We start from the raw sequence: 57,671 nt of genomic DNA on the forward strand, positions 1-57,671 counted from the left end.
AGCGATATCTGTAAATTCAGATATCGCTCATAAATCTCCACCAACACTATTTGACAAAGACCCATAATTAATTGTCTAGAGGGTATTCAAGTCGTCTTAAACACGGTTCCACCTCAAGCTTCCAATGATCTCGCGACCAAAGGCTTATACAGTATAAACTGAACTGATAACGGTGGCGGACCGGATCAAATATGATCAAAAATAAAGAAGTTACTGACGTCAGTCTGTAGATTGTTGTGCACGTCCACTTATCTATCCTTCTCACCAACCAGGATTTCTCTTTGCAAAGCGGTGAACGCAGGGACAATCTATTAAATAAATATTTATTAGCTTGAATATTATACATTATGAGAACGATTGTCAAGCTTAATGAGAAAAAATTATTTCCGCCCAAAAAGTCGACTCCAGAATCCACGCTTTTTCGGTGGATCCTCTTCGTCTGTCTTTACGGCATTGGAAACTGCAACTTCATTTGTATCTACACTGCCATTTTTCTCAGCGGGTTCAACCGTTTCTTCTGCAGAATCATTAGTTTTTCCCGGTTCGTCGACTGTTGACGCCTCAGAGGATTTGTCATTTTTTAGTGTAGTCGTATCGGAAACCGATTGATCTTTTTCAGTCACTTGGTTGGGTGCATCCGTTAGCGACATCAGTGGCACAGTATCGCCTAACATCCGCCGGGCGATATTACGGTAACCTTGTGCCGCTGGATTATCTGGTTGCATGGTGACTAGTTCTCCACGATTAGAAGTGACGATCACTTGATCATCATCAAAAACGATTCCCAATAGCGGAATAGCCAAGTGATCCGTAATTTCCTCAACGCTCATGGTTTCGCCACGATTCATTAAGTTCTTCCGGATCCGATTGATAATTAGCCGTGGTCCAAATTCCAAGTGCTTGGCTTCAAGTAATCCCACAATTCGATCGGCATCACTCACTGCCGAGTTTTCTGGATTAGTAACCAAAATTGCGCCATCTGCACCCGCAACTGCATTCTCAAAACCAGTTTCAATGCCGGCCGGACAGTCCAACAAGACAAAATCAAAATCCTGCTTCAATTCTTCCACAACACTCTTCACAGATTGCGCAGTCAAAACATTTTTGTCGGCATTCTGAGCAGCTGGCAACAAATATAATAAATCCTTGAAGTCAGGATCTTTGATCAAGGCCTGCTTAACTTCGGCGCGTCCCTGAATGACGTCGACAATCGTGTAAAGAATTCGATTCTGCAATCCCAGAACAGCGTCGAGATTACGCAAACCTAAATCTAGATCGACTAAACAAACTTTCTTGTTTAACAATGCCAGGGCAGCTCCGAGGTTGGCAGTGGTCGTCGTTTTGCCGACACCGCCTTTGCCTGAAGTAATCACAAGCGCAGTTCCCATTATTTGCCCTCCATTTGTGTATAGAGTGCTGGTTTTAACTTTTTCAAATCACTCAGAGGGTCGACCACTAATTCGTGTTTCTCGTTAACGTGAGCAAACTTATGCGCAGTCATATCAGGATTGTCCGCCACAATCGCAACCAGATCACTGATTCGAATTTGTGCCGCCTGACTCACATCACCGGCAATAATTGCATCGGCATGATCAGGATAGCCGGCGTGTAGGACACCGCCGTCAACAACACCCACGACATAAATATTTTTTGATGCTTTTAGCATGGCGCCTTGATGGACACTGCCAAGTAACACAACATCGCCATCAAAAAATAGTTCTTGACCACTACGAATGATCTGAGGAACGACAAAAACCTGCTGAGCCTTCAGTAAATCGACAACCGATGGCTGATCCAAAACATCAGCGGTAATTCCGGTCAGGCGAAACTTATCATAACTCGTCACTGCAACAGTAATTTGTTTATGCTGCTCGTCAGTCAAGACACGACGCCCAGTTCGCACAGAAAAAGTGATTTCTTGCAGACTATTATCTTGATCACGCACTTTTTTCAACAACTTCTTGAGATCCGTTAGGCTCGCTGCAAAATTACTCTCAGCCGGAATCTCCAATTCATAACCATCACTACGCCCACGTAAGGAAACATTTGCCATCGATTTATTTACCTCCTATGCTCGATATACATCAACCCTAATAACTTGGCACTCGGCCAGTACAAGACAATAAACAGCACCACATTGAGTAAAATCGTTGGTGCTAACGCATTAATAATAAATTGCCCGATATTTTCGCTAGTCATCCCAAAGAATAACGCAAGAAAATAAAGAATCACTTGTGCCACTAACACTGAAATAATAAATGCTGCTAGTTTATAAATGGGGCGATCTTTGAAAAAATTCAATAAGTATTTCGTTAATAAATAAGTCAGCGGCACGATCAATGTATATTGACCGATCAATCCTGTGTAGAAAAGATCATAGAACAGTCCGCAAAATAAGGTGAACCAAAAAAGCAGTGGCTCATCTGGCGCTGCAAAGGTGACTAAAACAACTTCAAGTAATAGAATCTGCGGGGCCATTTGTAAATCATTAACAAAAAAGAATTGAGAAAAAACTAAACTCAAACTGCCATCTAAGAAAAACCCAAGGACAAGCAAAATCAGCATGATCCAACGACGATGTAATATGTCTTCCATGTTAATTATCCTCGATCGAGCGGCTGATCACTGTAACCACAGAAAAATTATTGAGATTGGCAGCCGGTTTAACATAGATAGTGCTGGCTAAGCCGTAGTTATCTTTTTTGACTTGTGCGACGGTTCCAATCAGTAAACCTCGTGGTGTCAAGCCACCGAGACCAGAAGTGATTACTTGCTGGCCCTTCTTGACCTTATCGGCGGTGACCAGATGGCTCATCACTAAGGTTGCGGTTTTATTATCGAAATCGGTGATCAACCCACTGACTGGCGTTTCAGCTGAAGTGCTGATTTCGGCAGCAAAACGGTTGCTCGAATTATTATTGCTCGAAACCAACTCAACTTTAGAATTGGTCTTGTTTACTTCAATGATCCGACCGATCAAACCCGAGCCAGACATGACCGGCATATTTTTCTTAACACCAGCAGAAGAGCCTCGATTGATCACTAAATAATTCTGCCAATTCACAGGCGAACGGCTCATAACGGCAGCCGTGATCTGAGTATAGTCAGTTAGTGTTTCATTAAGTTTCAATTGTTTTTTTAAATCTTTATTCTCGTTCGTTAAGGTTTGATTTTCTGCTTTGGTTTCAGCAATCGTTTCCAGTTCTGTCTTCAATGCTTTATTTTCATCATAGGCATTGAAAAGATCGTGAACATTGGTGGTGACCGAACGCACCGCACTGATCGGTGTCGTAATAATTTGCCCAACTATTCCAAACGCATCGTTGCCGAAGCGCTGAACGATCTCAGGAGACTGCCGATTGTCGCGCAAACTGATCGATGCAGAGATCATTCCAAAAACCGCAATGAGCGTGACCATCACAATAATTAATTTTTTGTTGGAAAAAAACTTATTCATTAGATCCTCCAGTAAATCAAAAAAGCGGGCTCACCCCGCATTTTCAGATCTTAATGTTTCCGCTTCATGACTTCGATATTCTTCAATGACTCTCCAGTCCCAATTGCTACGCAGTCAAGCGGGTCTTGTGCTACGAAGACAGGAACTTTAGTCGCTTCAGAAACGACTTCAGCTAAGTGCTTCAATAATGCACCACCACCGGTCAAAACGATCCCGTGGTCGATAACATCGGCTGAAATTTCAGGTGGCGTCTCTTCAAGCGTTTCTGTAATGGCACCAATGATTGCCTCGACAATTTCTTGAATCGCCTTTGCAATATCGGTTGCCGAAACTTCGATCGTCTTCGGTAAACCAGAGATCAAATCGCGGCCACGCACAGTCATATTGTCTAACTCTGCAGCATCGCTAACTGATGCGGAACCGATCTGGATCTTAACATCCTCAGCGGTCCGTTCACCGATCAATAAATTAAAGTGTTGGCGGATATAAGCAGCAACAGCTTCATCGATCTTATCGCCGGCCATGCGAATCGAGCGCGACGACACGATCCCACCCAGCGAAATCGTAGCAACATCTGTTGTGCCACCACCGATATCAACGACCATACTGCCTGTTGGCTCCATGATCGGTAGGCCAGCACCAATTGCTGCCGCAAATGGTTCTTCGATGACGTAAGCTTCGCGAGCACCAGCAACACGAGTTGCATCGATCACCGCGCGCTTCTCAACTTCGGTCACGCCACTTGGCACACAAACCATCACGTATGGTTTGCCTGAACCAATCGTTTTCTTAATGAAATATTTCATCATTGCTGCTGTGGTGTCATAATCAGCGATCACGCCGTCTTTCATAGGACGAATTGCGCTAATATCTGCTGGAGTTCGGCCGATCATATCGCGTGCTTCAGCTCCAACCGCAACAATTTCACCAGTCTTCACATTCTTCGCAACGACAGAAGGTTCGTTCAAAACGATCCCCTTGCCCTCAATGTAAACTAGTGTATTTGCAGTTCCTAAATCTATTCCAATGTTTTTTGCGCCGAATCCAAACAAGATATTTTCTCCTTAAATGTCAAAATCATGCTAAGTCAAATTATAACATACCCACAAAGTGTTAAAAAGTCATCACAATCAAATCTTTAGAATTAATCATGTGCTTGGATTTCATTCTAGACGCGTTTCCAAAAAAGCAGATCCATATCTTTTTCAGTGACTCTTTCCAACCAGAAAAAAGAACACGTTAACTTTCAAATTTAAATCAAATCTTCTTCGCGCAACGATAAATACTGACCCGCACCAATGATCAAGTGATCCAGACACTCGATCCCCATGACCTCACCGCATTTGACTAACCGTTTAGAAAATTGGATGTCATTTTGTGACGGTGTCGTTTTGCCGCTGGGATGATTATGCACCACGATCAATCTCGCGGCGGCCAACAATACTGCATAGTGGAAAATCTCTCTTGGATGAGCCACTGAGCTGTTCAAGCCACCTACAAAAATCGTTTTCTGTTGGATGATCTGATTTTTGGTATCCAAATAGATCACGATCAACTTTTCTTGATGGCAGCCTTGCAACTGTTCTTGCATGCGTAAACCGATCATGCTTGAGGAAACGATCGCACCTTGTCGCAATTGGCTCTGTTGTTGGGCGCGTTTGCCTAATTCAAACGCCGCCTGCATTTCCACTGCCTTGATCGAACCGATCCCGGCAAACGTCCTTAATTCGTCAATTGACGCCAAAGATAAAAACGCCAAATTTTCGTACTCACGCAGTAATGAGGCGGCAACTTCGGCGAGCGGTTGAGTTGCAGTCCCTGTTCTGAGAATAATTTGCAATAGTTCTTGGTCTGATGCTGCGCCAATTCCATATTTAAACGCCACTTCGCGCGGTAAGTCTTTCATTGGTTGTAAGATTTGTTCCATAAAAAATCACCCTTTCATAGTTAAATACGAAAGAGTGATCAATTTATTTTATTTAATTATCTTCATCTGCTAATAAAAAGTGACGCACATCAGTGATCAAATAAAATGAGCCGGCAAATAAGTAGACGCCTTCACCACCGCCTGCTTGTAGCGCGGTCTGCAGAGCATCTTGCCAAGTTTCAACGAAGCTAAGGTCAGAACCAAGTCGTTCCTTCAGTTCGTCTTCAGTGGCAGCACGCGGGTTGTTGGCAATATTCGTCCATGTGACTTGCCATTTCGCACGACGTAGTAATTCAGCGACGCCTTTAATATCCTTGTCGGCCATCATTCCAATGGTCAGAAATACCTGTTGTCCTGGAAAAGACCGTCTCACACCAGCAATTAACTCGCGAAAAGCCGCCGGATTATGCGCACCATCCAATAAAATTGTCGGTTCTTGATTGATCAGTTCCATTCGACCAACCACGTGAAAATTCATCAGGATTTTACGGACGGTCGGAATCGAGGGCTTCATCAGGTGCTTGCGCATAAAAGCAATGGCAGCAACAATTGCCAGACTCGCATCCCACACCTGCCATAGCGCAAATGCAGGCATTTGCAAACGTTGAATTAATAAATGATCCCCTGCCGTTGTGACGTTCAAATCAAACTTGACCATACCTGCTGTAAATTTAATTTTCGGTAGCTGCAGTTCCTGATCAAACCAAATGCCATGCGCATTTTCCGCCGCAATTTTTTCAGAAACAATTGGGGCAACGTCTGCGGGGATTTGACCTAGAATCGTCAGTTGATGCGGTTTGATGATTCCAGCCTTTTCACGAGCAATATCTGCCAACGTGGGGCCAATAATGTCCTGATGATCCATCCCGATCGAGGCGATCACACCGACTTCAGCTTGAATGACGTTAGTGCGATCATGTTCGCCGCCGATGCCCACTTCGATCACACCGACATCAATCTGCTGCTCCGCAAAATAAACGAACATCAAAACCGTGACTAATTCAAACTCAGTCAGTCTTAATTCTGATTGATCTAATTTCGCGACAACTTGATTAGTGACTGCGAGTAAATCCGCGTCTGATATTTGTTGGTTGTCCAATTCGATTCGCTCGTTGAACCGCAAAATATATGGCGACGTGAATAGACCAACATGATAGCCATGCGCAACCAATAATTCACTGGTCAAATGGCTGACTGATCCCTTCCCGTTTGTGCCGGTCACATGGATCGACGGAAATTTTAATTGGGGATCATCGAATAATTTTAGGGCACTCTGCATCATCGTCAATTTATTTTCACGATGAAATTTTGGTCGTTGATGGATATAAGTTATCGCTTGTTCAACTGTTGTAAACATGGCAACACCTCGTTCACAGCTATTTATTAGCTTGTAATTGTTCTAAACGTTGCTGAACTGAAGCTTGTTGTTTGAGATAATCGGCGCGTTTCGTCCGTTGTTCCTCTACAACCTCCGCGGGAGCCTTGGCAACAAATTTTTCGTTTCCTAATTTGCGATCGATGCGTGTGACTTCATCATTGAGTCGCTTGATTTCTTGCTGTAGACGTGCGATTTCTTCGTCAAGGTCGATCAATTCTGCGAGCGGTACATAAATTTCTGCATCGGGCGTAACTGCTGACATGGCGAGCTTCGGTGCCTTGACTTCAGGACCGATCACCAATGCCGTTGGATTCAAAAAGCGTTCCAAGAATTCCAGATTTTGATTCAAGGTCGTTTCGATCGTTACTGAATTAGTGCGGATCAAAACTTCGACTGGTTTCGAAATTGGGGCATTGGCTTGTGAACGGATATTGCGAACGCCGCGAATGGCTTCGATCAACGCAGCCATTTGTGTCTGCGCATCTTCATCGGCAAAATCAGCGTTATATTCTGGGTAACGCGCAACCGTCAACGAACGACCAATATGTGGCATCGACAACCAAATTTTTTCAGTCACGAATGGCATAACTGGATGCATCAAACGTAAAATCTGATCGAGAACGTATAATAAATTCTCACGTTTGTGCGTCTTAGCAATTTCGTCGTCACCGTTGAGCACCGCCTTGCTCATTTCAATATACCAATCACAGAAATCGTTCCAAATAAAGTTGTATAGTACGCGACCGGACTCACCAAATTCAAACGTCTCATTCAAACGCAAAACGTCTGTGATGGTTTCGTTAAGACGACTCAAGATCCAACGATCGGACAAATCGAGGTGTTCACGCGCAGGCACTTGATCCGTTGCTTGAACATCGCCGAGATTCATGATTACGAAACGACTAGCATTCCAAATTTTATTAATAAAGTTCCAAGCGGAATCCATTTTATCGTAACTGAAGCGCGTATCTTGTCCCGGTGTCGAACCCGTGGATAAGAACCAGCGAAGTGCATCCGCACCGTATTTCGCAATGACATCCATTGGATCGATCCCGTTGCCCAGCGACTTGCTCATCTTACGGCCTTGTTCGTCGCGAATCAGACCGTGAATCACAACATTTTTGAATGGTCGCTTGCCAGTGAATTTCAAACTTTGGAAAATCATCCGCGAAACCCAGAAGAAGATAATATCGTAACCGGTAACTAAGGTGTCGGTTGGGAAATAACGTTTGAAATCTTCGGCATCCGTATCTGGCCAACCCATCGTTGAAAATGGCCACAAGGCACTCGAGAACCACGTATCTAGCACGTCTGTTTCTTGATGCCAGTTTTCAACATCTTCAGGTGCATCCATGCCGACATAAATTTCGCCCGTTTCATTTTGATACCAAGCAGGAATCCGATGACCCCACCACAACTGCCGTGAAATGACCCAATCATGGGCATTCTCCATCCATTGTGTGAAGGTCTTTTCGAAGCGGTCAGGTACAAAATTAACTTTCTGATCTGTTTCCTGATTCTTCAAAGCTAATTCTGCCAATGGTTTCATTTTAACAAACCATTGTGTCGAGAGACGTGGTTCAACTTGGACGCCGGAGCGCTCAGAATGGCCCACACTATGCACAATTTTTTCGACGCGTAATAAGTAACCCTGTGTCTTTAAATCGTCCACAACCGCCTTACGAGCCTCAAAACGGTCCATGCCGACGTACTTGCCAGCCTTCTCGCTCATCGTGCCATCATCATTCATGATATTGATCCGTTCGAGATCATGACGATTACCAACTTCAAAGTCATTAGGGTCATGTGCTGGTGTAATTTTGACAGCACCAGTTCCGAAATCAATATCAACGTAATGATCTTCAATAATCGGAATTTCCCGATCAGTCAATGGCAGCTTAACCATCTTACCGACCATATCGGCATAACGTGGATCGCCCGGATGAACGGCAATGGCAGAATCACCAAGCATTGTTTCCGGACGCGTTGTGGCGATCTCAATGTCACCAGAACCGTCAGCTAATGGATAACGCACATGATAAAAGCCACCCTCGTCATCTTGATGAAGGACTTCAATGTCAGACAGCGCCGTTTGTAATTGTGGATCCCAGTTAATAATATATTCTCCACGATAAATCAGGCCTTCTTGATAAAGCTCAACGAAAACTTTTCGAACGGCTTTCGAGAGACCATCATCAAGCGTGAAACGTTCGCGACTATAATCCAACGACAAGCCCATTTTCGCCCATTGTGCCTTGATCGTTGCCGCATATTCGTCTTTCCAAGCCCAAACTTGCTCCACAAATTTCTCACGACCGATTTGATGGCGATCGATCCCCTGCTCACGCAATTTCGCCTCGACTTTAGCCTGCGTGGCAATACCGGCGTGATCCATGCCTGGCAGCCACAGCACATCATAACCTTGCATCCGTTTCTGACGAATGATCATGTCTTGCAACGTCGTATCCCAAGCATGACCAAGATGTAACTTACCAGTCACGTTTGGTGGTGGAATCACGATCGAATACGGCTTTGCTTTTTTGTCGCCACTTGGTTTAAAAAGATCCTCATTGAGCCAAGTTTGATATTGACCATCTTCGACAGCCTGTGGATCATATTTTGGTGCCATTTCTTCTTTGCTCATCAGAACCACTCCCTAATTAATTTCGCCATAACAACATCTTTAACGCACTCAACCCGGGGTCTTTAACCCCACAGAACTAATGCTACAAACCGAATGAGACGTTAATTCGAATTCACCGCGACCACCCATAACAAGCCACAAAAAAACGCCCTATAAACTATAGGACGATTAACTCGCGGTACCACCTAAATTGAAATTATTTGCAAGACACACAAATAAATTTCCAACTCGACATGATAACGGCATAAACCGGCGACAATGACTTCAGTCCACAATCGCAACTCACAAGCTACTCATTGATTCTCGTTTGAAAACTTTGCACTCTCTGTTTTCTCTCTGCGAAACGATCGATCAATTCCTCTTGCTCAATGTTATTAACGTTATGTTAATCCAGAAACGGATATCCGTCAAGTGGTCTCGATCACGCTAACTTATCCCAGCTCTGCCAGCAACAATAAGTTCTGAACTTCAGTCGTTAGATCAAGATAACGAACATGCACACTCTCTGGAACGTTAACCGGTTCCGGAGCGAAACTGAGAATAGACGTGATGCCACACTCAACCAGATAATCTACCACCAGCTGCAGTGCGTGGCTAGGGACCGTTGAGATCACACCCTTGATCTGCTTAGTTGATAAATCTGCTTGTAAGTCTGCCAACGGCTGAATGATAACATCGTTAATCGTTTCACCAATGATTGCAGGATCCGCATCGTAGGCAGTAATAATTTCTAAATTAGGGTTACGGCGGAAGTTGTTGATCAATAATGCTCGGCCTAAATTACCGACGCCGATCAACGCCAGTCCCTGGGTTTCATTAACTTCTAAGATCATGCCAAAAATCTCGATCAAATGACCGATATCATAGCCATAACCACTTTTGCCAAGATCGCCGAAATAGGAAAAATCTCGGCGGATCGTCGTGGGTTCGATCTGTATAATTTTGCCAAGTTGGGCGGACTTGATCCGTTGATAACCATCATCGGCAAGATTACAAAGGGTTCGATAATAAATCGGTAAGCGTTCCAAACTCATGCGCGGAATCTTTTTATTTTGCGGTGTCATCGCAATTTACCTCATTTTTGTTAATCAAATCACATTTACAGCATAACAAAAAAGCACGCCGTCTGCAAGTAGACGCGTGCTAATTTAAAATTGTTTCGTATTTTTTGGACGAAAAGCCTGAGATACTGTTAATTGGCTAACAAAACATTTAGAGAACAGATTGAATGTCGATTTGATCCGTTGCCAAGAATTCGTCATGGCTATGAATTTCTGTAACTTTAACGCCAGCCAATGAGCGTGCCATTAAAGCCTCGCCATCAAACATCGATTCATAGAAACGTGACTTCTCCAAATTCGGCTTTGTCTTAGGACGTGGTGGGGCAAAAATCGTGCAGCAGTCTTCAAATGGCATAATCGATAAATCAAACGTGTCGATTTTTTCGGCAATCGAAATGATCTCGGTCTTGTCCATCGTGGCAACTGGACGAATGATCGGCATATTGGTGACGTCGTTGATAGCAACCATGCTCTCAAGCGTTTGTGAAGCCACTTGACCAACAGATTCACCGTTAAAAATCGCTAAGCCCTTACGTTGCTCGGCCAATTTGACCGCCAATCGTAACATGAACCGGCGTTGAACGGTCATCAAATAGCCTTCGGGAACGATTCGCTTGACTTCTTCTTGAATTTCCGTGAATGGTACTTCAATAAACTTGATTGTCCCAACATATGGCGCTAATTTAGCCGTCAATTGCTTGGCCTTAGCGAGTGCACGCTCGGAAGTATATGGTGGGCTGAAGAAATGAACCATTTCGATTTCAACACCGCGCTTCATCGCTAAATAACCCGCAACTGGCGAGTCGATTCCACCAGATAACATCAGCATTGCTTTTCCGGCAGTCCCAACTGGTAAACCACCCGCGCCCTTGATCGTTCTGCTTGATAAATAAATGGCATCACGCCGCACTTCGACCCGTAATGTCACGTCAGGATGTTTCATTTTGGCGGTTAATTCAGGAATATTATCATAGACGGCGTCACCTAATAACAAGTTGATCTGATTCGTATCTAATTCGAAATCATGATCTGAACGACGGGTGTCGATTTTAAACGTCTTGGCTTCAGGTACTTGTTCTTGTAACATTTGCAGCGCAGTCGTTTTCATTTGTTCAATATCTTTTTCAATTTTGATACTTGGCGAAAAGTTTTGAATGCCGAAAACCTGTGATAATTTCGCGATCACGGCATCTGAATCCGTGCCGTTCAAAGAAATGTGCATCCGATCGCGTTTGGGATAAATGTGCAGGTCAGGAAAAGCAGCCAAGGCCTTCGTGACATTTCCGTTCAAGCGGCCGATAAATTCACGGCGATTCTTACCCTTAGTTGACAGTTCGCCGTAACGAACCGTTATTTCTGTATACTTCATCAATAATTACTCCTTAACCTGATTGTGGCGACCGTCAATATTCCGACAATAAAAATACGTTTCAGTTTAACACTTAATCGAAAACAATGCGCTCAGCGACGATTCATATGTTGAAACCGCTGATAAACTTTCGGGAACACTTGGATAAACTGGTCAACTTCTGCGTCAGTATTGGCGTCGTCCAAGCTGATTCGAACCGCACTAGTGGCCAACTTTTCCGGAACTTGCATGGCTTTTAAAGTGCTGGACTCATCACCAGAACGTGAGGAACAAGCACTGGTCGTCGACAAGTAAATATCTTCCGCCTCCAGGGCGTGAACCGTCGTCTCACCGCGAACACCAGCGATGGCAAAGCAAAGAATATGCGGCGCAAAATTGGCATTGAGCGGTGAAAAAATCGTGATATCTGGTAGTGTGCTCAGAAAATCAACCAATTTTTGTTTGAGTGCTAATTCGTGAGCCGCCTTTTGGGCTTCATCGGTTGTCGCTAACCGCAGCGCTTTGCTCATGGCCGCGATTGCCGGCGTATTCTCAGTGCCGCTACGATGATTCTGTTCCTGACCACCGCCCGTGATCAATGTTTCCAGTTGACGACCGCGTTTTGCATAGATAAAACCAACCCCGCGTGGTCCGTGAAACTTATGTGCTGAGAACGTCGCAAAATCGACTCGCTCAGGCAAAACATGCGACCATAAACTTTTACCAACACTTTGGACCGCATCCACATGGAAATGAATCGTTGGATATTCTTCCAGAATCTTGGCGATTTCTTCAATGGGTTGAATTGAACCAATTTCGTTATTAACCGCCATCACCGAAACTAAAACCGTGTCCGGGCGAATTGCGGCTGCGACAGACTCTGGCGTAACAAAACCGGCTTTAGTCACTGGTAAATAAGTTACGTCCCAACCGAGTTTTTCGAGTTGACGAGCAGAATTGATGACCGCAGGATGCTCGATACTGGAAACAATGATATGCCGGCCGAACTCACGCTTCGCAATCGCCGTTCCCTTAATGACCCAATTATCACCTTCTGTGCCACCACTGGTGAAATAAATTTCGTCTGACTGGCAACCCACGATTTCAGCAACTTGTTGGCGCGCAGACTGTAACATCTGCAACGCTCGATCGCCTAAATTATGCAGACTAGAAGGATTCCCCCAAAAATCATTGGACACTGTTTGATAAGTCTGTAAAACGGTTGGATCAATTTTAGTCGTGGCGCTGTTGTCGAAATAAATCAAAAGTAAGACTCCTTTTAAAAGTAAATTGTCGCTGAGAAAATCAACCACAAATCATGCTGAAATAATATGAAAGTTACAAATTGACTCCGGAATTAAATAACCCCGTTGATAAAATTGATAAATCAAAACAACCTGAATATTATCAACGAATAGACCCACAAAATCAACTGATGTGTCCCGCGCGTGTTGCAAATTCTTGACTGCCAGGTGAAAAATAATTTTCTGAAAAACTTTTAATACATTGTACCACGATTCTTGTTGTTTGTTCGCTGTAAATCGAGACAGTCTTTGGAGCGATTGAAGAAAGAAAAAAATAACCTTATCGAATTCGACAAGATTATTTTGAAACGCGATTCATTTTTATTCCATTGGGGCTTCTGGTGCGGCATCCAAATCGGAATCCGCATTGTAATACGAAGCTTCGATCCGCTTGAATGAACCGGGTTCGATTTGATCTAACGCTGTTGCAATGGTATCCAGCGAAACTTGATAATTGAATTCTTGACTGTAGATCCGCTTAGATTCGGCAGCCGCGCCGGCCAAAGTTTCATTGCCATAAGTATATCGATTCGCATACTGCAAGGCTTGTTCAGTCAACACAGCCGCATCTTTCATATCCTTGGCTTTTTGCGTCAACGTATTCAGATCTTCTTGGGTCATGATCAATTGTTTCGTGATATCTTCAATATTGATCTGAACCTGATTTAGATTATCATCCAATTTGGCGACTTCTTCACGAACCATTGCGAAATAATCGGTGAAATCTTTCGGTAAGCCAGGCAAATGTGCTTGCTCAACATCGCGTTGAATATTCTTCAAGTCGATTTCAAATTGAGTAACACCTTGTTTAGCAACCTTTTCACCTTCGAATAGACCAGACACGCTATCATTGATCTGATATTGTTTCTGTTCTAACTCGCCCAAACGCTTGGCAATCGCTTCAAAGCTATCAAACGTTTCGGTATAAATGGCTTGGTGATCGGCAATATCTTGAACTTTACGGTCAAATTCTTTTTGCATGTCGGCAATTTCGGATTGCATTTGCCGAGCATCTTCTAATTCATTATGAGTTAATACATAGCTTTGATTCAAATGATCCAATGACATGATCAAATTAGTGACCTGCACGCTAGAATGATTGAGATATTCGGCGGCCTCTTTTTGAATCTTGGCGACTTTCTTCTTAGCGTCCAATTCGTTTTGCAAACGATCATAGAGTTCATCTATGGATTTGACAATACTCTTATTATTCTGCTCAACAACTTGTAACTCAAGCTTGCCCAAAGCTGTCAACGTCACCGCGATCTTGTTGTGAACTAACGCGATGCTCTCCAGGATTCCAGGATCAGCAAAGCTATAATGCTCAGTCCGCATTTTTTCAAAAAAGGTCTTAATCTCAGATAATTGATCTGGAAATTCGGTGATCAATTCATGATAACGAGGTGGAATCCGTTTCAAAACGTCCGACAAAATGTTGAGCTTCTTCGCGATGTCAGCCAAAACTTGCTTGGCTTCCAAATGATCGCCGGCACTCGTTAATTTGCGAACCGTCTCGAATTGCTTGTCAACATCGCTCAAACGATCCTCGAATTCGTCAACAGAATCACCATAATCAAACGACTTGGTCAAAACTTCCTTGCGCATCTCACGATATTGCTCGGAAAGTTTCTCGCCTTGAATCTTATTCTGCTCGCTACTCTTGACCAACTGATCCAATGAATCGATCACATCTTGACTGTCAGACTGCGTTTCTTTCAACTGCTGTTCTGAAGTCGTGATCAACTTGTCTGATGAAAAAATCTTAAAATTTTGGTTTGCTTTTTCGGCATCAAACATATTTTGGTAAAGTTTACCAAACTTGTTATTGATCAAATCATAATAAGCCCCACGCCATTTTTCCAAGCTTTTATGACTTTCACCAGTCAAATTCATCGCATCCAATTGCTCGATGGTCTTGTAAATCGGCTGGCTCGTCATCGCTTCGAAATCTTCGTTCAGTTTATTGATTTTCTTCTCATTTTGACTCCGTCGCACCGCAGCATAAAGCGCTGCAGCAAGCACGATGATCAAAATCCCTAAAATAATAAAAATCCAACTTTGCACAATAAGTACACCCCTACAAACAAAATACTTGCAACTGCTTTCAAAGTAATGTAATAAAACATCTGTTAGTTAGAATTATAGCAGATTTACGCAACAGTCCAAGACGAACAACGGGAAAATATAAATTATTTAAGGTTAATTTAACAAGCTGCGGAGAAAGATGGGTTGAAAGCAATGACTAAATCGGCAATAACTAAAATCTTGGTTTTAAGATTTAAGTTATTGTCATTTAGACAGTGCTTTCAATCTTTCGAAGCGCGATTATACTGCGAAAGATCACGGGTTGGCAGTGAGCATTAACTCTAACTAATGCCTAAATTTGCTTTTAAATTTTGGCATTAGTTAAGTTAAGCGGAACTGACAGTGATCTTGAGCGCATTTAAGCTGCGAGTCAACACGCTTTTATAAACATTGTGGTATGATAAAACAAATTATTTGATCAAGGAGATCATTATGGACGACTTAATTTTGCAACAATTTGATGCCATCTTTGCTGACCCAGAATACCAAACCGATAATTCGGTCGCGATTCTCGCCAACAGTAGTGCGTTGATCAATCAGCTGGTGCCCGACTTGAATTGGGCGGGCTTCTATTTGTGGAACGAGGCACATCAACAGCTTGAACTCGGCCCCTTCCAAGGAAAAATTGCTTGTTCAAATATTGCCTCTGCAACCGGTGTTTGTGGAACAGCATACGCGCAACAACAGTCCGTGCGAGTTACGAACGTGCATGAATTCTCCGGGCATATCGCCTGCGACGCCGCAACAAATTCAGAGCTGGTGATTCCGCTGACCATTGGTGACCAACGACTTGGCGTTTTAGATCTCGATTCACCGAAACTCGCCCGTTTTTCGGCAACCGACCAAGCCATTTTAGAACAATTAGCCACAAAAATCGCCACGATGATTGCGAACTGATTGCCTAAAGTAATGAGCCACCTGCAGGATCGCCGATTTTGCCAAATCGACTATCCCCAATCCGTTTCAGCAAATCCATTTCGCCAAATCGATAGCTGTTTTTATTTATTTGCAAGAATTCATTTTTTGCTGTTGATACGTTAAAAAGTCGGCCTGAAATCGGCCGACTTTTTTGATCCCGTTTTAATTAACGCACCCTTATTTTGATCACTGTTTGCACAAAAAAAGCCGTTAATCTGCAACGGCTTTTTTTCATTAATTATTCGTATCCTTGAACACGTCGCGACCCTTGACAAAGTAATCGACGCCGGAGTATATCGTGAAGAACAGGCAAATGTATAACAAGATCGACCCGATCGGTATTGAGATTGCCGTGAAGAAAACATCGTTGAGCAATAAGAATACGATCGACAACATTTGCGTCGTCGTCTTGATCTTGCCTGGCATTGCGGCGGCCATGACTTGACCATCCTGTTCAACGATCAGCAGGCGCAATCCGGTCACAGCTAATTCACGACAGACAATGATTGCAACGACCCAAGCCGGTGCTTTGCCTAGGCTGACGAGAAAAATAAAGGCCGTCATGACTAACATTTTATCTGCTAATGGATCGGCAAACTTACCAAAATTAGTCACCAAATGATCCTTCCGGGCAATTTTACCATCCAGCAAGTCTGTTAACGATGCCACGATGAAGACAATTGCAGCGATCAACTGAGGCACAGGAATATCGGCGCCACCAATTGTAACTTGTCCCCACTGCCACTCAACCGCGAGTAACAAAATGAAAACAGGAATCAAAATCATTCGAAAAACGGTTAACTTATTCGGTAAATTCATTGCTTAATAACCACCCAATTATTCAGAATCGCTAGAAGATTCGATATTAAACGTGTATGTCTGTACGACAGAGGTTGAACTTCGCAACGAGACGTCTTTATTGTTGATCTTCAGACTGATCTCTGGTGCATTACCAGTTTGTACCTTGATCGAAGTGACATCGGAACTCAACGCCACGTCATGTGACTCACCAGAAGACAACGTACTCTGCCAACTATCACCAGTTCCACCAGTTAAAGTGACCATCACCCAGACACGGCCGGTTGCATTCAAGGTCAATTTGCTATCACTTGCAGGCAAATGTTTGATCGTGAAAGTATTGGTGCTGCTATCATCCTGTGAAATCGCCAGGCTAGACTTCTTAGAAGAACTTTTCGAGCTCTTCGAACTAGACTTCTTGGAAGAAGATTTCTGACTTGATGAGCTACTAGATGATTTCGACGAAACGACCTGTGAACTTTCATCCGGAATTTGTGTCTTCGGCTGACTAGCCACGCGAACCGCATAAAAATATAAACTGGCGATCACGATCAAAGCGACTAAACCAATGATGATCTTGCCCAGATTGTCACGAAACCAACCACCAATAGAATGATTGTCTTCATGTAAAGCACGCGTTTTATTTTCAATTGAATTTTCAGCATAATCTGTGGGCTGAGTTTCAGGAATAATATCATGATACTCATCCAGCAGATCGGCACTGTCTAACCCAACGGTTTCAGCATACTGTTTAATAAATGCACGCACATAAAAGTCACCGGGAAGTTGATCAAAATTGCCTTCCTCGATCGCAATCAGATAGCGTTTCTGTATTTTAGTTATTTGTTGAAGATCATCTAAGGTGTACCCTTTCTCAATTCGAGCACTCCGTAATCTCTTACCTACATTGTCCATTTAAAATTCACCACCAACTATTATCGTAATCATTATATCATAACCCAGTTGGCCGACCAATTAAGATTATCTTATTATTGGCCGACTTTCTGAAATTTTTTCCAGCGATAACCTATTACTTTAATTTAACTACTTCAGCCAGCCGCCATCAACATAAAGGGTCTGACCCGTTAAATAATCGGCAGAAGGCGCCAACAAATGGGCTACCCAAATTGCGATTTCTTCTGGATGTGCCAAACGTCCGACGGGAATTTCCGCCTTCAAGTCGTCTAGATCACTTTCAGAAAATTCGGCGTTCATTTGCGTATCAACTGCGCCAGGGGCGATCACGTTAACCGTTAGGCCATTTGCCGCCACTTCGCGTGCGTAGGCGTTGACAAAACTAGACTGCGCGCCTTTGACAGAACTGTAAGCCACTTCCATCGCGCTGCCCACGCCACCATAAATCGAACCGATCAAAACGATTCGCGCGTGTTCATGATGCTGCAAGTGCGCTTGGGCGGCCTTGATCAGGCTCATCGGCGTCAGCAAGTGAAGCTGAAATAAATTGAGGGTATCTTGAGCCGTCGTTTCGGCAAACAACCGGTAAGTCGTCGTTCCTTGCGCGAAAACCAGCGCCTGATAATCACCGCAGTCCAATAATAGCTTTTGGAAATCTTGATCAGGTTGACAAAAGTCCATTTGCAAGGTTTGAAATTCTTGCCGTGGATATTTCTGACTCAGTTCTGATAAACCAGCCGAAACAACGTCCTCGTGATGAAAATACTGCATCACCAACGACCAGCCATCTGCCGCCAATTGTTGACAAGTTGCCTGACCAATATTGCCAGACGCACCGAAGACAATGGCTCGTTTAAATGCCGTCATCGCTTTTTTCACTCCTTAACATGACATAACTTGCTTCCGTTCCCTGTTGCAAAAATTGTTGCACATTGGCCAGACTTTCTGAGGCCTGACGTTGTTGTAATTGTTGCTTGAATTTAGACAATGGCCAGTCGTAGAACGCCAACTCCACACTTTCTTGCCCAATGCCATCCACGTCATCTTCACTAAAGATGAGATTGCCCAACATTTCTTGCCGAACGATCTCAAAGTTTTGCAGATCCGCCATCGATAGTTGCGTTAAGACGGTCGTTATTTTAGCACGCAAGGTTTCAGGCTCAGGTGTGTTGGCCGTGAAAATCAAATGATTATTTCCGCGTTCGACCGTGGTTTGAAATTGAAAACTATCGTTGATCAGTCCACTGTTGCGCCATTGTCGATAGAGTTTCGCGGTTTCGCCAAACAAAGTGGTCAACACTAATTCTAAATCAATTTGCAGCGTGATTACCTCGGTCAAATTACTGATTTGTTGTCCGCGCCAACCAAATGCCATTTTGTCAACTTGAATCTGGTCATCGGTTTCCGTTCGGTGCGCAATCGCCGTATTTGCAACGGGTTGACTGGCTGGTAAAAACCGCACGTGCGGATCAGTCGGTAAGTTGTTCCAAGGATTCTTAGTCGCGCGCCAATAATCGGATAGATCACTTTTTGAAAAATCAGCAACCACAACCAATTTCATATTGATGGGCTGGTAGAAAGCGGCGTGTGTGGTTAATAACGTTTCCGCATCGATGTTACGCAGTGATGCTGGTGTTCCGGCAATATCGACTGCCATCGGCGCATCCACGCCATAGAGTGCCTGCAATAAATTGTTTTCAAGCCGATAATCTGGTTGATCTTGATATAAATTTAATTCTTGCGTAATGATCGCCCGCTCTTTTTCAACGCTATCAGGCTGAAAATACGGCGCACTCACAAGTTCGGCCAACAAATCGAGATTGGTCGTTAACTGAGTCGTGCTGCTGAAAAAATAGCCGGTTTTTGACGGGCTCGTAAATGCATTGGTATCGGCATGATTCCGCGCGAAACGTTGACTAATGTCGCCAGTCGCCTTATTGAAAAGTTGGTGCTCAATAAAATGCGCCGTTCCTGCTGGCACTTGTACGGTTTGCCACTGATCATCGACCAAACGTTGATAGGCTTGGTCGATCCCACCAATATCGACCATCACGATCCCAAACTGTTTCACAAATCCAGGCTTGTCGATCAATTCCACATCGAGACCATTAGCCAGTTGAAATTTTTTTGTCATTTTTTATCCTCTTGATTCAAAAGTTCGGTCACAACTTTCAAGTGACACTGACCCGCAATCTGCATCACCTGTTCTGCGGTGATAGCGCGAATAGCGCGGGCAAAGTCGGCCTGATCACGCTGACGCTCAGGAAATAAGGCGTCGGCAAATAATTCCATGGAACGCGTTCGCGGCTGATCTAGTGCTTGTAACTGTTCATTGATCAAGTTTTCTTTTTCCAACGCCAATAATTCTGGATCGATTTTTTCTGTTGCCGTTTGGAGTACCAAGGCGATATCTGCCTGGGCAGCTTGTGTTTGTTGACGATCCACGCCAGCCTCGATCACTAACCAGCCTAGAAACGAATCATAATTAGCGCCGATGTCATAGGCCAGACCACTTTGCTCGCGAACTTGTCGGAACAATAGTGACTGTTCATCGCCACCGAGAATTGCCACCCACAATCTCAAAACATCGCGTGCTTGTTGACTCGCTAAATCTGGCAAACTGTACGCTAAACTCAGATGAGTTTGTTCGCCGACCACTTCTTGTGTGACTGTTTGTGTTTGCGTCACACCGAAATTAGTCAATTGTGGCTCAGGCAGCTGAACTTGTCTAGGTGCGAATGACCAGTCACTAAGCTGTGCATCCGCTGGTAAGTTTTGCCCGTAATCAACTAATTCGATTTGCCAGTGTTGCAGGATCCGCTGATACAGTTCCACTAATCGATCATAATTAATCACTGCTAATTCAGCTAAGTTACCGATTCGTGGCGTCTTCAGTTCAGTTTCATCAAAAAAAGCGTCCTTCGTCAATGCGTAGGTCTGAAAATCATGATCTGTTTGTAAATCTAGTAATTCTGTTTTCAACGCCTGATATTCAGATTGATAAGTCTGGATACCAAAATGAGCCGCTCCAATAAGCGGCTCAAAAATAATTTGTTTGATCAAATCTAAGCAACGTTCCCCAATTTTACCATCGGTTTGCGGATCGACGAAGCTGATCTCCACGACCAAATCGCGCCAACGTCCATAATTCTGATGATAAACTTGTAGATTGGCGCCGTATAGTTGTGCCAAGACGAGACTGAGTTCATCGCTCTGCGGATATTTCTGACAACCATGTGCCAACATCCAAGTCAAAAGTGTCATCTCGGTGTTGGACGCAGCATCTATCGGCCCGACAAAATGACAAGTCAACATATTCGTCCGGAACTTGCTAGCACGACTAATTGTCGCTTCAACCCCTGTTGTTATCGTTGTTTTCACAGTCAACCCTCATTAAGAAAGATAATCTTGTCCTTGATCCGGTGCAGACGCGCTCGGATTAAAATACTGTTGATAATTTTCAGTGCCCCAGAGAACTTGGCGCCCTTTACTACCTTCGGGCGGTCCCACGACACCAACTTTTTCCATGTCTTCAACGATCAATGCCGCTCGATTGTAGCCGATGCGGAAACGACGCTGAATCATAGAAGTGCTGGCCTTTTTCTCTTGGATGACGCATTCAACGGCCTCTTGGAAATGTTCGTCATGTTCTTGCTGCTGATCATCTTGTGACACATCATTAACGTGCGCGATTAAATCTTCATCGTAATCGGCGGTCTGCTGATCCTTGACAAAATCGATAATTTTTTCGACATCAGTACCAGAAATATACGCACCTTGAATTCGAACCGGTTTAGATAAACCGACCGGTGAAAACATCATGTCACCACGCCCAAGCAATTTCTCGGCACCATTCATGTCCAAAATCGTCCGGGAATCGATCCCACTCGAAACGGCAAAGGCAATTCTTGATGGAATATTGGCCTTGATCAGACCAGTAATAACATCCACAGATGGACGCTGAGTCGCAATGATCAAATGAACACCTGCGGCCCGGGCCTTTTGCGCCAAACGGACGATCGAGGTTTCGACTTCATTGCCAGCAGCCATCATCAAATCGGCTAACTCGTCGATCACCACGATCATGTATGGCATTTCTGCCATCATCGCATTGTTTTTATCGGAATTGTTTTCGCGGACCTTGGCATTATATTCGCCAATGTCACGCACACTTGCGGCTTCGAAACGTTGATAACGATCTTCCATTTCGCTGACCGCCTTATTCAAAGCATTCGCTGCTTTTTTCGGATTGGTCACAACTGGCAATAATAAGTGGGGAATATCGTTATAGACCGAAAGCTCAACCATTTTCGGATCGATCAGCATTAACTTAACTTCGTTCGGCCGGGCATGCATCAAGATGCTGGTGATGATCACGTTGATCATGACCGATTTACCACTACCAGTTGATCCGGCAATCAGTAAATGCGGCATCTTAGCTAAATCGGCGGTCACCACTTCACCCGTGACGGATTTCCCAAGTGGCACTTCGAGAATCTTGCCTGGGTGCATCGGTTGTTTTTCAATGACTTCTCGGAACGAAACGGTTGCGACTGTTCGGTTAGGCACTTCGATCCCAACGTAAGGTTTACCCGGAATTGGTGCTTCGATACGAATATCTTTAGCTGCCAAGGCCAAGGCCAAATCATCGGCCAAGTTGACAATTTTATTAACTTTAACACCGAGGCCAGGTTTAACTTCATACTTCGTTACGGTCGGGCCTAAGTCGGCGTGGATCACTTTAACATCGACACCGAAACTCTTGAAAGTTTGCTCCAAAGTTGCCCGGTTCTTCTGAATCAACGACACTTCCCCACTTTGATCAGTAGGTGGGATCACACTCAACAAGTCTGAGGTTGGTAATTGATAATTGGCATAATCTTCATGCGCTGGTTCAGCAGGCTGATTAGGTTTCTCATCAGCATCCGGTTTATCAACGTTGGGTTGCTGAGCAGGCGATGATGTCGAAGTCGTCGCTGGTACGTCAGCGACCTTTTTCGTTGGATTCGCTTGGTCTGTAATTGCCGCGCCGGTTGGTGAAAAATGAACATCAAAACCGTCGTGTGGTTGCGGCAAGCCTTCGTCTGTCTCTGAACCAAAATCGATCGATTTAGCTTGGGTAGGCGTCGGCTTCGCAGATGTCGTCGTCACAGGTGCAGCGCCTTTAGCAGTCGCTGCTAAATTAGCGTCGTGCATCACTGTATCGACAGAGTTCTGACTCTTATTACCTTGATCAACACCACTGACTGAGAAAGAATCATCTTTTGCCGGCATTGCGGGTTGGTCTTTCATTTCTGATTCAGCATCAGGTTCATCGAAGAAACGTGGACGCAATGTCTTGGTTTTTTGTGCCAGGCTAATAACACCAGTCTTGATCTTAGCAATGCCGCGTTGTAGAAACGCCAAGATATCGCGTAATGGCAACATCGTAAACATTAACAGACCAATAATGATTCCCAGAACAGAAATTAAAATTGTCCCCCAGTTACTGAGCAAAAAATAAGTGGCACTATACAAATAGCCACCCGTCATCCCACCGGCAACGGACTCAGTGACACGACCTCGCTTGAAGTCTGCCTTCAACAACGTCCACAAAATCTGTGCAAACTGGCTGTGAATATTAAGGTGATTAAAAAAGATTTCAGTATTCAATAATAGCGTGCTTAAATAAACGACGATCATCCCTGCGAGTCGGCGGAACGGTAGATCATTCGGCCAATGCCCTAACACGAGCAAATAAAGACCGACCATCCCGAAAATCGTCGCGGCAATTAAATCAGTATCGCCAACGAAAACCCGAAATAGATTGGCGAAGAGGTTACCTAAATAACCCCACCGAAAAATAGCCAGAATTGCGATCAACGCAAAGACGAGGCCAACAATGTTGAGTTGATAAGTATTTTTATTTTTTTGTCGACGTCGTTTAGAATTTGTCGTTTTACGACGTTTTTTTTTGGCTTTTGCCATTTAACAACTCACCTTTCATTCATTGACAGAAGCACATGAATCTAGCACACAATCAAATAGGCGTGTTGTCCTATTTTAATTTATCGTGTTCATAGCGATGTGACAGCTCAAGACCCGCAAAACTTTGTTGACGCAAGGCTTCATAGATCACCAACGCAGCGGTATTCGATAAGTTAAGTGCCCGTACTTTATCTGTCATCGGAATGCGCAAACACTTTTCTGTGTTTTCACGCATAAAATCTTCTGGCAAGCCTGTTGTTTCCTTACCAAATAAGAAATAGTGATCTTGCGCAATATCAGAAAAATTCTGATCACTGTATACTTGTGCCGAAAACTTCGTGATCAAATATAAATATTTCTGATCTGGAATAGACTTCAAAAAGTCATCCAAGTCATCATGATAAACAATTTCAACATTATCCCAGTAATCTAAGCCGGCCCGTTTCAAATGACGATCATCCGTTTGAAATCCAAGCGGACGGATCAAATGTAATACCGTTCCTGTCGCCGCACAAGTCCGCGCAATGTTACCTGTATTTGCTGGCATTAATGGTTCAAAAAGTGCTATATGGTTAGTCATTTTCATACCCCGATCTCGATTAATAAATGATAACTTATTTCAGCCGGCATCAAGCGGCTGATCCGTTTGCAATCAAAAACTATCAACTGCTATTCTAACATAGTTTCTTTTTATAAAACTAGGGTCTTCAGTAGGATTAACCAATCATTAAACAGTCCGCGATGTCGATTAAAGTTGCCCTGTGACCATTCAAACGATAACCCGCTGGAACCCCTGTTTCTCAGTTTGAAAAATTTAGGCAGCTCAGTTTGCAATACATGCTAGCCTTTAACTTTACTTAGACGCCGAATTGAATGATAATGATAATAGCAATTATTTAATTTTAGGAGGTCGAAATTATTGGTAAGAAAATATATTTCTGAATTTTTGGGAACGTTTTTCCTAGTCATGTTGGGGACAAGTGCGGTCACGATCGCGAAGGGTGATACTTTGACGATCGCGTTGGCATTTGGATTGGCCATTACAATTTCTGCATATGCATTTGGTGGTATCTCAGGTGGCCATTTCAATCCCGCCGTCACGACTGCGATGTTGATCAATCGGCGGATTTCCGCAACTAGTGCCGTTGGTTACATTGTTTCTCAATTTCTCGGGGCAACCGTCGCTTCAATTTTTGTCAAAATCTTTGTTGGTGCTTTGAATTTGCCAACGAACCAATTAGGACAAACTGATTTTCCCAAGATTTCCATGGGCGTTGCCTTCTTAGTCGAAGTATTGGCAACCTTCATGTTCTTGATGATCATTATCAATGTGACGAGCAAAGATCATGGCAATAATGATTTTGCAGGTCTGATCATTGGACTCTCGTTAGCAATGTTAATTATTTTCGCGTTGAACTTGACCGGTGCTTCATTGAATCCGGCTCGTTCATTTGGACCCGCGATTCTCGCCGGCGGTTCAGGCTTGAAACATCTCTGGCTCTACATTGTTGCCCCAGAAGTTGGCGCAGTGCTGGCCGCTTATTGCTCAAGATTATTCCTCGGTTCCGAAGCTTAGCAATCGATTTTCAGAACGTGATCACAGCCCTAACAGCTGTTATGATCACGTTTTTTCTTTCCTCAAAATCGTTGACCACTTGAATTATCTGAAAACGAATTGCACGTTCAACATTATTTTCACACAAAAAAATGTAGTCCCTCGGTTTTACACAGCGAGAAACTACATTCATAAGGTCTTAATCGAAACTTTTAGCAAAGGATAGCCCTTGATAAAAGCGCGACGACAACCTTGAAAATAATATATCACTTGATGCTGTAACTTACAAGCCAATTGCTTAAAAACTTGTTTACTTTTTGATGACAATACCGTTTAGGGACTGAAAGCCGAAAATTTTCTGGTAATTTGCTTATTATTTGTAAGTAGATGATAGACGTGTTAAAATTAATGCACAAGTTTGTAGACTCTAATTAATTTGCTGGCAATTTCAAGGAGAAGTTATGGCAAAAAAATCAAAAATTGCAAAAGAACTCAAGATCGAAGCAACCGTTGCACGCTACGCTGAAAAACGTGAGGCGCTAATTCTGGCACACGATTATGCCGGATTGAGTCAACTGCCGCGCAACGCATCACCAACTCGCATGCACCACCGAGACGAACTCGATGGACGTCCCCACGCTTACATGCGTAAATTTAAAATGTCGCGACTTAATTTTCGTCAACTCGCACACAAGGGTCAGTTACCCGGTGTTCGCAAAGCTAGCTGGTAAATTTTCGTTGGTGCTGACAATCCAATAAGGTGACGTTTGATGTGCAAATTTTATTTTTAAATTTGCACATTTTTATTACCTAGCAGAAAATTTTAAATTATTGGCCAGATTCATTTTTTTATCATACTTTTACGCTATACTAAGGCTATCAAGTTGAAAGCGAGTGACTATGTTGGAGATTACTTTAACCAAGGTCCATGGTTCTGATAATGAATTCTTCATTCTTGACCAAACCAAATTAGAACGTCCATTAACCGATCCAGAAATCATATCGATCACACAAAGAGTTAGCGACCGCAAAACCGGCCTCTGGAATGGCGCGGATGGCGTACTTGTCGTCGAATCACCCACGCATGCCGGCCCGATCGGTAAAATGCGCGTGATCAATGCAGACGGCAGCGAAGCTTCAATGTGTGGTAACGGTATTCGCACCGTCGCCCGCTATTTAGGCCAAGCACATCAACAATCAGATTTCAAAATTGAAACGATGTATGCTGACTTGCTCGTCAAACAAGCAACGCCACTTGCACCTGGCATTAAAACGTTCCAGGCAGAAATTTCACCGATCAGTTTTGCGGCGAAGGATTTAGGCTTGCATTGGCAAGATCTACCCGAATTACACCATCAAAAAATCGGCGCGCTCTCCGATCAATTGTTTTTCACGGCGGTTGCTGTGCCTAACCCACATTTGATCAGTTACGTCGATCACGAAACACTCGTTGGTCCAGAACTGGGCAGAATCGCCAGTTATTTAAATAATGGCGACAATCCCATTTTCCCCAGTGGTGTCAACGTTAGTTTCGTCGAAGTCTTAGGCGACAATCATTTATTTGTGAGAACTTATGAACGCGGCGTTGGTTATACTAACGCGTGTGGCACGGGGATGTCCGCGTCAAGTCTCGTCTATGTATTGGAGCAAGGTGGCCACTTCGAGCAAGAATTAACGATTCAAAATCCCGGTGGCATGGTCAAAACTATTGTCCACGAAAATACCGATCCTGCGCGTCATTCGAAATATTGGGTCTCATTAGTCGGCAACGCGACTTTCCTAGGCTCAACAACCGTCACCCTGGATCAACTCAATGACCCACAATTTGATTTAACGAAAGTGGATTTCGCAGATACCGGCGAACAAGTTCAGTATCGTAATTTTGTCGCTTCACTCAATATTTAATCGTTCAAAAACGGAGCCGTTCCGAATCTTCAAGCACACAGCCCTAACGCCACCAACAAAATGAGCCGTTAAATTCCAGTTCACCACAATCAAGCTAACAAGCTACAAAATAAACGACCCAACCGAAATCTTTCCGGCTAGGTCGTCTTTTTGCGTAAAGAGAGAACAGATGCAATTTGTTTAACCTTACTAATATCTAACACCTCAAGCTATTTTTGTTACAAGTACTCAATCTGTTACACAATCTTCTGTATCAGCTTATTACTGTCCGCATACATACGACTTACTTTAACACTACGGCTTTCTAAGTCTGCTGCTAAATTGGTACTTGCTGGTAGCACTGCCATCATCATAATGATGAACTTCTAGCAACCACTACCAATATTTGTTGGTATCCGAAACGTGCTTATGACACACCATCCCGAATCTAAACTTCCGTTGACTAACTTCATCAACAGTTTTTATCACGGTGTTTCAACTTCAAACACACTACTTACTTCTTCGGTTCAAAACCTACTTAGATCTTCAATCTGTTGGATCTTAAACCTTGATGCGATGATGCAATCAAGAGTTCTAACTGTTCTGCCCTTCAGGCTCTACAGGTAACTCTTAACTTGAAACCCACTCAACTTTGGCCTTCGTTGAGTATCACTTGACCGATGATCATCAGTTCTAATTGTGCTAGTTTGGTAAACTACCATTGACTAGCTGTGCACCTGTTCCTCTTTACAAGTATATAGTATCATCCGCTGTAACCGGTTGCAACTAATAAGCCTCCGAAATTTTTAGCTTATTTTTCGCGTTAAAAAAAACTAGCTGAACTTGATTTAAGCCCGCTAGTCACCCTATTTGATTATTCGACGCGATTGATCGGCGAACCATTTTTAGCAAAGTTAAAAATATTGTCGATCGAAATTTTGACCATGTTTTCGACCGCACCTAATGAATGATAGGCAATGTGCGGAGTCATGATCACGTTGGGCATTTGCTGCAATTGTAAATAGTGAGGCTCGCTGGGTTGCTGACCCGCTTGAATTTGCGCTTCTATTTCTGCTTCGTATTCAAACGTATCGATAGCAACGCCACTTAATTTTCCGGCTCGAAGCGCCGCAATCAACGCGTCAGTATCGATCAAGTTACCACGCCCGGTATTAATAATGATTGCATTGTCCGGCAACAGTGCAATTCGTTGGGCATTCAGTAAATGATCGTTTGCTTTGATTCCCGGAACGTGTAAAGTCACAATATTAACTTGGCTCAACAATTCTTCGATATTCGCCGCATACGTCAGCCATTCTGGTGAATCTTCGCTAGGATGAGGATCAAAGGCAACGACCTTCGCACCAATTTGATGCAATAATCTGGCGGTCTCGAAACCAATATGACCCGTGCCAACCACACCGACAACTTGAGCGCTTAATTGACGCCCAACCATTTTCTGAGCGGCTGTTAACTCACCGGCAGCAGTGGCCAGGTCCATTTCTTTCGTGCGTCGTAATAAACGCATCGCATTCATGACCACAAATTCGGCCAGCGTGTTCGGCGAATATGAGGGCACGTGACTAACTTGAATGCCATATTTCTTCGCCGCGGCAAAATCAACATTATCCGTTCCCACGTTGCGCAATGCTAGTAAGCGAATGTCGAGCGCGGCCATTTTGGCAAACAATGCCTCATCATATGGTCCTGTCTGCAACGTGCTGATGGCTAGACTACCAGCCGCCAAATCGAGATTCGCGGCACTCGCCCACGCCTCAACGATATTCAGTTCGAATTGTTGTTCACCTGCTAATTTCTCTAAGAAAAATTTTTCCGTTTGATTCACACCAAATGCTGTTATTTTCAAATTAAAACGCTCCTGACCTCTTAATTTTTTAAATAGTGAGTTCGATCAACGATACTGACGTTGGTGAGCTGTGATCCCAGTTAAATGAAATTCGGCGAGCGGCGAAACCGGTGCGATCTCTAGGGTACTACCATCCGTCGGCAAAGTCTGCGCAAACATCTGCTCGTATTCTTTGACGGTCAGTTGCTGGCGGCGATCTAATAAATCGGCCACGTTAGTCAAACCGGCCATTTGTTGATAACCACTTTGAATTTCACCACTGAAAAATTCGCCGACCGCACCAGATCCATAACTGAATAAGCCTAGTTTTGTCGAATCAGCTAACTGCGCATTTTGCAATAACGACAACAGGCTCAAATATAATGAGCCCGTATAAATATTACCGACGCGCCGATTATAAATGGTTGCCGTTTCGAATTTTTGCAATAAACGTTGTTGAACGTCCTCGCTAGCATCCGCCGTCATTTGCCTCAATCCCTTCAATCCAAGTTTCGTATAAGGAATGTGAAATAACAGCGCCGTGAAATCAGTCAGCTGTTCTTGCGTCTTCGTCTGGTATTCACGCCAAACGATCTCCAAGAATCGCAAATACTGCTCGGTCGAAAATTTACCCTTAGCAAAAGCCGTGTCAGAATAATTGGGACGCCAAAAATCCATCACTTCTTCGCTGAAGTAGGCACTGGGTTGATTCAGCACCAAAATCCGCGGTGCCCGCGTGACCAACATGGCGACTGCACCGGCACCTTGAGTTACCTCGCCAGCAGTTTCAATGCCGTAACGCGCAACATCGGAAGCGACGACTAAAACTTTTTGGCTATCTGGATGCGCCGTTAAATGGTCGTACGCCATCTGTAAACCAGCGGTGGCCCCATAACATGCCTCCTTGATTTCAAACGCACGAGCAGCCTGACTGAGCCCTAATAAGCGTTGCAAATACAACGACCCCGCCTTAGACTGATCGATCCCACTTTCACTGGCAAAAATAACCAAGTCGATTTGTGCGCGCTCCTCTGCTGTCAAGATCGGCGCCGCGGCATTTGCGGCCATGGTCACCACATCTTGATCTGCTGGCAAAATGGTTTGTTGATCCTGACCAATACCAATTTTGAATTTATTAGGATCAACTTGACGAGCTTGCGCCAAATCTGCTAAATCCAGATAGAATTCAGGCGTATAAAAACCAATTTTATCGATCCCGATTTTTTCAAAACTCATGCTTAATTAACCTTCATTTCTTAATTGTTGGAGTAACTTTTTCGCAAGCGTTAAATCGGCTTGCGAAACTTGATTCAACTTTTCGTGCAAAACTTCAATTTCATCACCAGTTGCGCCAGCCTGAATGGCTAAATTCGCCGTTTGCAAATGCATATGACCGGCTTGAATGCCGTTAGTCACGAGCGCGCGCAAGGCCGCCAAGTTATTGGTCAGACCGACACTGGCGATGATACTCATTAAATCTTTAGCTGAGGGATTGTGTAATAATTCGAGGCTGATCTGAGTCGCTGGCAAGGAATTGATTGCGCCGCCAACGCTGCCGATCGGTAATGGCAAAGTTAGACTGCCACGCAATAATTGTTGTTCATGATCCAATTGCCACTGCGATAAAACCGGTGTTGATGTAGTTTGCAAATAATGACTCACACTCGCGCTAATGGCGCGTAAATCGTTGCCAGTCGCTAACGCTACCGCGAAAACGCCATTGAGAATGCCTTTATTTTCAGTCACCGCTCGATCTGGGTTCAGAGTGGAAAAATGATTGAGTTCGGCGATTCTGGTCGCGACTTCCTCACCCGAAAGTTGATCGGTTGCTAACTGCGACCAGTTCACCGCACACTCGATGGTTACCGTCATTTTTTCGCCAGTATTACTTAAAATCGCCGTCAAAATGCGTTCATCATCTTGCAAAACTGCCACCTGCAAATATTTCGCCACGGCTTCCGCGATCGTATTGGCCATGTTGGCACCAAAGGCGTCTACCGGATCGATCCACAACGCCAACTCTTCATAGCCTTCGGGCAGCTGATTGTATTCGATTTGACGCACCCCGCCGCCGCGACGAACAAGGCTAGGACGTGCAGAAATTGCAACGCGCTTAATTGCAGCCTCCGCATTTGTTAAACGTTTGGTCAACTCATCGTGATTGGTGACACCGTGAATGATCACCTGTGCTTTTAGTAAATGTTCGGACGCAACGGTTGTGAATCCGCCACTGCTCGCCACACGTTTGGCACCATTACTCGCCGCCGCGATCACAGAAGGCTCCTCGGTCACCATCGGCACGAAATAAACCTGACCATCGATCAAAAAATGATCGGCGATCCCAAACGGTAAATTAAATTGGCCAATACTGTTTTCCACCATCGCATTGAGGATCGATTCGTTTAATGCTGGCTTTTCCAGTAAGTACGTGTAACTTTCCGCCGTCAACTGACCACCTTCTCGTAAAGAAGCCAATCTTTCTTGGCGCGACAACTCATAAAATTTCATTATGCTAAACCTTCTCGATTTAAATGAACGGCGATACCCTGACCGCCACCAATGCAAAGCGTTGCCAATCCATGAGACAACTTTTGGCGCTGCATTTCATGAACCAAGGTGGCAATCAACCGCGTCCCTGTGGCACCCAGTGGATGACCCAAGGCGATCGCGCCACCAGAAATATTTAATTTGTCTTCAGGAATTTTTAACCCGTCGCAAACGGCGATTGCTTGGGCAGCAAAGGCCTCGTTTAATTCAAACAGGTCAATTTGATCGACGTCTAGTTTTGCCGATGCCAGTACATTCTTGACCGCTTGAATCGGCGCAACGCCGAAGTCAGGCGAAGCAACTCCCACTTCAGAAAATTCACCGACAAACGACATGATCGGCCAATTTTGTTCGTGGGCAAACGTTTCGGTCGTTAATAAAACCATGCTGGCGCCATCGTTTAGCGGCGAAGCATTGCCAGCAGTGATCGTCCCTTCTAAATCAAAAGACGTCCGCAATGAAGCCAACCCCGCAAGCGAGGTAACTGAGCGCACGGACTCATCTCGCGTGATCCATTCACCATCAACTTCGATCGGCACGATCTCGTCAGTAAATACGCTTGATGCGATTGCAGCGGCCGCTTTTTGTTGCGAGTGTAATGCATATTCATCCTGTTGTTCGCGCGTGATTTTTTTGTTGGCAACCATTTCTTCGATCTGTTTACCCATGGCTTCATGCGTCATCGCGTCGGTCAAACCGTCCTCGAAGAGACTGTCGGTCAAAACACCCTGACGATCAACTGCTTGCTTTTTCTCAGGCCGTTGCAACAATAATGGCGCGTTGGACATGCTTTCGATGCCACCCGCGACAATGACGTTTGCCTCACCAGCCAATAAACTCAGCTGTGCAAAGTGCAACGCCTTCAAACTCGACCCACAAACATCATTGATCGTCGTTGCGGTCACTTCGTTTTCGAGACCACTTCGAATCGCAACTTGTCGCGCAGGATCTTGTCCCAACCCCGCACCTAAAACATTGCCGATCAAAACTTGATCGATCCGTGATTTAGCCGCCGGAATTTCAGTTAACAATCCTTGCAAACAGGCCACGCCGAGATCGACGGCACTCATTTCTTTGAACTGTCCACGAAATTTACCAATTGGTGTCCGTTTTGCTGCAACAATGACAATTTTTTCCAAAAAATAAAACTCCCCTTGTTTAATAAATGATTCAAGTCTTTACCACTCAGCTAAAAACTGCTAGCCTATAGAATAACCGAAAAAATAAATTTTGTCTTGCGCTAAGATTTATTTTAAACGAATATTATAACTATGCTGCTATCACAATGGTAACCAAAAAGTTATGGAGAAATTATGTTAGTCCTCGATTTTTTACAACTAATTAATGATATCAATAAAAATACCCAATTTTTCTATCGGCACGATCAAGAGATCCGCGCCCTTACTTTAGTTCGCGTCGAAGCCAATGACGGCCAGTCGCGATTGGTCATTGCCACTGCTGTTCGAGAAAAGTCGCTGCATCAGTGGGAGCTGCTCGTGTTGCTTAACCAATCTGATTATCGCCAACTGCCAATCTATTTAGAAATCGACCAGCACCAACAGGCCGTCTTTGGATTTAAATTAGCGGATGGTAAAGCTTGGCTGCGTTAATCTTGAAATACTAATCTACCTGCGGTCGAAAGCGCTGGTGCAGGCAGGTCTGTGGCTTGTGGGACCGCTCTCCACTTTTCCAAGTGCGGGAAAAGTTCCGAGCTTCGATTTGAGCTTTTGCAAAATCGGCAAAATCTCGAATCGATCCACCATGTAAGGCGGGGAAAAACATCCCGCCAACATGGTTGTCACTGCCGCGACTGCCTGCCCCAGCACTTTCGACCTAAACTTAATTTAGTTTAGTGTAGGAATTGAATAGCGGGGTTCCTGGAAGTTGGATTATCAATGTCGCCTTTACTTTGAATAACTAAAAAGAAAAAGCGGTGAATTTCAAATCTACGCAAAATAACACACGACAAATTTTAAAATAGGTGCAGAATAGTCTTAAAAAGCTGATAGAATGGCGCTTTAGGTGAAAGATTGCACCTATTTTTAAATTTGTCGTGTACCTAAATTACCAATTTTCGTTTTACACGTTTAAAAAATATTGTTTGAATTAGGAATGTACATTAAATATCCAACGCTGAACTTATCGAGCTCTTCTGAATAGACGAGGCGAAATTTGTGGTGGGAACTGGGACTGCAGTGGCAATTTTGTTAATGAGCGGTTTGTGCGAATTTACAAAATGGGGAAATATGAGATCTTCTCGATCTTGGAAGAGCTCATATTTCAGGCGGAAAACTTTTGGTGGGTTTCCAAAAGCTTGTAGCCGTCCCCACAGCAGTTTCCCAGTTCCCACCACAAATTTCGCCGGAACCACAAACAAAAAAAGGCCACCAACCCCAAATACGAGTCGGTAACCCATTTTCAAATTATTTCTTCGTAGCTGCTTTATCTTCTGCTTCTAATTGATGCCCCAAACTAATGATCAGCTTGCGCAAATCATCTTTAATTTCAGGATGACGAAGACCAAATTCGATATTCGTTTTCACATAACCAAATTTATTACCCACATCATAACGACGACCCTTAAATTCATGCGCGAAAACGCGCTGGGTCTTATTCATCGCATCGATCGCATCCGTCAATTGAATCTCGCCACCGCGACCTGGCTTTTGATTTTCGAGAATGTCGAAAATTTCTGGTGTTAATAAATAACGTCCAATGATGGCCAAATTACTTGGTGCATCTTCAACTTTGGGCTTTTCGACGAAGCGTTTGACGTTGTATAATCCTGGGCTGGCTTCGCCTTCAGGATCGATCACACCATAGGCAGAAACATCTTCTTTAGGCACTTGCATTACTGCCAGCGTTGAAGCATGCGTCTTTTCATAGTCATCGATCAACTGCTTCGTTAGTGGGACTTTATCTTCCATCAAGTCATCGCCAAGCATGACGACGAATGGTTCGTCGGCGACAAATGACTTGGCCTGACGAACGGCATCCCCTAAGCCAAGTGGATTTGATTGGCGGGTGAAATAAAGGTTAACGCCCATTTCGGTGGTCTCTTGAACTAACTTCAATAATTCGGTTTTGCCTTTTTCGCGCAAGTTCTGCTCCAATTCAGGCACGGAATCGAAGTGGTCTTCAATTGGACGCTTGCCTTTACCGGTAATAATTAAAATATCTTGAATGCCAGATGCTTTCGCTTCTTCGACGATGAATTGAATCGTGGGTTTATCGACGATCGGCAACATTTCTTTGGCCATTGCCTTGGTTGCAGGCAAGAAGCGCGTTCCGAATCCTGCTGCTGGAATCACTGCTTTACGAACTTTCATTTCAAAAAAATCCTCCTCAACATGACGACCCGCAAGCATACAAAATCTCTAGGTGGATCTGATCATTTTCTACCTCTAAGCATATCATGAAACGTTAACGGAATAAAGGGTTGTGTAACTTGGCACTAGCGATTCAATAGTCTCAACAAGCGACTATTCGCGACGCCTTGTTCGCCATGCCACGATTCATTGAAGATCGCATTGATCACGACGCCGATCATTAATAAAGTTGCGGCGAAATTCAACCACAATAACGCCACGATAAATGTTCCGATGGTGCCATAACTATTGAATGAACGCGCGAAGTAGCGAACATATAGCGAGAAACCTTGTGTCAGCAACAACCAAGTCCCCGTCGTAAAAATCGTCCCTGGCAAAATCGTCCAAAACTTTAAATGTGTTGATGGTAAGAAATATTGCAAGAACATGATCACTAACGTTACAACCGTTACGACGACTGGCCACTTCCAAGTCAAGAAAACATCCAAGATCGTATTAGAAAGCTGAAAAGTTGGAATGATCCATTCCAAGAATTGCTGGCCAAACGTGAAGACCACAATGATTGCCAGTAAACTAATGACAAAAATAAACGTGATCAAAAAAGAAAGGACCCGGCGTGCGATCGCATTCTGAATGGCGACATCACTGTATATTTTGGAACTATCGATTTGATAAACATCATTCATGCTATTACGGATCGCGTTGATCCCGCGACTGCCAGCCCATAAGGTGGCGATCACACCAAACGAGAGCAAGCCGCCACTACTTGTCGCAAGTAACGAGGTGACGATGGGTTTGATCAACGGCATGATTTGCGCAGGGAAGGCCATTTCTAAGTATGAAATAATTGTTTTAGAATCCAACCGCAAGAATGGCAAAACGTTCCCGATAAAAATAACTAACGGGAAAAAAGATAATAGCAAATAATAAGTAATCACTTTTGCTGAATTGCTAATATTGCTAGAAATCACACGTTTGACCACTGCTTGTATGAACGAAATTATTTTCTTATACCACGGTGACCGTTGCCTAAAAAGTGGTGCCGCCAACTTTGTATCTTGATCCATTCCGATCAACCTCCAGATACTGATATTTTCAGTATATCAAAAATAAGCGACCCTGAGCAATGAAAGACGCTAAAAAGCCCGCTAACATCAACTTCATGTTAGTGGGCTTTTCAAATCGTTATTATTTTTCAGTCGCAGCGATTTCAGAGTCACCTAATTCTTGCAAGTAATCGAAGACTGCTTGTCCAGCTAGGCCACCTTCACCAACCGCATTGGCAATTTGGCGCAAATGCTTGTCACGAACATCCCCGACTGCAAAAACACCGGGAACTTTAGTCCGGGTCGTATCATCTGTTTCGATCCAACCCGCCTCATTCAAAATTCCGAGGTTCTTGAAAGGTTCAGTCATGGGTTCAATACCAACATAAATGAAGACCCCTTCGGCTGGCAATGATTTTTCTTCGCCGGTCTCCTTGTCACGATATTTAACGGATTCAATCTTTTTGCCATCGCCGACAATTTCTTCGACTTGGGCATTCCAAACGAATTCCATCTTATCGTTAGCAAAAGCGCGGTGTTGTAAAATCTTCTGAGCGCGTAATTGGTCACGTCGATGAACAACCGTAACTTTACTAGCAAGATTGGCTAAATAGATTCCTTCTTCAACGGCAGAATCGCCACCACCAATAACGGCAACTTCGCGATCCTTAAAGAAGGCGCCATCGCAGACCGCACAATAAGAAACTCCCATGCCTGAGTACTGATCTTCTCCAGGCACACCTAAATGGCGATGCTCGGCACCTGTGGCGATCACAACTGCCTTAGCCTCATAATCACCCTCGTCTGTTTTAACGGTCTTATACGCGCCATGGTCGATCACATCACTGACCGTGCCATAAGTGTATTCAGCACCAAATTGAGTCGATGAAGCGTACATCTTTTCACCCAACTCGGGGCCTAAAATCGACTTGAAACCAGGATAGTTTTCAATTTCGGCGGTGTTGTTCATTTGCCCACCGTAAATTCCCCGATCTAACATTAAAACGGATAAATTTGAACGTGATGCATAAAGTGCGGCAGTCATTCCACCGGGGCCTGCGCCAATTATAACGACATCATATTGTTTGGACATGCGCATTACTCCCTTACTTTTAATAAGTACTAGTTTACCTTATTTTTGCTAAAATGTCTAATCGCGTGCTCATTAGATATTTCAGATTTAATTTTCAAATTCCATTTCATTGCGGCCATCGCGTTGCATCAACTTGCTGATTTCTTCGTGAATATCTGCATCTTCGTACAAAACACGATAGATACTTTCAGAAATCGGTGTATCGACATGCAGTTGCGTGCATAATTCGTGAGCGGCCTCTGCAGTTCCAACACCTTCGACAACCATGCCCATATTTTTCAAAACGTCATCGAGTTTTTGACCCTGTCCTAACGCGTTACCACAGCGCCAATTACGCGAATTCACACTCGTACAAGTAACGATCAAATCACCAATACCAGACAGGCCCATAAAAGTTAATGGATTGGCGCCCATTTTCACACCAAGCCGACTAATTTCGGCAATCCCTCTGGTCATCAAGGCTGCTTTCGCGTTGTCGCCATAACCGAGACCGTGTAAAATTCCGGCACCGATCGCGATCACGTTTTTCAAAGCGCCGCCAAGTTCAACTCCGACCAGATCATCATTCGTATACAAACGGAAATAATCATTCATGAAGATCGACTGAACCCATTCGGCGTCGGCCAAATCCGCGGAGGCAACTGTCAAGGAAGTAATATCGTGAGTGGCAACATTCTCGGCATGACTCGGGCCGGAGAAAATGACCAAACGTTGTGCCAATTCTGCCGGAAATTCATCGGCAATAATCTGAGAGATGCGTTTGTGCGTGCCGATTTCCAGACCCTTCGTCGCGCTGACCAAGAGTGGTTTCTGATCCATTTTTGCCAGTACAGGCAACATTTGCTTAGCCACCGAACGAATGGCAGCCGTTGGTAAAACAAATAAAACGGCGTCAGCACCTTGCAAAGTTTCTGTTAAATCCAGACTTGCGTGCACCTGTGGATTGATTTTAAACTCTGGTAAATAATGTCGATTCGTGTGGAAAGTATTGATTTCATCGGCAATTTCTTGACTATTGCCCCATAATTCGACCTCATGACCATTGTTGACTAACAAATCCGCCAAAACAGTCCCCCACGAACCTGCACCTAAAACACCAATTTTAATTGACAAATTTTTTCTCCTAGCTGCAAAACAACCGGCTTGAAATTAACCGTAATATCAAGGTTGTCATGCACGATTTTTTCAGCATTGAAATGATTTATTTTTCTTTTGGAATCGTTTTGCCACTGCCATCAAGATACCATTTCAGCTGTGGTTCATTGTGACGACGCACGATGATGATGGCGATCGCCGCAACAATCAAGATTGCCGAAAGCAATTGTGACACACGAATGTTGGCAAACAAGTAAAGACTATCTGTCCGCATCCCTTCGATCACGGCGCGACCCACTGCGTACCAAGTAATATAACTGAGAAAAACCTCGCCTTGTTTGAAAAGATGAGTGCGGTGACGCAAGCTCAGCAATAAAATCACGCCCAGCAAACTCCACACAGATTCATACAAGAATGTCGGTTGCCGATAAGCGCCACTAATATTCATTTGCGTGATAATAAATTCTGGCAAGTGTAGGCTTTGTAAAAATCCTAGTGTCGTTTTCGCACCGAAAGCCTCTTGGTTCATAAAGTTGCCCCAGCGACCGATTGCTTGCGCTAAAAGGACAGTCGGCGCCAGCACATCCAGCAATAACCAAGTGGGAATAAACCGATGATAACAAAAGACTAGTAACACAATTACGGCGGCGATCAAGCCCCCATAAATCGCTAGCCCACCATTCCAAATCTTGATGATATCACCAGGATTTTGCGAATAATAAGACCATTCAAAAATCACGTAATACAATCTCGCACCGATCAAACCGATCGGCAACATCCAAAAAATCAAATCGATCACATCATCGGGATCGATTCCCCGCGGTCTTGCTTCCCGCATACTCAAAAAAACAGCGACCACCACACCCAGCGTGATGATCACACCATACCAGCGAACATGAAGATTGCCTAATGAAAACGCAATCGGATTTAAAGCCAACATAATTGCACTCATTTATCATCATCCTCACTTGAATTTTCTTGAATTAATTCATTTAAATTGCGTTCAAACACTTGGGTGGCATCATAACCCATTGATTTCGCACGGAAATTCATGGCGGCCACTTCAATGATAATCGCCAAATTACGACCAACCTTAACGGGAATCGTCATCTTTGGAATCGGCACGTCGAAAATCTGTTGCGTGACCTCATCACTGCCAAGCCGATCATAATTACGATCAGCTCGCCAGTTTTCCAAATTGACGATCAATGAAATCTCCGTTTCTTGACGAACGGCGCCAGCACCGAAGAGATTCATGACGTCGATGATGCCGATGCCACGAATTTCCATCAAATGCTTCAAAATCTTCGGTGCCTCACCAACGATCGTGCTTTCATCTTTCTGATAAACATCCACGCGATCATCGGCAATCAAACGATGCCCACGTTTGACCAATTCCAACGCAGTTTCACTTTTACCAACGCCGGAATCACCGGTGATCAAAACACCCAAGCCATAAACGTCGACTAAGACGCCGTGCATACTTCTGCGCTCTGCCAAATGGACGTGCAAATAATCGGTCAGCACACTAGAAAGCCGCGTCGTCAATAAATCAGAACCTAGCACCGGAATTCCGGCGCGCTTGGCTTCGACGATCATTTCTTTCGGCGGCGTTAAGCCACTGCTGATGACAAAAGCCGGTGTTTCCGTCTGACACATCCGCCGCAAAACAACGGAGAGCTCATCACTCGTCAAGCCTTTGGCAAAAGCCGTTTCCGTTAAACCGAAAACTTGTAGCCGTCGCTGGGGGTAGTAAGCAAAATAACCAGTCATTTCAAAATCGGGACGAGATAGATCGCTCGTGGTCACCGTTTTTTGAGCCAAACTTTCTTGACCAGACAATACTTTTAATTTTAAATCATCTACGAGTTGTTTGACTAAAATACCTTCAGCCATGACTTGCCTCCAAAAAGTTTCAGCGACACATCCACGTATCGCCAAGCGCATTTTAATAATTATTGTGTTTGAATTCAAGTTTAACATTATTGACGATTTTTTTCATCCAGCATGACAGGTCTGATAAAAATTCGCGCAAAAAAATAGGCCACCAACTAATGGCGCCCTACTCTTTCGAATGCTTGTGTATAGTTTTTTAGCCTTGTGTGCGATTATGATTGTTGCCATCGGCCGTATCAGCCAACGAATTCAAGACGTCCATGTCTTCTGAACTGATCTTGAAATCTAATTCTTTATTGCTAATAATGTGGACAGGTGTGACTGACTTTGGTAATGGCAAGGCACCATTATCGATACAGAAACGGATCGCCAATTGCGCCGTCGTCACATTATATTTTTCCGCCAATCTAAGCACGTGGTCATTGTTCAGCATGCGACCAGTTGCCAATGGTGAATAGGCTTCGACTAAAAGACCATGTGCTTGCGAATAACTGGTAATTTTGGGTTCTGTGAAGCCAATATAATATTGAATCTGGTTAACCATTGGTGTAACTTCTGAATGATTCAACAGATTCTTCAAATCGCGAACGGCAAAATTAGAAACACCAATTGCGCGAACACGACCATCCGCGTAAACTTTTTCTAAAGCCTTCCACGCTTCAATATTGCCTTCATCATAATTCTTGCCAGTCTCACTCCATGGCCATGGTGCATGAATAATATAAAGATCTAGATAATCGATGTCCAAATCAGCCATCGTTTCATCAAAGGCCTTCAGTGCGCCATCATAGGTTTTAATTTCAGCAGGTAATTTAGAGGTCACAAAGATTTCTTTACGATCGATTCCAGAATCGCGGATCGCCTGACCGACACTTTTTTCATTGCCATAAGCCTTTGCTGTATCGATATGACGGTAACCATTTTTCAAAGCCGTCGTGACAGAGTTATACGCTTCTTCGCCATTAGGAATTTGCCAAGTGCCGAAGCCGACCTTGGGAATCTGAACGCCATTTGCGAGTTGATAAGTTTCTGTTAATACTGACATTTAATCCACCTCTTACATTTAATAAGTTCATTATAACATTGCTGGAAAATCAATGTGCAAGCCAAGCACGAACGATCTAAAAAAACCGGCAGCTTAACGCAGTCTAACCGCAGTCCCACTGCAACTGACCATTAGCATCCCGTTATCTGACCCGAGAACTTCATAATCCATTTTCATACCCACAACGGCATCTGCGCCTAATTGTTCCGCACGGTCGCTCATTTCTGCGATAGCTTCCTCGCGCGCCTTCGTTAATTCTTCCTCGTAGCCCTTAGAACGGCCACCAAACATATTCCGCAGGCCAGCACCCATATCTTTGAACATATTGATCCCAGTGATCACCTCGCCAAAAACGATCCCTTTATATTCAGAAATGGTTTTGTCTTGCACGGTATTCGTCGTTGTAATTATCATCGAATCACTCCCAATCGATTTATTGAATTCATTCTCATTTTAGCGTAAGGGCTTTCGTGAAACAACTAATCGTTTTCGAATCGATTGTCTGCTCAGGTCATTTAGCAAAACTTTCTTTAATATTTTGCTAAATTATCTCCAATCAGATTATTTGTGGCTTTTTTTAACTAGACTAGAATTTGTAAGAGAACTCATGAGAAATTCGAAAAGTTGGTCGATTCTTTGAATAAAAAAAAGCTAATTATTTTAATCGCCGCACTGATTTGTTTGGCGGCAACGTTATTTACTTATTTCAATACGAATTATAATAGCACCATTGCGGTCGTGACTTCGGCGAAACAACTTTCTGCAACGAAAGTCAAAGATCAATATGATGACGCTGACCAAACCATCGTTCAGCAGTTAACTTTGCGCGTCTTGAATCATTCGCATCGCAATCAGCAATACACGATCAAGAATACTTACACCCGTTCGCAACTGCTCGACCAAGGCTATCATCAACATCAACGCGTTTTCGTTCAAATCAGCAAGCAACAAATCGACATTACCACCCCCAAGCGTGATTGGGTCGTGATCGCCATTATTTCCGTGATGGTGATGTTAATGATCATCCTCATCGGCAAAAAACCCTGGTTAGTCATGCTGTCGTTGATCCTCAATTCGGCCATTTTTTATCTCGTGATTCGTTTTGATATTCATAAAAACGGCACCAACACCATTCTGATCTACAGCATCGCCGCAATTGTTTTCGCCAGCGTGTCTTTCTTATTGTATCAAGGCCTCCAGAAAAAAATGTTTGCCATGTTGGTCAGCACGATCATTTCATTATTGATCGCGTTCGGTCTGAGTTATGCGATCATGCAACTAACTGGCGAAAAGGGCATCACTTATATGGCCGTTGAATATGCCACCCAAAATCCCCGCTCATTGTTTCTCGGACAAACTTTGCTGGGCGTTCTCGGGGCAGTCATGGATGAATCGACAGACATTGTTTCGAGCCTCAGTGAAATTATCCATCACACACCAACGCTCAGCCGCAAACAATTGTGGTCCAGCGGACGGGCGATCGGTCAAGAAATTATGGGACCGTTGATCAACGTTTTATTTTTAATTTTCATGGCCGACGCGCTGCCGATGACGATTCTCTATTTGCGGAATAATAATTCGATCGCCTACACATTCGAATACACGCTATCTTTAGGCGTCCTCCAAAGTTTGATCTCCGCAATCGGGATCGTCATCACAGTGCCGGTTGCCACACTATCGGCGTATTATTTCTTGCTTAGAAAAAGAGGTGCGCGCAAATGAGCACCATGTTAGCTTTATTACTAGTTTTATTCCTTTTGATGATTGTGGTTGGTGGTCGCGCGGGTGTTAAAAGTTATTTAAGTATCGTAATCAACTTCATGCTCGTCTTTCTCGTGGCCTTGCTGATCAGCTGGGGCGCAAATATTTGGCTCACGGCTGCTTGTTTCATTCCACTAAAGCTGTTAACAATTATTTATTTAGGCACCCACGATACCAAAATTGCCGATCATGCTTTTCTCAGCTCGTTTAGTGTTACCGCGATTATTGTCGTCATCATTTTAATCTTCAACCATTTCGCTCAAGCCTTCGGAATCGGCGATCAGGCTGGCGAAGACTTAATCGGATTATCCGACGCCCCTGGAATTAGTTTCGCCGCAATCGGCGTGGTCGTCGCCATTTTCAGCACATTGGGTGCCATCAGCGAAGCGGCCGTCGCCGAGAGTGCAGGGTTACTAGAATTGAAAAATTCAAACGAAACTATTTCCAGCGCCAACTTTTATCAAAGTGGTCTGAATATCGGTGAAGACATTTTAGGGACAGCCGTTAATACCATTCTCTTTGGATTCTTCGGTAGCTTTTTAGCCCTCTTCATTTGGTATTCACGTTTGCATTACACGATTCCACAAATTCTCAATGACAAGTTATTCGTCCAGGAATTCGTGATCATGATTTATTCGATCATCGGCGTCTTACTGGTCATTCCCTTAACCACCTTGATTATTTCCCGTTCCAAAATGAAAAAGTGACCACCAATTGAATTGGTGGTCACTTTTTTGCAACAATTTCTTAAATTATTTTTGTTGGTGATAAAAATCAACCAGTTCTGAACACAATTGATGTGAAAGCATGCTTGTGGCTGGACTAACTGGATTCGTCGCGTTAGTTGCCACTGCACTAACAAATTCATGAATAAGCGGCTCAAATCCCCGTCGCGTTAAAGTCGGCGTCCAATCTGGAAAGTTATTAACTTGAGTCCCATTTTCCGTACTGATGGTTAAATGTTCCAAATTTTCTAACCGTTTCGTTCCAGATATTTGCTGAACCTCACTGGTCTCAGTATTGGCACCCGCTTGCATATTCATCAATGCATAAACCGTTAGATTTTTACTCGAGAGCACCAAGCCACAATTTTGTAATATTCCCTGATCAGAGCTGAGTTGATATTGGCAGCTGACCTGATCGCGTGCATCGATGCCCGCCAAATACAGGGCCGTATCCACCACATGAATAAATAAATCATAGATTGCAAACCCAACTGCTTGCTCAGCCCTGATCCGATTTTTTTGAACGATAATAACCGCGGGTTGGCCTGAAGTGGCGATCTGTTGTTGAAAAGGTGCAAACCGCCGATTAAATCCAGCAGTCAATAATAATTGCCGTTGCGCCGCCAATTGATAAAGTTCGCTGACCTCTTCGTAATTCTCGCTAACCGGCTTATCAACGTAAACATGGATGCCCGCGTTCAAAAAAGTGCGGATCAATTCAGTGTGCGTGTGTGTTGGTGTGTGGATAAAAACCGCATCAGGGTGCTGAGCAATGAGCTCTGGCACCGAGCGAGTCGACTCGGAGAAGCCAAATTGATGCTGTAGATGCGCCAATTTTTGTTCGTCTCGTGTACACAAAATCCATTCGACTTGATCCTGCATCTGTGCCATCACGGGCAGATAAGCTTTTTGGGCAATGTTGCCTAGACCAACCACACCAATTTTTAACATCATAAACTTCCTTTGTTTTTTTGAAACTGCTTTTATAATCTATTGTGCCAAATATTGGATAAAATTTCCATTAATTTTAATACGGATTGATTCTTGAACTACCTTCGGTCGTGGCTGCGTGGGGCAAGTGACTGACTACTGTGGGGACGGTTCCAGGCTTTCCCCTAAGTTCTGGGAAAAGTCTTCCACCTCGATTTCGAGCTTTTTCTCCGTCGCAAAACCGGCTCCTGAGAAAAATATCGAAATACGCCCCTGCTGTAAGCGACGATGGCCCTGTCGCAACAGCAGTTTCACAGTGTCGTCACTTGCCCCACACAGCCGCGACCTAAACTGGAATTAGTTTAGTGGTGAACTCGGAAGAACTGGGTTTGTGGAAATGATTTGAATCCCACGTCGATTGCTTTGTTGTGGGAAATATAATCACGTTGGATATTTTTCCACTAAATATTTACGTTGCTCAGAAAAGATTCGTAAGGTAGAAAGCCCGGTTCAGAATCCAACTCTGCTCACTAGAATGAACCACAGAATTTGCGGAAGAGAATGAACAGCACACTGTGATAATGCTCTTAGCGACAGATCCATCGTCGCTTAGAGCATGGGAAATTCGGAGATCTTGCGGTTTTGGCAAGAGCTCCAAATTTAGGCGGAAGAATTTTGGCAGGCTTCCAAAATCCTGGAGCCGTCCCCACAAGTGAGCTGTTCATTCTCTGCAGCAAATTTAAGCTGCAGTTACGCACAAGCCAAATATTTTCGAACCAGATCAGAACAGAACACAACTCAGAATCCAAATCTGCTCACTAGAATAGACCCGCAGAATTTGCGGAAGAGAATGAACAGCACACTGTGATAATGGTCTTAGCGATAGATTCACCGTCGCTTAGAGCATGGGAAATTCGGAGATCTTGCGCTTTTTGCAAGAGCTCCGAATTTAGGCGGAAGAATTTTGGCGGGCTTCCAAAATCCTGGAGCCGTCCCCACAAGTGAGCTGTTCATTCTCTGCAGCAAATTCAAACTGCAATCACCCACTATTTCACTTTTTCAAATTATGTTTCTGCTGCCAATAAAAAACCGGAACGCCAACTAGCGTGATCAAAATACCGAGCGCCGCCAATTTAAATTGCGTAATCAAAGTTGATAGCACAATAAACGTCCCACCCAGAATGGCGATGATCGGAATCCACGGATAGCCCATCACTTTATATGGCCGCTTCAGATCCGGCATTTTTTTGCGCAAAATAAACACCGCACCGAAAATAAGCGTATTAAAAATCCACATCACGAAAACGAGCATATCGGTCAATAAATCGAAATTCCCCAGCAGCATCATGATCAAAACCACGGCGAGTTGTACAAGGCTGCTCAACCATGGCACTTTGGTCAGACGGGTTACTTGGCGGAAATAGTTCGAAAACGGAATGGTCCGATTCACTCCCATCGCGTACGCAACCCGCATGCCAGTCATGGTGTAGCCATTGATCGCACCATAAACAGAAACCAGAATACCAATCGTCACTAATCTGCCACCCATATTGCCAAAAATGGCGAGTGCGCTATCTGCCGCCGCAGTTGGATTGCCCATGATTTGCGTAATGGGCAGTGCTTTTAAAAACGCCAAATTGATCAGAACATAAACTAACGTCGTCAATCCTAAACCGCCAATAATCGCGATTGGTAAATGTTTGCGCGGATTCTTCATTTCGCCGGCCATATTTCCGACGCTGATCCAGCCATCGTATGCAAACATCGTCGCTAATAATCCGCCATTCAATGCGGTCAGCCAACTCACATGACCACCAGGCTGCACCGGCCACAACTGCAAAGGTTGTGCGTGCACATTAGTCAATCCGAAAATAATGATGATCACGATCGGAATCATTTTAATAAACAGAGTTAAATTCTGGACGAAACTGCCCAGACGCGCCCCTAATAAATTCAGCCCCGTCAAAGACAAGGCGGTTAAAAAAGCGACCGGGATAATCACAGTAGTCGACCAACCGGCCAAACTGACCAGTTGTGTCGCAAAAACAATGCTTAGTGCGGCAATATTGGCCGGATAATAAATCAAAACTTGTGCCCAACCGAGTAAAAACGATGGTAATTTTCCATAGGCGAGCTCGATATAATTAACCGCGCCACCAGCTTCCGGAATCGCGGTAGCAATTTCGGCTAAGCACAATCCACCCGCGATCGTCAAAAGGCCGGCCAATATCCAAACCGCAATTAACAAACTCGGCGATTGTGTGTCACTAGCTAAAGTCGAAATTTTAAAAAAAACGCCCCCGCCGATCACGGTACCCATGACCGTAGTTAGCGCCGAAGTCAATCCCATAGACTGTTTCAGTTGATTATTTTGTGCCATCAGTTAAATCCTCTCGCGAACAATTCTTGTTTCTATTTTACAAGTTTACCCCCAGACTAAACACCGGCTTTAGAAAAAATTAAGCTGTCAGCAATATGCGATTTTAGTCTCCCACTTTCTAACCACGCACGAAATAAAACCCGCACGCATCTTCAAGCACGCAGAACTAACGCCACCAATCGAATGAGCCGTCGATTCCAGTCACCCACAATCAAAAATAACAAGCCACCTTGCAAAACTGTAAGATAAAACAGACAATTGGCGATGGCACCTGCTCCTACAAATTGCTAAACTTAGCTTATCATCCAAAAAGGAGCCTCATCCATGAAAAAATTTCTGACCATTGTTGTAATAATTTTCGCCTTGATCCTGGGTGCGTGGTTTACGATCGAGAAAGTTTTTCGCGGTGGCGATGCCTATTACACGCAGATCACCAGCACCGGAACCTACCACGAATCGAAAACCGACTCCGGCGAAATTATCGGTGATTATTCCTATGATCAACCTGGATACGACGCAAACGGTCACAAGATTCGCCTCAAATTTAACGGCAACAAAACACGACCACTCAAGCGAAACGCCTACCTCGAAGTCACCTACCGCAATGGCGACGTCCGCTCCTGGAAACAAGTCGCAGAAAAAGACATCCCTAAAAAGGCATTGGTTCAGCTGAAAAAATAAGTGGTTTGTAGCATCAGTTCGTATTAGTGTAAAGATTCTCAATACTCAACAAATACGTATCCATTTGTTGAAATTCCTACAATTATCAGCTATACTAAAGATATAAAAAGAGACCTGTTATTTGCGTAACAGGCCTCCAGCAAAACCGTTTAAGACGGTTGACCGAATTTTCAAACTAAAAAGCTAGTCGTCCAACTTGGTCAAAAGTTGTAAAGGACGGCTATTTTTTATTGTCGAAAAACAGCTTCACGATCGTGATGACTAAATCCAGCATTGTGACAATAAACATTCCAAATGCCAGCATCAGCGATAACGTTTCAGCTATGGACAACAAGACACCTCCCCCACTCTAGATTTTGATTTACGCGCATAGGCGATCATCTCACTTTCGTTGGATTGGCCAACCGTCTCAACTTTCTTGCTGCTTTGATTGTAACATGAAAGCGCATTATTTATAACCGTTTTTCCGTATTAAAAATTAATCTATGCTATTATATTTACCTGCATCTGAATAGACTAGGCGAAATTTGTGGTGGGAACTGGGACTTGCAGTGGTAATTTTGTTAATGAGCGGTTTGTGCGAATTTACAAAATGGAAAAACTGGAGATCCTGCGGTTTTCAGGAGCTCCAGTTTTAGGCGGAAGAATTTCCGTACTTTGGAAATCCTGTAGCCGTCCCCACAGCAGTTTCCCAGTTCCCACCACAAATTTCGCCGGAACCGCACAAACTACGACACCAATCAAAGATTGTTTTCTCCGACATTCCCAAAATCCAATTAATCTCACGAATGATAGCTCTTTCAATTAGATGGTGTATAATGTGGTTGTATGAACTTATCACCAGTTTGGGAGGGACGTTGATGCTTGACGATCGACTCATTGGCTCCACGTTTATGAACGCCAGCCAGCTCAGCTATGGCGTCGTCGAAAAATATGGCGTATATTATCACTATGTCATCGAAGGACCCGCCGAAGTTGGCGATATCCTGGAGGTCTCGCGCGTGACCCCACTCGCGCTGATCGTCCATCGTCAGGATCGTCGGTTGAAGTTTTAAGGGGTTCATGTTCATTGAATTTGAAAAATTGAAAAGAGGTTATTATTATGTTTAGTAATATTGCATTGATCGTCGTTATTGTGATCGTTGTCGCGTTATTGCTTTGGATTTTATTTTCATCGATCGCGATCATTCATACGGGTGAAGTTGGGATCGTCGAGCGTTTAGGCGTCTACGTTAAAACGATGGAACCTGGTTTCCACGTCGTTTTGCCGATTATTTATCGCATCACCGAAGTCGTCAACATGAAACAGATTCCGATGCGCGTTGCCGAGCAGGAAGTGATCACTAAGGATAACGTTGTGGTCAAGATTTCTGAAACTTTGAAATATCACATCACCGACGTGAACGCTTATGTTTACAAAAATAAAGATTCCGTAACCAGTATGGTTCAAGATACGCGTGCTGCCTTGCGTGGGATTATTGGTAATATGGATTTAAACGATGTCTTGAATGGTACCGAGACAATTAATCATTCGCTTTTCGACCAACTCAGTGAAGTTACTGCCGGTTATGGGTTGAATGTCGATCGCGCTAACATCGATTCCGTTGAAGTCGATCAGGATATTCAAGAGTCTATGAACAAGCTGTTGCGTGCTTCCCGTGAAAAAGAAGCCAACATCATGCAGGCGGACGGTTTCAAACAGGCCGCCATTGCTAAAGCCGAAGGTGGCAAGCAATCTGCCATTCTGGAAGCCGAAGGTAACAAGCAAACTCAGATTTTGGAAGCCGAAGGACGTGCGCAAAGTCAGCGGCTCCTGTATGTTGCCATCCGCGATCAAATCAACTCTGTCAACGAAGCTTTGGTTCACAACACCGACGCTTATCTTCAATATAAGAATTTAGAAACAATGGAGAAAGTCGCCGAAGGTAAAAATAATACCATCGTGATGCCAACTGCTGCTTTGGACAGTCTCGGTAAAATTCCAGCCATGAAACAAATCTGGGATCAATCCGAACAACCAAAAAGTTCAGATACAGAGACAACTTCAACCACAAAATAGTGTAAAATAAAACGAAGCGAGGTTAAATCCGCTTCGTTTTTTAATACTTCAAATTTTAACTATTTAAATTAAGCGAGGTCAACATGTCTGAACAACCACTCCAGAAATTCCAACAACTTCTAGATAATGAAGATCACTTACTTGAGTATGCGCAAGTCGCCAACGAAACGATCGACGCGTTGACACTGACTCATCTGATCATCGAGAATTGCATATTTGAGCGCGTGACTTTTCTAAATTGTGACTTCAATAAGTTCGAAGCCACCGACACAACTTTTAAAAACTGTGATTTCTCCAATTGTGTTCTGGACCAAGCGAGTTTGTTTCGTGTCCAATTTACTGGCTGTAAATTAGTCGGCACCGTTTTAGACGACAGTTATTTCAATGACACGACTTTTACCGGTTGCAAAATGGATCTCGCTGGTTTGAATAATTTATCGACTAAAACCGTCAGCTTCAACCAAACGAGTTTGACCGATGCCAGTTTCAATGACTGCACCTTTAAAAAGGCCACCTTCAACGAATGTCATTTGAATCACGCCAGCTTCATGTTCACTAAATTAAAGGGGCTCGATTTCAGCAACTGCGAGTTCAAGCAACTCGACGTTGAAGCCCAGCAATTGCGCGGTGTGACCGTCAACGAAGAACAAGCCGTTTTACTCGTCCACTTATTTCTCGCAATCAAAGTTAAATAACGCCCACTGAAATCAATCCAGTGAGCGTTATTTTTTTACGAACGCCTATTCGTGATTTAAGCCGTGACTCAAATGCAGATAGGCATAAATGTGGAAGACAATGCCCCCCACCAGCAAGATTGCGCCGACGGTGATCGAGAAAAAGCTGGCGATGATCGCGGCTAAATAAATCGTCATGCTGCGCAAAGGATCCGAGCTGATCACCGCGAAGACTTGTGATTGGGTGCGGCGCGACTTCAATTCTGGATGCCGGTCTAAATAGCGATACATCAGCAAAAACGTGAACGAAATCAGAAACGCGATTGCCGCATAACTCACCAACGCCACCCGCAAGTCAGCGCGGTCATGCTGTCTCAAGGTGTACGACAAGAGTGCGGTGGGATAATTGATCAACGTGATCGTGAACGACAGAATGTACGCGGCTAAAACCGGCCACTGCTGGAGTACGGCCTCCCATAAATGTCCGGTGTGATAGGCTGGCACCTTGAAATCCAAAACTAAAATCGTGATCAGAATGGCGAAAACACCATCACTAAATGCTTCCAAGCGACTAATTTTCATGGCTACGCTCCTATTTCAAATGGCATCCAACTTGGAGTAGAATAAACGACGAGAACAACTTATCGAAAAACACGTTCAGAAAGAGGCAAAACATGATCCGCGCTTTTAAAAATAAAGATTTATCACGCGTGGCGGAAATTTGGTTGCAAACAAACCTCGAAGCGCATGACTTTATTCCCGAAAAATATTGGCGAGATAACTATACCATGGTTAAAGAAACGCCAGCAGAGGCCGAAATTTATGTGGCGGCGGATGAATCTCAGTCACAAATCAACGGCTTCATCGGCTTGAGTGACAACTATATTGCCGGCCTGTTTGTGAGTCACCAGGCACAATCTCATGGCATTGGCAAACAACTCTTAGATTATGCGAAATCGGTCAAACCCCAATTGACGCTCAGTGTCTATCAGGAAAATTCGGGAGCCGTCAATTTTTATCAGCGCGAAAATTTCCAAATTGACAAGGAACAGATCGATCAAGACACCGGTCAAAAAGAATTCCTAATGAGCTGGCGGCGGTAATCACCATACCACTATCGGCCCAGACACATCAGTCAAAATAGCCCTGATAAATTTGATCATATTGTTGATGGCTCGATTCATCATAACAAATTTTAGCCATCGTTGCTTCGTTATGTGGCGCGGATTGCCGAATCAAAGCATACAAGCCGGCAATCGGTTCGTTGGCTGCGGATAAGCAGCAATCAATGCCGAGAATATCAGCGGTCAATTGTTGTAACTCTGGCGTTTTAAAGAAGCCCCCGCTCAAAGTCAATTGCGTTTTAACGCCGACCATTTCGGCCAACGCGCGAATATTCAGTAATGTGCCTTCAACAATTGCGCGCACTAGATCCGCGCGCGTCGTGGCAGCCGTCAGCTCTTTGAAGGCTGCTTTTTTTGTGGCATCCCAATATGGAGCGCGCTCGCCATTCAAGAAGGGCATGAAGCACACGCCATTGGCACCAACTGGAGATTGCGCCAACAGTTCTGGCAATTCGTCAAAAAAGGCCGTCTTGTTTGCCGCCAACTGATTGCTAGCCCAAGCTAAGACATTGCCGCCATTGTTAGAAGGCGCCCCAACGATATATTGACCGGGTTGTAGATAGTAACAAAAATTCTGACGGTCAGGATCTAATCTGATCGTTTCAGAAACTTGGCGGGCGGCTGCACTCGTGCCAATCGAAAGGCTATTCGGAATCCCAGTAGCTACATAACCCGCGTATGCGGCCAAACAACCATCGCTGGCGCCCGCGTAAACTCGGACTTGATCAGAGAGACCTAATTCAGTTGCAACCTTCTCAAGCAGCTTGAAATCATCTGTACAGTCAACTAACTCCGCCAAATCTTCTAACTGAATTTTGAGATCCGCCAAAATTTCCGCATCCCAATCTAACTGGCGTAAATTTAAAAGCCCCGTCGCAGAAGCAGTCGCATAATCGATCCGCGCTTGGCCAGTGAAGTACTGCAAAACCAACTCTTTGATGCCCCACCATTTAGTCTGTGCGGGATATTTGGAAATCGATTGAGAATATTTGATTTTTGCAAACGGCGACATTGGATGGATCGGTGTACCGGTTTTTAAATAGAATTCGCGGGCGCTGGGCGTATTTTTAAACTGAGAAATTAAATCTTGTGCTTGATCATCTGACCAAATAAAGATCTGATCATTTTCCGTTGTGTCTGGTGCAATTGGCCAACAACTGTGCATCGGCGCGCTGAAACTCAGTTGGCTGATCTGTTGGCGAATTGTTGCAGGAATCGCCTGAATCCCACGCACAGTCGTGGTAATTATTTCCTGTGCAGACTGATATTCAGCCCCATTTTCACCCGTATAGGTTCTGATATCACGAGATTGTTGATACGCGAGTTTATCTGCGCTCATGACGCCAAATTTAATGGCGGTAGTGCCAATATCGATTCCTAAAAAAGCATCTTGCATGATTCACGACTCCCTGATTATTTTCAAAACTTGATTGATTAACATTCACTACAATATTTTTTCTAACTAATAATACAATAGCGTTAACTGCGCCTAAATACAATTATGGCGTTACTAAACAAGTGAATTCTTGCCTCTCGTATAGAAAAAGTCACTAGCTATCTAGCAGTCTTCACCGCTGAAAAACTAGTGACTATTTTTATTACCTCAGAAATTATTGGGCTAAAAATCCACCATCGATCACAAATTGACTGCCCGTCGCATATTTAGCTTCATCCGATGCCAGATAGAGGACTAGATAAGCGACATCTTCTGGCGTCCCCATCTTTTTGACGGGAATGTTTTTCAAGATATTTTCTTTCAACTCCTCGGGAATAATGCCGGTATCCACCCAACCTGGATGTGCTGAATTGATATTGATCGGATAGTTTTTTGCGGTGACTTCTAATGCGGCCGTTTTTGTCAATTTGGTGATGGCCGCCTTGGAAGCCGAATAAGCCGACGCCAGTGGAAATCCAGTCTGGCCAATTGCCGACGCGACGTTCACGATCGAGCCGCCGGTCACCTTCATATTTTGAATTGCATACTTAATTCCGAGCATCGTTCCGGTCAGGTTGATCGCCAAAACCTTGTTCCACATTGCCACGGTGAAATTTTCCACCTCCGCCGGCAGATTGGCAATGCCCGCATTATTTACGAGCACATTGACCTGACCAAAATGTGCGGTCGCAAATTGGAATGCATCTTCCCAATTACTCTCAGACGTTACGTCCAACAAATAAAACGCCGCGTTCTTGCCTAAGTTAGTTGCCTCGCGTTGCCCTACTTTTTCGTTCACGTCCGCCAAAACGACTTTGGCGCCTTCCGCGACAAATAACTTCGCATAAGCTAAGCCAAGTCCACTGGCACCACCGGTAATAATTGCCACCTTGCTTGTTAATCTGTTCATAAGACTCCCCCCGATCATGTTAGCCACAGCTGAACTAAATATGGCGAAAGTTTAACACGGAATAGTTGAAAGCGCAATCAAAGATACTTGAGTGAAAAAATTTGCAATATAAATGTGGCATCTTGAAAAAAATCTACCTTCGGTCGAAAGTGCTGGGGTAGGCAGGGCTGGGGCTGTGGGACCGCTCTCCGCTTTTCCAAGTGCGGGAAAAGCTCCGAGCTTCGATTTGAGCTTTTGCACAGACCGCAAAATCTCGAATCGATCCACCATGTAAGGCGGGCAAAAACGGCCCGCCAACATGGTTGTCACTGCCACGACTGCCTGCCCCAGCACTTTCGACCTAAACTTATTTTGTTGAGTGTAGGATTTAAATAGCGGGGTTCCTGAAAGTTGATTGTCAAGGTAGCCTTTACTCTGAATAGCTAAAGAAATAAAGTGATGAATTTCAAATCTGAGCATATTAAGACACGACAAAGTTTTAAATTGGCGCTGAATAGCCTGAAAAGACGATAACATCAGCTTTTCACGAGATAGATTGCGCCTATTTTAAAATTTGTCGTGTATCTAGATCACCGATTTTCATTTTGCGTGTTAAAAAGATATTGGTTGGAGTAGAAAAGCAAATTAAATATTCTCGTTGTATATATTGAGCTCTTTAGAATAGACTAGGCGAAATTTGTGGTGGGAACTGGGACTGCAGTGGCATTTCTGTTAACGAACGGTCTTCGTGAGTTTACAGAAAGGGGAAATGTGAGATCTTCCCGGTTTTGGAAGAGCTCACATTTCAGGTGGAAGAATTTCCGTACTTTGGAAATCCTGCAGCCGTCCCCACAGCAGTTTCCCAGTTCCCACCACAAATTTCGCCGGAACCAAATAAAAAAAGCCGGTTCCCCGACTTATCAAACACTAGCACTCGTTAATTTAGTTTTATTCAGCAGTAGCGAACTTGCCACGACTGAAATCGAGCTCAACGCCATGCCTAAACCCGCTAATTCTGGACTGAGCATCAATCCTAAGCCAGCAAATACCCCAGCAGCGACTGGAATACCCAACGAATTATAGATAAATGCCCAGAAAAGATTCAGTTTGATCCGTTTAAACGTTTGTTGACTGAGTTCTAACGCGCGAACAACATCGAGTAGATCATTTTTGACCAAGACGATACCACCGGACTCGATGGCAATGTCCGTTCCTGAGCCCATAGCAATGCCGACATCGGCGGTTGTCAGTGCAGGGGCATCATTGATCCCATCCCCGACAAAAGCGACTGGTGCAACTTGCTGGAGCTGTTTAACGTGATCTGCTTTATCACCAGGTAGAACATCGGCGATAACTTTATCAATTCCGACTTGATCGGCGATCGCACGAGCAACGCGCTGATTGTCGCCAGTCAACATCACTGTTTGCAAGCCACGCTTCTTCAACGCTGCGATTGCTTGGGCGGAACTGGCTTTCGGCGCATCTTGAATTGCGATCAAGCCAATAATTTCATCTGCGTAGCCAACGATCACCACCGTTTTAGCCTCACTTTGTAGTTGTTGCATTTGTGCAGCCATTTCTGAACTCAATTCGTGATCAGCTAACAATTTATCATTACCAATGAAGGCTGGTTTACCGTTTACTGAGGCCTGCACACCTTGGCCTTCCACAGCCTTGAAGTTTTCGACTGCGCCGGGAATAATTTGAGCTTGCTTCGCTTTTGTTAAAATTGCGGCAGCTAGTGGATGTTCAGAATCATTTTCTAAACTCGATGCAATTGCAAGTACAGTTTTTTCATCGCCAATAATATCAGTCACTTGAGGCTTACCCTCAGTAATCGTCCCCGTTTTGTCAAAAACAACCGTCTTGATCGAATTGGCCGCTTCCAAAACTTCACCATTTTTGATCAGGATGCCCATCTTCGCGCTACGACCAGTGCCGACCATTAACGCAGTCGGCGTGGCAATTCCTAGCGCGCAAGGACAGGCGATGATCACGACGGAAACGGCGAACAACATGGCACTCACCACGCTGGCACCCAAGAGAACATACCAAATAACAAAGGCTAGAATCGCCGCAATTAAAACCGAGGGCACAAAAATATCAGAAATTTTATCGACTGTCTTTTGAATCGGCGCGTGACTCGTCTGCGCTTTTTTGACCATCTCGACGATTTGCGCCAATAAGGTATCATCACCGACTTTGCTAGCCTTGAACATAAAAGTGCCGGTGCTATTCATTGTCGAGCCGATCACCGAATCGCCAGCTTTTTTAGTCGTGGGCATGCTTTCGCCGGTGACCATGGATTCGTCCACGGTTGAACTGCCCTCAGTGATCACGCCGTCGACTGCAATTTTCTGCCCAGGTTTGACATGGATCAAATCACCAACAACAACTTCAGTTAACGGAATTTTAACCAATTCGCCGTTGCGCAACACTTCTGCGTCCTTAGCCTGCAAGTCTAATAATTTCTCAACCGCGCTGGAGGCACTGTGTTTCATCTTTTCCTCGAAAACTTGCCCGAGCAGCACAAAGGTGATCACAAACGCCGCACTCTCGAAAAAGACAGCTTGATGATTGAGCATCGCATAAATACTATAAAAATAAGCAGTCGCCGTGCCAATCGCCACTAGCGTATCCATATTCGCGTGATGATGGCGAAAAGATGCCCAAGCACTCTGCAAAAACGGCCGCGCTGAGACGAGCATAATCGCCGTCGTCAGCACAAACATGGTCCACATGCCACCTGGCAATACGAAGCCAAACGGACTAGCCACCATATTTACTAACATTGGCAAAGAAAATACCAACGAAAAGATGAATCGATTTTTGATCGTCATTATTGAATAACAACCTTTCCGTGTGCCATGTCCATGCCGCAACTGAATTGATATTCGCCGGCTTTTGCAGTGTCGATATTAAACGTCTGGGCTTCGTTGAGTGGTAAGAATTTTTTGATCCCAAATTCGGGTAATACGATCGTATCTAAACAGCCTTTGTCGCTGAGCCGTTTAAACGTTAATTGTGCAGGCTGGCCTTGTTTTAGCGTCACGGTACTTGGCTGGTAGCCACCATCCACGATGACTTCGATATTTTGTGATTGAGTTGTCATAATAATTCCTCCAGATAAAATTAAAAATATTAAAAATGCTGACTAGTGGTAAAATTCGATCCACCTTCGGCAGATTGCTCCAGAAAACAGCCGCTGTTAGACTGTGGGGACGCTTCAAGCCAATTGAAAATCAAATTGTCTTGAAGCTCGATTTCGAGCTTTTTCCCAAGCCCTTGGAAAAATCTCGAAATCGCCCATGCTGTAAGGTGACCAAAGGCGGGTCACCAACACCATTTTCACAGTAACAGCCGCTGTTTTCTTCCGCATTCTGCCTATTCTACTGCAGCTTTGAGTCGGATTTGATGCTGTGCGACTGGTTTTGTAGTGGAACTTTGTTTTTTGGTGACGAAAGGCAAATGTGCAAATCAGACAAGAAAATTTAACCATCAATTTTTATATTTGGTTATCTATTTTAGTCCCAATGCCAATCCCAGTTATTTCCAGTTAAGCTCTAAATCAATTCAAGATGAGACCGTTGCTGGTTGGTGGCAGGGACACTCACAGTGCTAATGTTGTTAATGAGCGGTTTTCGCGAATTTACAACATGGGCGTCTTTGAAGATTTTTCCATGCCCTTCGGAAAAAGCTTCAAAGCGAGCCGAAAGACAATTTGATTTGTAATTGCCTGCAGGCGTCCCCACTCCGAGTTGTCCCTACCACCAACCAGCAACGGCCGGAACTAACTCAAGACTATTGAACGATAACTTTCCCATGAAACATATTCATTCCACAGGCATAATCAAACTCGCCGGCCTTGCTCGTAT

The 57,671-nt window shown here is 44.2% G+C and carries 52 protein-coding genes, 1 pseudogene and 1 other annotated feature (1 of these 54 running past the window's edge); of the genes and pseudogenes, 12 read left to right on the plus strand and 41 right to left on the minus strand.

Translation table 11 applies throughout. The features are described 5' to 3' along the window. Window positions 1-629: 629 nt before the first annotated feature. The 12 genes and pseudogenes from minD to ezrA all read right to left on the minus strand — a co-directional run. Window positions 630-1,388, minus strand: a pseudogene (minD, locus tag EKM67_RS03040) (septum site-determining protein MinD); the annotation flags it as partial. Beyond that, on the minus strand, window positions 1,388-2,053 hold the full coding sequence (locus EKM67_RS03045) for a septum site-determining protein MinC (RefSeq protein WP_125577179.1): 666 nt from the start codon (window positions 2,051-2,053) through the stop codon (window positions 1,388-1,390). The gene EKM67_RS03045 and the pseudogene minD, both read right to left, overlap by 1 nt. Window positions 2,054-2,061: 8 nt before the next feature. Continuing rightward, entirely contained in the window at window positions 2,062-2,595 is a 534-nt protein-coding gene (gene mreD, locus EKM67_RS03050) for a rod shape-determining protein MreD (RefSeq protein ID WP_125577181.1), read from the minus strand. A 1-nt stretch (window position 2,596) separates the two neighbouring features. Continuing rightward, window positions 2,597-3,457, minus strand: coding sequence for a rod shape-determining protein MreC (gene mreC / locus EKM67_RS03055; protein WP_125577183.1), 861 nt, complete (start codon window positions 3,455-3,457; stop codon window positions 2,597-2,599). 50 nt (window positions 3,458-3,507) lie between these two features. Next, on the minus strand, window positions 3,508-4,509 hold the full coding sequence (locus EKM67_RS03060; RefSeq protein WP_125577185.1) for a rod shape-determining protein: 1,002 nt from the start codon (window positions 4,507-4,509) through the stop codon (window positions 3,508-3,510). Between the two features lie 200 nt (window positions 4,510-4,709). Then, complete coding sequence (gene radC / locus EKM67_RS03065; protein WP_125577187.1) at window positions 4,710-5,384, minus strand: RadC family protein; 675 nt, start codon at window positions 5,382-5,384, stop codon at window positions 4,710-4,712. Between the two features lie 52 nt (window positions 5,385-5,436). Beyond that, window positions 5,437-6,741, minus strand: a complete 1,305-nt coding sequence (locus EKM67_RS03070) for a bifunctional folylpolyglutamate synthase/dihydrofolate synthase (RefSeq protein WP_125577189.1) — start codon at window positions 6,739-6,741, stop codon at window positions 5,437-5,439. Between the two features lie 19 nt (window positions 6,742-6,760). After that, entirely contained in the window at window positions 6,761-9,406 is a 2,646-nt protein-coding gene (locus EKM67_RS03075) for a valine--tRNA ligase (protein ID WP_125577191.1), read from the minus strand. Window positions 9,407-9,563: 157 nt separating this feature from the next. Continuing rightward, window positions 9,564-9,784 (minus strand) — a binding site (T-box leader). Between the two features lie 53 nt (window positions 9,785-9,837). Further along, window positions 9,838-10,470, minus strand: coding sequence for a redox-sensing transcriptional repressor Rex (locus EKM67_RS03080; RefSeq protein ID WP_125577193.1), 633 nt, complete (start codon window positions 10,468-10,470; stop codon window positions 9,838-9,840). A gap of 148 nt (window positions 10,471-10,618) precedes the next feature. Then, window positions 10,619-11,836 (minus strand): tRNA uracil 4-sulfurtransferase ThiI, encoded by a 1,218-nt coding sequence (thiI, locus tag EKM67_RS03085; protein ID WP_125577195.1) that lies wholly within the window; start codon window positions 11,834-11,836, stop codon window positions 10,619-10,621. A 92-nt stretch (window positions 11,837-11,928) separates the two neighbouring features. After that, entirely contained in the window at window positions 11,929-13,080 is a 1,152-nt protein-coding gene (locus tag EKM67_RS03090; RefSeq protein WP_125577197.1) for a cysteine desulfurase family protein, read from the minus strand. A gap of 360 nt (window positions 13,081-13,440) precedes the next feature. After that, complete coding sequence (ezrA, locus tag EKM67_RS03095) at window positions 13,441-15,183, minus strand: septation ring formation regulator EzrA (RefSeq protein WP_164506543.1); 1,743 nt, start codon at window positions 15,181-15,183, stop codon at window positions 13,441-13,443. 453 nt (window positions 15,184-15,636) lie between these two features. Here ezrA and EKM67_RS03100 point away from each other — a divergent pair, with 453 nt between their 5' ends. Next, entirely contained in the window at window positions 15,637-16,101 is a 465-nt protein-coding gene (locus tag EKM67_RS03100) for a GAF domain-containing protein (RefSeq protein ID WP_125577201.1), read from the plus strand. A gap of 255 nt (window positions 16,102-16,356) precedes the next feature. Here the strand turns inward: EKM67_RS03100 and pgsA are convergent, their stop codons facing one another. The 7 genes from pgsA to trmL form a co-directional block, all read right to left on the minus strand. After that, window positions 16,357-16,941 (minus strand): CDP-diacylglycerol--glycerol-3-phosphate 3-phosphatidyltransferase, encoded by a 585-nt coding sequence (gene pgsA, locus EKM67_RS03105; protein ID WP_125577203.1) that lies wholly within the window; start codon window positions 16,939-16,941, stop codon window positions 16,357-16,359. An 18-nt stretch (window positions 16,942-16,959) separates the two neighbouring features. Further along, window positions 16,960-17,835 carry a helix-turn-helix domain-containing protein gene (locus EKM67_RS03110; RefSeq protein ID WP_125577205.1) on the minus strand — a complete coding sequence of 292 codons (876 nt, stop codon included), beginning with the start codon at window positions 17,833-17,835 and terminating at the stop codon, window positions 16,960-16,962. A gap of 129 nt (window positions 17,836-17,964) precedes the next feature. Next, complete coding sequence (ymfI, locus tag EKM67_RS03115) at window positions 17,965-18,702, minus strand: elongation factor P 5-aminopentanone reductase (protein WP_125577207.1); 738 nt, start codon at window positions 18,700-18,702, stop codon at window positions 17,965-17,967. Then, window positions 18,689-19,969, minus strand: a complete 1,281-nt coding sequence (yfmH, locus tag EKM67_RS03120; protein WP_125577209.1) for an EF-P 5-aminopentanol modification-associated protein YfmH — start codon at window positions 19,967-19,969, stop codon at window positions 18,689-18,691. The genes ymfI and yfmH overlap by 14 nt, the downstream gene beginning before the upstream one ends. Further along, on the minus strand, window positions 19,966-21,216 hold the full coding sequence (locus tag EKM67_RS03125; protein ID WP_125577211.1) for a M16 family metallopeptidase: 1,251 nt from the start codon (window positions 21,214-21,216) through the stop codon (window positions 19,966-19,968). Before EKM67_RS03125 ends, yfmH begins: the two co-directional genes overlap by 4 nt. Window positions 21,217-21,228: 12 nt before the next feature. Further along, window positions 21,229-23,802 carry a DNA translocase FtsK gene (locus EKM67_RS03130; protein ID WP_125577213.1) on the minus strand — a complete coding sequence of 858 codons (2,574 nt, stop codon included), beginning with the start codon at window positions 23,800-23,802 and terminating at the stop codon, window positions 21,229-21,231. 70 nt (window positions 23,803-23,872) lie between these two features. Beyond that, window positions 23,873-24,382, minus strand: coding sequence for a tRNA (uridine(34)/cytosine(34)/5-carboxymethylaminomethyluridine(34)-2'-O)-methyltransferase TrmL (trmL, locus tag EKM67_RS03135; RefSeq protein WP_125577215.1), 510 nt, complete (start codon window positions 24,380-24,382; stop codon window positions 23,873-23,875). A gap of 339 nt (window positions 24,383-24,721) precedes the next feature. Here trmL and EKM67_RS03140 point away from each other — a divergent pair, with 339 nt between their 5' ends. The 3 genes from EKM67_RS03140 to dapF all read left to right on the plus strand — a co-directional run bounded on the left by EKM67_RS03140 (window position 24,722) and on the right by dapF (window position 27,262). Continuing rightward, a complete protein-coding gene (locus EKM67_RS03140; protein WP_125577217.1) occupies window positions 24,722-25,378 on the plus strand; it encodes an MIP/aquaporin family protein in 657 nt (218 codons plus the stop codon). A gap of 440 nt (window positions 25,379-25,818) precedes the next feature. Then, entirely contained in the window at window positions 25,819-26,088 is a 270-nt protein-coding gene (rpsN, locus tag EKM67_RS03145; protein WP_125577219.1) for a 30S ribosomal protein S14, read from the plus strand. Window positions 26,089-26,260: 172 nt separating this feature from the next. After that, entirely contained in the window at window positions 26,261-27,262 is a 1,002-nt protein-coding gene (gene dapF / locus EKM67_RS03150) for a diaminopimelate epimerase (RefSeq protein WP_191986402.1), read from the plus strand. 853 nt (window positions 27,263-28,115) lie between these two features. Here the strand turns inward: dapF and EKM67_RS03155 are convergent. Genes EKM67_RS03155 through EKM67_RS03170 form a run of 4 tightly spaced genes read right to left on the minus strand, consistent with a single transcriptional unit; the run spans window position 28,116 to window position 32,773 of the window. Next, a complete protein-coding gene (locus EKM67_RS03155; protein ID WP_125577223.1) occupies window positions 28,116-29,108 on the minus strand; it encodes an NAD(P)-dependent oxidoreductase in 993 nt (330 codons plus the stop codon). Window positions 29,109-29,153: 45 nt separating this feature from the next. After that, a complete protein-coding gene (locus tag EKM67_RS03160) occupies window positions 29,154-30,323 on the minus strand; it encodes a hydroxymethylglutaryl-CoA synthase (protein WP_125577225.1) in 1,170 nt (389 codons plus the stop codon). A 6-nt stretch (window positions 30,324-30,329) separates the two neighbouring features. Continuing rightward, window positions 30,330-31,595, minus strand: coding sequence for a hydroxymethylglutaryl-CoA reductase, degradative (locus tag EKM67_RS03165; protein ID WP_125577227.1), 1,266 nt, complete (start codon window positions 31,593-31,595; stop codon window positions 30,330-30,332). Beyond that, window positions 31,595-32,773, minus strand: a complete 1,179-nt coding sequence (locus EKM67_RS03170; protein ID WP_164506544.1) for a thiolase family protein — start codon at window positions 32,771-32,773, stop codon at window positions 31,595-31,597. Before EKM67_RS03170 ends, EKM67_RS03165 begins: the two co-directional genes overlap by 1 nt. A gap of 174 nt (window positions 32,774-32,947) precedes the next feature. Between EKM67_RS03170 and EKM67_RS03175 the strand changes: the two genes are divergently transcribed. Then, the gene (locus EKM67_RS03175) at window positions 32,948-33,244 is read left to right on the plus strand and encodes a hypothetical protein (RefSeq protein WP_125577231.1); all 297 of its coding nucleotides are present in this window, start codon (window positions 32,948-32,950) and stop codon (window positions 33,242-33,244) included. A gap of 813 nt (window positions 33,245-34,057) precedes the next feature. Here EKM67_RS03175 and galU read toward each other — a convergent pair. The 8 genes from galU to EKM67_RS03215 all read right to left on the minus strand — a co-directional run bounded on the left by galU (window position 34,058) and on the right by EKM67_RS03215 (window position 41,552). Beyond that, window positions 34,058-34,963 carry a UTP--glucose-1-phosphate uridylyltransferase GalU gene (gene galU / locus EKM67_RS03180; protein ID WP_125577233.1) on the minus strand — a complete coding sequence of 302 codons (906 nt, stop codon included), beginning with the start codon at window positions 34,961-34,963 and terminating at the stop codon, window positions 34,058-34,060. Between the two features lie 125 nt (window positions 34,964-35,088). Continuing rightward, the gene (locus tag EKM67_RS03185) at window positions 35,089-36,030 is read right to left on the minus strand and encodes a YihY/virulence factor BrkB family protein (RefSeq protein WP_125577235.1); all 942 of its coding nucleotides are present in this window, start codon (window positions 36,028-36,030) and stop codon (window positions 35,089-35,091) included. 121 nt (window positions 36,031-36,151) lie between these two features. Then, the gene (trxB, locus tag EKM67_RS03190; RefSeq protein ID WP_125577237.1) at window positions 36,152-37,102 is read right to left on the minus strand and encodes a thioredoxin-disulfide reductase; all 951 of its coding nucleotides are present in this window, start codon (window positions 37,100-37,102) and stop codon (window positions 36,152-36,154) included. Window positions 37,103-37,189: 87 nt separating this feature from the next. Continuing rightward, window positions 37,190-38,215, minus strand: coding sequence for an NAD(P)H-dependent glycerol-3-phosphate dehydrogenase (locus EKM67_RS03195; protein WP_125577239.1), 1,026 nt, complete (start codon window positions 38,213-38,215; stop codon window positions 37,190-37,192). 88 nt (window positions 38,216-38,303) lie between these two features. After that, window positions 38,304-39,149 (minus strand): prolipoprotein diacylglyceryl transferase, encoded by an 846-nt coding sequence (gene lgt, locus EKM67_RS03200; protein WP_125577241.1) that lies wholly within the window; start codon window positions 39,147-39,149, stop codon window positions 38,304-38,306. Beyond that, a complete protein-coding gene (gene hprK, locus EKM67_RS03205) occupies window positions 39,146-40,093 on the minus strand; it encodes an HPr(Ser) kinase/phosphatase (RefSeq protein WP_125577243.1) in 948 nt (315 codons plus the stop codon). Before hprK ends, lgt begins: the two co-directional genes overlap by 4 nt. A 196-nt stretch (window positions 40,094-40,289) precedes the next feature. Next, window positions 40,290-41,138 carry an aldo/keto reductase gene (locus tag EKM67_RS03210; protein ID WP_125577245.1) on the minus strand — a complete coding sequence of 283 codons (849 nt, stop codon included), beginning with the start codon at window positions 41,136-41,138 and terminating at the stop codon, window positions 40,290-40,292. 93 nt (window positions 41,139-41,231) lie between these two features. Then, window positions 41,232-41,552: a putative heavy metal-binding protein gene (locus tag EKM67_RS03215; RefSeq protein WP_125577247.1), complete on the minus strand. Its 321-nt coding sequence runs from the start codon at window positions 41,550-41,552 to the stop codon at window positions 41,232-41,234. 222 nt (window positions 41,553-41,774) lie between these two features. On the opposite strand from EKM67_RS03215, the gene EKM67_RS03220 reads away from it, so the two are divergent. Beyond that, the gene (locus tag EKM67_RS03220) at window positions 41,775-42,860 is read left to right on the plus strand and encodes a YibE/F family protein (protein WP_125577249.1); all 1,086 of its coding nucleotides are present in this window, start codon (window positions 41,775-41,777) and stop codon (window positions 42,858-42,860) included. Beyond that, on the plus strand, window positions 42,857-43,606 hold the full coding sequence (locus EKM67_RS03225) for a YibE/F family protein (protein WP_125577251.1): 750 nt from the start codon (window positions 42,857-42,859) through the stop codon (window positions 43,604-43,606). The genes EKM67_RS03220 and EKM67_RS03225 overlap by 4 nt, the downstream gene beginning before the upstream one ends. A gap of 45 nt (window positions 43,607-43,651) precedes the next feature. On the opposite strand, the gene EKM67_RS03230 is transcribed toward EKM67_RS03225, so the two are convergent. Beyond that, window positions 43,652-44,578 (minus strand): Gfo/Idh/MocA family protein, encoded by a 927-nt coding sequence (locus tag EKM67_RS03230; RefSeq protein WP_225417295.1) that lies wholly within the window; start codon window positions 44,576-44,578, stop codon window positions 43,652-43,654. A 1,027-nt stretch (window positions 44,579-45,605) separates the two neighbouring features. Next, on the minus strand, window positions 45,606-46,934 hold the full coding sequence (locus EKM67_RS03235; protein ID WP_125577253.1) for an APC family permease: 1,329 nt from the start codon (window positions 46,932-46,934) through the stop codon (window positions 45,606-45,608). A 324-nt stretch (window positions 46,935-47,258) separates the two neighbouring features. On the opposite strand from EKM67_RS03235, the gene EKM67_RS03240 reads away from it, so the two are divergent. Continuing rightward, window positions 47,259-47,615: a YxeA family protein gene (locus EKM67_RS03240; RefSeq protein ID WP_125577255.1), complete on the plus strand. Its 357-nt coding sequence runs from the start codon at window positions 47,259-47,261 to the stop codon at window positions 47,613-47,615. Between the two features lie 220 nt (window positions 47,616-47,835). On the opposite strand, the gene EKM67_RS03245 is transcribed toward EKM67_RS03240, so the two are convergent. Beyond that, on the minus strand, window positions 47,836-47,946 hold the full coding sequence (locus tag EKM67_RS03245) for a putative holin-like toxin (protein ID WP_125577258.1): 111 nt from the start codon (window positions 47,944-47,946) through the stop codon (window positions 47,836-47,838). A 529-nt stretch (window positions 47,947-48,475) separates the two neighbouring features. On the opposite strand from EKM67_RS03245, the gene EKM67_RS03250 reads away from it, so the two are divergent. From EKM67_RS03250 to EKM67_RS03260, 3 genes are all read left to right on the plus strand, one after another. Next, window positions 48,476-48,670, plus strand: coding sequence for a hypothetical protein (locus EKM67_RS03250; protein ID WP_125577260.1), 195 nt, complete (start codon window positions 48,476-48,478; stop codon window positions 48,668-48,670). Between the two features lie 47 nt (window positions 48,671-48,717). Next, window positions 48,718-49,674, plus strand: coding sequence for an SPFH domain-containing protein (locus tag EKM67_RS03255; protein ID WP_125577262.1), 957 nt, complete (start codon window positions 48,718-48,720; stop codon window positions 49,672-49,674). 83 nt (window positions 49,675-49,757) lie between these two features. After that, entirely contained in the window at window positions 49,758-50,369 is a 612-nt protein-coding gene (locus EKM67_RS03260) for a pentapeptide repeat-containing protein (protein ID WP_125577264.1), read from the plus strand. 45 nt (window positions 50,370-50,414) lie between these two features. Here the strand turns inward: EKM67_RS03260 and EKM67_RS03265 are convergent, their stop codons facing one another. After that, on the minus strand, window positions 50,415-50,930 hold the full coding sequence (locus EKM67_RS03265) for a TMEM175 family protein (protein ID WP_125577266.1): 516 nt from the start codon (window positions 50,928-50,930) through the stop codon (window positions 50,415-50,417). Between the two features lie 92 nt (window positions 50,931-51,022). On the opposite strand from EKM67_RS03265, the gene EKM67_RS03270 reads away from it, so the two are divergent. Then, complete coding sequence (locus EKM67_RS03270; RefSeq protein ID WP_125577268.1) at window positions 51,023-51,451, plus strand: GNAT family N-acetyltransferase; 429 nt, start codon at window positions 51,023-51,025, stop codon at window positions 51,449-51,451. Window positions 51,452-51,479: 28 nt separating this feature from the next. On the opposite strand, the gene EKM67_RS03275 is transcribed toward EKM67_RS03270, so the two are convergent. The 6 genes from EKM67_RS03275 to EKM67_RS03300 form a co-directional block, all read right to left on the minus strand. Continuing rightward, window positions 51,480-52,868 carry a gluconokinase gene (locus tag EKM67_RS03275; RefSeq protein ID WP_225417296.1) on the minus strand — a complete coding sequence of 463 codons (1,389 nt, stop codon included), beginning with the start codon at window positions 52,866-52,868 and terminating at the stop codon, window positions 51,480-51,482. Between the two features lie 214 nt (window positions 52,869-53,082). Continuing rightward, window positions 53,083-53,817: an SDR family oxidoreductase gene (locus EKM67_RS03280; RefSeq protein ID WP_125577272.1), complete on the minus strand. Its 735-nt coding sequence runs from the start codon at window positions 53,815-53,817 to the stop codon at window positions 53,083-53,085. A gap of 51 nt (window positions 53,818-53,868) precedes the next feature. Then, window positions 53,869-54,276, minus strand: a complete 408-nt coding sequence (locus EKM67_RS03285; protein WP_125577274.1) for a hypothetical protein — start codon at window positions 54,274-54,276, stop codon at window positions 53,869-53,871. A gap of 440 nt (window positions 54,277-54,716) precedes the next feature. Continuing rightward, window positions 54,717-56,636: a copper-translocating P-type ATPase gene (locus EKM67_RS03290; RefSeq protein ID WP_125577276.1), complete on the minus strand. Its 1,920-nt coding sequence runs from the start codon at window positions 56,634-56,636 to the stop codon at window positions 54,717-54,719. Then, the gene (locus EKM67_RS03295) at window positions 56,636-56,938 is read right to left on the minus strand and encodes a cupredoxin domain-containing protein (RefSeq protein ID WP_318531157.1); all 303 of its coding nucleotides are present in this window, start codon (window positions 56,936-56,938) and stop codon (window positions 56,636-56,638) included. The genes EKM67_RS03290 and EKM67_RS03295 overlap by 1 nt, the downstream gene beginning before the upstream one ends. 659 nt (window positions 56,939-57,597) lie before the next feature. Beyond that, window positions 57,598-57,671, minus strand: partial view of a cupredoxin domain-containing protein gene (locus tag EKM67_RS03300; RefSeq protein WP_125577312.1) — the 3' portion only. It continues 298 nt past the right edge of the window; 74 of the gene's 372 nt are visible here — the last part of the coding sequence; its start codon lies off the right edge, out of view; the stop codon is at window positions 57,598-57,600.

Source organism: Lapidilactobacillus mulanensis, from assembly GCF_003946215.1.
GTDB classification, from domain to species: Bacteria; Bacillota; Bacilli; order Lactobacillales; family Lactobacillaceae; genus Lapidilactobacillus; species Lapidilactobacillus mulanensis.

Excerpts from the sequence above, each read along its gene's own strand:
- EKM67_RS03045 (WP_125577179.1), bottom strand. The coding sequence starts at position 2,053 with ATGGCAAATGTTTCCTTACGTGGGCGTAGTGATGGTTATGAATTGGAG.
- mreD (WP_125577181.1), bottom strand. The coding sequence starts at position 2,595 with ATGGAAGACATATTACATCGTCGTTGGATCATGCTGATTTTGCTTGTC.
- mreC (WP_125577183.1), bottom strand. The coding sequence starts at position 3,457 with ATGAATAAGTTTTTTTCCAACAAAAAATTAATTATTGTGATGGTCACG.
- radC (WP_125577187.1), bottom strand. The coding sequence starts at position 5,384 with ATGGAACAAATCTTACAACCAATGAAAGACTTACCGCGCGAAGTGGCG.
- EKM67_RS03070 (WP_125577189.1), bottom strand. The coding sequence starts at position 6,741 with ATGTTTACAACAGTTGAACAAGCGATAACTTATATCCATCAACGACCA.
- EKM67_RS03075 (WP_125577191.1), bottom strand. The coding sequence starts at position 9,406 with ATGAGCAAAGAAGAAATGGCACCAAAATATGATCCACAGGCTGTCGAA.
- EKM67_RS03080 (WP_125577193.1), bottom strand. The coding sequence starts at position 10,470 with ATGACACCGCAAAATAAAAAGATTCCGCGCATGAGTTTGGAACGCTTA.
- thiI (WP_125577195.1), bottom strand. The coding sequence starts at position 11,836 with ATGAAGTATACAGAAATAACGGTTCGTTACGGCGAACTGTCAACTAAG.
- EKM67_RS03100 (WP_125577201.1), top strand. The coding sequence starts at position 15,637 with ATGGACGACTTAATTTTGCAACAATTTGATGCCATCTTTGCTGACCCA.
- pgsA (WP_125577203.1), bottom strand. The coding sequence starts at position 16,941 with ATGAATTTACCGAATAAGTTAACCGTTTTTCGAATGATTTTGATTCCT.
- EKM67_RS03110 (WP_125577205.1), bottom strand. The coding sequence starts at position 17,835 with ATGGACAATGTAGGTAAGAGATTACGGAGTGCTCGAATTGAGAAAGGG.
- ymfI (WP_125577207.1), bottom strand. The coding sequence starts at position 18,702 with ATGACGGCATTTAAACGAGCCATTGTCTTCGGTGCGTCTGGCAATATT.
- yfmH (WP_125577209.1), bottom strand. The coding sequence starts at position 19,969 with ATGACAAAAAAATTTCAACTGGCTAATGGTCTCGATGTGGAATTGATC.
- EKM67_RS03130 (WP_125577213.1), bottom strand. The coding sequence starts at position 23,802 with ATGGCAAAAGCCAAAAAAAAACGTCGTAAAACGACAAATTCTAAACGA.
- trmL (WP_125577215.1), bottom strand. The coding sequence starts at position 24,382 with ATGACTAACCATATAGCACTTTTTGAACCATTAATGCCAGCAAATACA.
- rpsN (WP_125577219.1), top strand. The coding sequence starts at position 25,819 with ATGGCAAAAAAATCAAAAATTGCAAAAGAACTCAAGATCGAAGCAACC.
- EKM67_RS03160 (WP_125577225.1), bottom strand. The coding sequence starts at position 30,323 with ATGAGTTTTGAAAAAATCGGGATCGATAAAATTGGTTTTTATACGCCT.
- EKM67_RS03165 (WP_125577227.1), bottom strand. The coding sequence starts at position 31,595 with ATGAAATTTTATGAGTTGTCGCGCCAAGAAAGATTGGCTTCTTTACGA.
- EKM67_RS03175 (WP_125577231.1), top strand. The coding sequence starts at position 32,948 with ATGTTAGTCCTCGATTTTTTACAACTAATTAATGATATCAATAAAAAT.
- galU (WP_125577233.1), bottom strand. The coding sequence starts at position 34,963 with ATGAAAGTTCGTAAAGCAGTGATTCCAGCAGCAGGATTCGGAACGCGC.
- EKM67_RS03185 (WP_125577235.1), bottom strand. The coding sequence starts at position 36,030 with ATGGATCAAGATACAAAGTTGGCGGCACCACTTTTTAGGCAACGGTCA.
- trxB (WP_125577237.1), bottom strand. The coding sequence starts at position 37,102 with ATGTCCAAACAATATGATGTCGTTATAATTGGCGCAGGCCCCGGTGGA.
- lgt (WP_125577241.1), bottom strand. The coding sequence starts at position 39,149 with ATGAGTGCAATTATGTTGGCTTTAAATCCGATTGCGTTTTCATTAGGC.
- hprK (WP_125577243.1), bottom strand. The coding sequence starts at position 40,093 with ATGGCTGAAGGTATTTTAGTCAAACAACTCGTAGATGATTTAAAATTA.
- EKM67_RS03210 (WP_125577245.1), bottom strand. The coding sequence starts at position 41,138 with ATGTCAGTATTAACAGAAACTTATCAACTCGCAAATGGCGTTCAGATT.
- EKM67_RS03215 (WP_125577247.1), bottom strand. The coding sequence starts at position 41,552 with ATGATAATTACAACGACGAATACCGTGCAAGACAAAACCATTTCTGAA.
- EKM67_RS03225 (WP_125577251.1), top strand. The coding sequence starts at position 42,857 with ATGAGCACCATGTTAGCTTTATTACTAGTTTTATTCCTTTTGATGATT.
- EKM67_RS03230 (WP_225417295.1), bottom strand. The coding sequence starts at position 44,578 with ATGATGTTAAAAATTGGTGTGGTTGGTCTAGGCAACATTGCCCAAAAA.
- EKM67_RS03235 (WP_125577253.1), bottom strand. The coding sequence starts at position 46,934 with ATGGCACAAAATAATCAACTGAAACAGTCTATGGGATTGACTTCGGCG.
- EKM67_RS03240 (WP_125577255.1), top strand. The coding sequence starts at position 47,259 with ATGAAAAAATTTCTGACCATTGTTGTAATAATTTTCGCCTTGATCCTG.
- EKM67_RS03250 (WP_125577260.1), top strand. The coding sequence starts at position 48,476 with ATGCTTGACGATCGACTCATTGGCTCCACGTTTATGAACGCCAGCCAG.
- EKM67_RS03255 (WP_125577262.1), top strand. The coding sequence starts at position 48,718 with ATGTTTAGTAATATTGCATTGATCGTCGTTATTGTGATCGTTGTCGCG.
- EKM67_RS03260 (WP_125577264.1), top strand. The coding sequence starts at position 49,758 with ATGTCTGAACAACCACTCCAGAAATTCCAACAACTTCTAGATAATGAA.
- EKM67_RS03265 (WP_125577266.1), bottom strand. The coding sequence starts at position 50,930 with ATGAAAATTAGTCGCTTGGAAGCATTTAGTGATGGTGTTTTCGCCATT.
- EKM67_RS03270 (WP_125577268.1), top strand. The coding sequence starts at position 51,023 with ATGATCCGCGCTTTTAAAAATAAAGATTTATCACGCGTGGCGGAAATT.
- EKM67_RS03275 (WP_225417296.1), bottom strand. The coding sequence starts at position 52,868 with ATGCAAGATGCTTTTTTAGGAATCGATATTGGCACTACCGCCATTAAA.
- EKM67_RS03280 (WP_125577272.1), bottom strand. The coding sequence starts at position 53,817 with ATGAACAGATTAACAAGCAAGGTGGCAATTATTACCGGTGGTGCCAGT.
- EKM67_RS03285 (WP_125577274.1), bottom strand. The coding sequence starts at position 54,276 with ATGCTCAGATTTGAAATTCATCACTTTATTTCTTTAGCTATTCAGAGT.
- EKM67_RS03290 (WP_125577276.1), bottom strand. The coding sequence starts at position 56,636 with ATGACGATCAAAAATCGATTCATCTTTTCGTTGGTATTTTCTTTGCCA.